The sequence below is a fragment of the Actibacterium sp. D185-2 genome, from assembly GCF_054954595.1.
The window spans coordinates 219,046-259,748 of record NZ_JBPWNX010000005.1 but is presented as its reverse complement, the minus strand read 5'-3'; the positions used below and the strand labels follow the sequence as shown (position 1 = coordinate 259,748).

Below are 40,703 nucleotides of genomic sequence, written 5' to 3'. Positions count from 1 at the left end.
GACGCTTGAGCAATTTGAGGGCTCCGCGCCCGACGCGCTTGCCCAAACCGAAACCGAGGAATATGAAAACCAGACCCGCAGACTCTCGTTATGAATGAGGGACCATCGGGGGGCAGGTCAGACGGTATCGTCGGCCGGGCTCACAAGCCGATCTGCGGCCGCTTCTCCCAGATCGGTGGGGGCAACCATGGGCAGTGCCAGATCGGCCGGAAAGAAGCTCGGCAGCTTTCCGCTTTCCAGTGCCGGACCCAGCATCCCCGCCCAGTTACTCATGTAATAAGCGCCACGATTGATTGCGGCCGGGATCGGCTGTGCGCGTAGCTTCTCTTCTAACTCGTGCAAAACCGTCAGGTCGCCGCAGCGTTCGCCGGCGCGCGCACCATAGGTCGAAGCGGCAACGACCTTCTCAAGGTCAGAACCGTCCAATGCCGTGATGATCGCCGCAACATTCGCGCGTTCTTCGACATCGGTGTCGCCGGACGGATCCGCCGGTGGATTGAGGAGGAAAGCGCGTGTGCCGGTGCGAAACGTAGCGCGCAGAGCGGCCACATCGCGGATATTCACGACCGCGACCTTGGCACCGGCCGCAGCCAGATCAGCAGCGTGTTCCGCATCACGCGTGACGACCGTAACCGGTTCGCCGCGTTTGAGCAGCGCGCGCGCCACGGCTGAACCGACTTGACCTGTTCCTCCGACAATGATGTGCATCCGAGCCTTCCTTCCATCTTGTTCGCTCGTGTCTGGTTAGCAGACAGGATCGACAGATGATGTCAGGAACAGATCAGATGTCAGCTTCTGGCTCTGCAGCGTGATACTCTGCGAGCAGGACACGGCGCGGCCTCGGCAACCTGTCTTCCAGAGCGTGAAACGAGGTGATCCGATCCAGACGGAAGTGCCTAAAAGCCTCCCGGCACTCACACCAGGCGACCATGATCTCTGTTTCAGCAAAAAAACCCAGCGCCGTCGGCCATACGATCCGCTCAGTCACCTGTTCTGATGTGTCGCGGTAGGTGATCCGGACTTTTCGCTCGCAAACTATCGCTTTTCGGACACGGCCGATCAGCTCCGCTTCATCACGGCCAGTTGGTCCGACCGCAAGTCCGTTGGTCCGCATCACGCGCTCGGTTTCGGGGTCGAGTATCGCAGCTATTTTTCCAAGCGTCGTCCCGGCTGCATCAGCAAGCTCCTGATCGGCGCGCTTGGCAACGAAACGCAACCCAAGGAGCAGGGCATCGGCTTCCAGATCCGTCAAGGCAAGCGGCGGTAGAAAGAACCCGGGCTTCAGGATGAAGCCGACACCCGCCTCGCCCTCAATGGGGGCGCCAAGTTCCCTTAACGTGCCAATATCGCGATAGATTGTGCGATCCGAGAGATCGAATTGGCGCGCCAATTCGATAGCCGTCACGGGTCGCTTTCGTACCCGAAGGGTTTGCAGAATGGCGAGAAGGCGACCCGTTCTTTTTGGCATTTTTGTTGTTTCAAGAACTTCCATTGCATTGAAATATTGGACCTAGGGTGTAGGCGCATTCGAGAAAGCTGTCCGGTCGCATTGACAGGTGAGCATAGTGAGGAGACTGGCAAGCGCGTCCTCATAGGCTCTTGCATCCGCCCCGGCATTGCAGGCGAGCACGGCCCTGTCGAACATCGCTGAGACAAGATCGGCGATCGTATCGACCTGTGCCGGCGGTGTGTCGGGTTGCAATGCGTCCTCGATGCCTTGGCGCAATTCTCGTCCCCCCGTTTCCAGATCAATCCGCCGCATTACCTCCGCTCCCAGAATGGCCGGACCATCGAGAAGCATCAAACGCACCCGATGGGGGTCCTGCATCGCGACAAAGTAGGATCTCGCACCCAGAAGCAGGGCGGCGTGCGGCGTTTCGGCACCGGATGAACCTTGCTCAATTTCCGCAGCTATCTGCGTGGCCTCCAGTTCCACGATCGCCTGGAACAAGGCCTTTTTGTCCTTGAAATGGTGGTAGAGTGCGCCGCGTGTCACACCTGCCCTTTCGACGACCTCGGGCGTGCCGGTCGCCGCGTAACCCTTCTCGAGAAACAGTTCACGCGCGGCCGCAAGCAGTACGCCTCGCGTCTCTTGGCTCCGGTCGGCGTTGGAACGTCGCTCTTGCATACATGCAGCCTGTATGTTATCTCACAAATACATACAGACAGTATGTTTATTTCAGTGGGAGCGCAAGCGATGAAAACGACGCAGTACTATCCGGTCCTTATGGTGGCGAATGTTGCCGAGGTCAGCGCCTTCTATCAGGTGCATTTTGGCTTCATCCCGCAGTTCAAGAGCGATTGGTATGTGCATCTCCAATCCAGCGCCGACGAAAAGGTCAACCTGGCCATCCTGGACGCCAATCACGAAACCATACCGAAAGACGCTCGGGGCAGCCTTGCTTCAGGATTGCTTCTGAACTTCGAGGTTCCTGATGTTGATGCGGTTTACGCGGAACTGACAACGAAGGACTTGCCAATCCTCCTAGCCTTGCGCGACGAGCCATTCGGCCAGCGGCACTTCATCACGCGCGACCCGGCTGGTGTGCTGCTTGACGTAATCACACCAATCCCACCAAGCGAGGAATTTCTGGCCCAATACCAGACCGACGCAGTGCCTAGCTAAGTCGAGCTTGTGTTTTGCGGTCGCTGCCAATGCGACGTTCAGTGGTTGGAGGCAAGAATAGTTGATCGGTTGGGTTCGGCAAGCCGACGAACTTCGAGCTTTGGCGAAGCGCATCGCCCCGACAAATGCGAAGACCTAGGAATTCGAGAAAAGCCTGCAATCAGAAGAAGTGCCGCGATTCCCAAGGCACCGAAGTGCGAACGTATGCACGAAGCGGAAGCGCCGCATCAGCGCGACCGCAGGCCATTCCTATGGCGTCACAATGGGTGGGAGGCCCAGCTTTTGGTTGGAAGTTGGTGCACCCGACAGGATTCGAACCTGTGGCCTTCGCCTTCGGAGGGCGACGCTCTATCCAGCTGAGCTACGGGTGCCTACCATGTCGCAACTGCTTACGCAGTGCTTACGTGAACTTTTCGCGAGTCAAAAGATCAGAACGAGGGCCTCGCAAATCCTTGTTCCTGTAGTCCTTTTTCGTCTCCTCTTTTTCGCGCGCCCTGTTGACATCTGCCTTCGGAGGGCAGCGCTCTATCCAGCTGAGCTACGGGTGCGTGCGGGCACGGATATAGGGCAATCGCCCGCCCCCCGCAATCGCTAATTCAGGCGAAAAGATCGTGGCACAACTCCAGCGCCTCGATCAGTTTGTCGACCTCTTCGATGGTGTTATACAGGCCAAAGGACGCGCGGCAGGTGGCCGAAACCCCCAGATGATCCATCAGCGGTCCCGCACAGTGATGGCCCGCGCGCACCGCGATACCCTTCTTGTCCAACACGGTGGAAATGTCGTGGGCATGGGCCGGGCCCTGCAGCGTGAACGAAAAGATCGCGCCCTTGGCCGCTGAATTCCCCTGCACATTCAGCCAGTTCAGCCCGTCCAGCCGTTGGCGCGCATAAGCGGTGATCGCGCGTTCATGGGCGGCGATGTTCGCCATCCCCAGCCCGGTCATGTAGTCCAGCGCCACGCCCATGCCGATCTGCTGCACGATGCCCGGCGTTCCGGCCTCGAACCGCATCGGCGGGGCGGCATAGCTTACGCTGTCCTTGTGGACCTCGCGGATCATATCGCCGCCGCCCAGAAAGGGGCGCATCTCGTTCATGCGGTCGCGGCGGATATGGATCGCGCCCGAACCCGAGGGACCGTAAAGCTTGTGCCCGGTGATCGCATAGAAATCGGCACCGATGTCATCGACATCGACCGGCAGATGCACCGCCGCCTGACTGCCGTCCAACAACACCGCCACACCGCTGGCACGCGCCGCCGCGACGATCGGTTTCACATCCACCACCGTGCCCAGAACGTTGGACATGTGGGTCAGTGCCAGCAGTTTGGTTTTCGGCCCGATCGCGTCGATCACCGCCTGCGGATCGAGATCGCCATTGGCATCCACATCCACCCATTTCAGCACAACGCCCTGACGTTCACGCAGGAAATGCCAGGGCACGATATTGGCGTGATGCTCCATCACGCTCAGCACGATCTCGTCGCCGGCCTGCAGCCGCGGCATCGCCCAGCCGTAAGCCACAAGGTTGATTCCCTCGGTCGTGCCCGAGGTAAAGACGATCTCGTCCTCGTCCTTTGCGCCCAGAAATCCCGCCACCTTGCCGCGCACGGCCTCGTATTTCTCGGTCGCGAGATTGCTCAGGTAATGCAGGCCGCGATGTACATTGGCGTATTCCATCGAATAGGCCGTCGTGATCGCATCGATCACCACCTGCGGCTTTTGCGCCGAGGCACCATTGTCCAGATAGACCAGCGGCTTGCCATTGACCTCGCGCGCGAGGATCGGAAAGTCGCGGCGGATCGCGGATACATCATACATCGGTCATCTCCGTCGGCAGGCCGATGCCCGCTAGGCTCAGAACAAAGACAAGGGCGAAGCCCAGCACCATCGCGGTGACCAGGATCATCAGGAACACCGGAAACAGCGCCCGGAACCCGTGCAGCACCGCCACGAAATTGGTCAAGAGCCACAGCGACAGCACCAGCGAAATCGGCCCCAGCAGCACCGCAAACAGCGGAAACACCACCATGAACAGAAGCTGCGCAGCCTGCAGGCACAGCATGATCATCTGCAGCCACAGGATCAGCCGCAGCGCACCCTCGAACGTGCCGTTACCGCCCATCAGCCGGCCCACGCGATAGGTGGCCTGAACCGTCAGCAGTGTCAGCGCGCCCAGAATGATCACCGTCAGGAACGGCGCGTCGCGGAACATCGGCAGCAACGGATCGGTCGGCGCAGGCATCAGCCGGTCGCCCAGATGCGTCATCAGCAGGCTGACAATCACCACCAGCGCCAGCGCCTGCCACAGTGCCTCGCGCGGCAGCGGCAGGGACAACACCCGGCGCGCGCCCTCTTTGGGGTCCCTCAGCGTGTCGCGCATCAGCACGAACAGGGATTTCAGGCTGTCATTCATCGCGCCTCTCTCAGCCCTCGGGGGCGGTTTCCGCCTCACGCAGCGTCGCCGCCCAGATATAGAGGAAGCATCCCGCCAGCAGAAGGGCCACGGCGCTGTGCGCCGGCCCCTTTCCGATGAACCCGGCCACCAGCCCATAGAACAGCCACAGCGGCGCCACCGACAGCAGGGTCCAGAACAGCGCCATCCGCACCGAAAACCAACTGCCCGCCCCGCCCAGCAGCCGCGCCGCAAGATGCGTGAGCGCCGCGATGGCGTAAAACAGCAGCGGCGCGATGAACAGCCAGCCCAGCAAGGCCCCGCCGATCCGCGCGTCCAGCGGCACCGACGGGTCCAGATGGGCCTGCCGGGCCAGGTGCGGCAGGGCCGAAACGAAGATCAACAGACAGGCGACGAACAGATAGATCAGCGCCCGATCCTCGCGCGTACCGGCATCGAGCTGGCGGCGCAGCACGGCACGCGGCGCACGATAGGTGCGCAGGATTTCCTGTGTGACCGCCATTCAGCCGCGACGCCGCGCAAGCCAGGATTCCAGCCGGCGCAGAATCTCTGCCGCGATCTGCGCATCGCTGATTTCGTCGATCGCCTCGGCCAGAAAGGACAGCGTCAGAAGATCGGTCGCCTCGCCCGCGGGCACCCCGCGCGAGCGCAGATAGAACAGCGCCTCTTCATCGATCGCGCCGGTGGTCGAGCCATGCGAACAGGCCACGTCATCGGCATAAATCTCCAGCTCGGGCTTGGCCAGGAACTGCGCGTCCTCATCCAGCAGCAGCGCCTGACTGATCTGATAGCCGTCGGTCTTCTGCGCCCCCGCCTTGACCAGGATCTTGCCCTGAAACACGCCGGTCGCACCGTTGCGCAACACCTTCTTGAACACCTGGCGGCTTTCGCAATTCACCGCGTCATGGGTGATGAACACCGTGTCGTCATGGTGGAAATCGCCGTCCCCCATCGCCACGCCCGCCACATGGGCGCTGGCATTGTCGCCAGTCAGCTCGATCACCGCCTCGTTGCGGGTCAGAACGCCATTGGCGGTCATGGTGAAGGTTTTCAGCAGGCTTTCGGCACCCAGCCGGGCAAAAAGATGCGTCACCGCGCGGCGTTCGTGATCGCGGCCCTGGGCGCGGATATGGTGAAAGCGCGCGCCATCGGCCACGTCCACCTCCATCACCTTGTTGAACCGCGCAGCCGCCGGGCCGTTTTCCAGCAGCGTCAGTTCGGCACCCTCTTCCAGCTTGATGACATGATGCAGGATCGCGTCGGATACATCTGATTTATGAAGATAAATCAGCCTAATCGGCTGGGTGACCCGGCCGGTGACACGGATCATGACCCCATCGGTGGCGCAGGCGGTGTTGAGCGTGGCAAGCGGGCGCTGCACCGGCGACTGACCGCGCGCCTCAAGCACACCGTAGACGTCCCGCGCCCAGTGGATATCGGCCTGCGCGGCGGTGCGCAGGCGGTCGATCTCAACCCCGTCCAGACCGGTCGTATCGTCCGAGGCATCGGCGTCGAACACACCGTCCACGAAGACCAGCTTCAGCGCGTCCATCCCGTCATAGATCGGCGTGTCATCCGTGGCATGGAACACCGCCGCCGGGGCGGCCTGCAGCGCGTTCAAACTGTCGGGGGCGGTATATTTCCAGTACTCGTCGCGTCGCCCCGGCAGACCCATCGCCCGCAGCCGCGCCAGCGCGTCCTGCTGCGCCGCGCCCAGCCAAGCCGCGCCCGGCAGCAGCGTCAGCGCCGCCAGCCGCGCCTCGGCGGCGTCCAGTTTCGCCTGCGGCAAGGCCATTACGCCACCTCCGCCAGAATATCGGCATAGCCGTTATGCTCGACCTCCAGCGCCAGTTCGGGGCCGCCGGTCTTCACGATGCGGCCCGCCGCCATGATATGCACTACGTCGGGGCGGATATGATCAAGAAGCCGTTGATAATGCGTGATAACCAGGAAAGACCGGTTTGCGTCGCGCAGCGCGTTCACACCTTCGGCGACCAGTTTCATCGCGTCCACGTCCAGACCGCTGTCGGCCTCGTCCAGGATGCACATCCTGGGCTGCAGCATCGCCATCTGAAGAATCTCGTTGCGCTTCTTTTCGCCGCCGGAAAAGCCGGTATTGACGGCGCGTTTCAGCATCTCGGGGTCGATCTTCAGCGCCTTGGCCCGGGCCCGGAATTCACGCAGAAAATCGGTCGCGCTCATTTCCTCTTCGCCGCGGGCCTTGCGCTGCGCGTTCACGGCGGTGCGCAGGAAGGTCATGTTGCCCACGCCGGGGATTTCGACCGGATACTGGAACGCCAGGAACAGCCCGGCCGCGGCGCGCTCTTCGGGTTCCAGCGCCAGCAGATCCTGCCCCAGCAGCGTGGCCGACCCTTCGGTCACCTGATAGCCATCCTTGCCCGACAGCACATAGCTGAGCGTGGATTTGCCAGAGCCGTTCGGCCCCATGATCGCATGCACTTTGCCCGCCTCGACCGTCAGATCGACACCCTTGAGGATGACCTTGTCCTCATCCTTAAGCTTGACGTGCAGGTTTTTGATTTCCAACATTTTCTTTTCCTTGAACTCTCAGCGCCCATCGGCGGTGGCGGCACGCAGCCGGCCAGCCCGCCGGGCGTTTACATATGGGTCGGGACCTTCACAGGGCCCCGCTCAGGCGCAGCACGACCGAAAGCGCCAGCGCCAGCAGACCCGCCGCAAGCGCGGTCAGCGCGACATTGCCGCCGATCAGCCCCTCGGTCTTGCCAGCCCTCTTGCGCAGGGTCAGCCCGAAGGCGGTGCCAAGCGCCGTGCCGATCCCGATTCCGGCCGATTGGGTCACCGCCGCCATGATCACCGCGCCGGTCATCCGACCGACCCTTCCAGGCTGATCGCCACCAGCTGCTGCGCCTCCATGGCAAACTCCATCGGCAGCGCCTGCAACACCTCCTTGCAGAAACCGTTGACCACCAGCGCCACCGCCGCTTCCTCGTCCATCCCGCGCGAGCGGCAATAGAACAGCTGATCGTCGTCCACCTTGCTGGTGGTCGCCTCATGCTCGACCCGGCTGCTGTTGTTGCGCACCTCGATATAGGGCACCGTATGCGCGCCGCAGTCGTTGCCGATCAGCAGGCTGTCGCACTGGGTATAATTGCGGCTGTTCTTGGCCTTGGGGTGCATCGACACCAGCCCACGATAGGTATTCTGCGCGCGGCCCGCGCTGATCCCCTTGGACACGATGCGCGAGCGGGTGTTCCGACCCAGGTGAATCATCTTGGTGCCGGTATCGGCCTGCTGCATGTTGTTGGTAATGGCGATGGAATAGAACTCGCCCTGGCTCTCATTGCCGCGCAGGATGCAGGACGGGTATTTCCAGGTCACGGCGCTGCCGGTTTCCACCTGGGTCCACATCACCTTGGCCCGGTCACCCCGGCAATCGGCGCGCTTGGTGACGAAGTTATAGATGCCACCCTTGCCGTTCTCGTCGCCCGGATACCAGTTCTGCACCGTGGAATATTTCACCTCGGCGTCTTCCTCGATCACGATCTCGACCACAGCGGCATGAAGCTGCGCGATGTCGCGCTGGGGCGCGGTGCACCCTTCCAGATAGGACACATAGCTGCCCTTGTCGGCGATGATCAGCGTGCGCTCGAACTGACCGGTGTTTTCAGCGTTGATGCGGAAATAGGTGGACAGCTCCATCGGGCAGCGCACGCCGGGCGGCACATAGACGAACGAGCCGTCCGAGAATACGGCCGAGTTCAGCGTGGCATAGAAATTGTCCGATTGCGGCACGACCGAACCCAGATATTTCCTCACCAGCTCGGGATGCTCGCGGATCGCCTCGGAGATCGAGCAGAAGATTACCCCGGCCTTCTTCAGCTCGGCCTGAAACGTGGTGCCCACCGAAACGCTGTCGAACACCGCATCCACCGCGACCTTGCGACCCTCGGCGGGGGCATCCTCGGCCCCGTCGACACCGGCCAGGATCATCTGTTCCTTCAGCGGAATCCCCAGCTTTTCATAGGTCGCCAGCAGTGCCGGATCGACCTCGTCCAGCGACTTGGGCTTCACGTCCATGCTTTTCGGGCGGGCATAGTAATACTGATCCTGAAAGTCGATCTCGGGATAGTTCACCATCGCCCAGCTCGGCTCTTCCATCTGCTGCCAGCGGCGGAACGCCGCCAGGCGCCAGTCGGTCATCCATTCGGGCTCTTCGTTCTTGGCCGAGATCAGGCGCACGATGTCCTCGTTCAACCCCTTGGGGGCATAGTCCATCTCGATCTCGGTTTCCCAGCCGTATTTATACTTGCCGGCCATCGACCGGACGGCCTCGACGGTTTCCCGGTCGACACCTTCCTTGACCTGCGTTTCCTCGACATGCGTCATGTCTGTTCCTTTCCTCGCGCCATCGGCGCGGCGTCCTGTTCGCGTCTTGATCACGCCGCGCGGGCGCAGAATTTCCTGTGTTTCGCCAGCCAGGTATCGGCAAAGCGAAGGATGTCATCCTCACTCGTGTCGGGGCCAAGCGAGACCCGGATCGCGGCCCCCGCCACATCGTCGCCAAAGCCCATCGCCCGCAACACGCGGCTGGCCCGGACCTTGCCGCTGGAACAGGCCGACCCGGCCGAAATGGCAAAGCCCGCCAGATCCATCTGCATCACCTGGGTCTCGCCTTTCCAGCCCGGCGCAGCAAAGCAGGCGGTGTTGGGCAGGCGCGGTGCGCCTTTTCCGACTGAAATAGTCTTATTTGCGCCGGCCGCAATGGCCTCTTCCAGCATATCGCGGCGTTCCGCAACGTTATCCCAGACGCCATCGGCCAGATCGCGCGCCGCCGCCTCCGCCGCGGCCCCGAACCCGGCAATGCCGATCACATTCTCGGTGCCCGCACGGCGGCCCATCTCCTGCCCGCCGCCCCGGATCTGCGCCGGCAGATCGATACCGCGCTTCAACACCAGCGCACCGACGCCCTTGGGCCCGCCCAGCTTGTGCGCAGAAATCAGCGCCATGTCCGCCCCCAGCCAGTTGAAGGCCAGCGGCAGCTTGCCGAACGCCTGCGTCATGTCCGACACCGCCAGCCCCGCGGGCAAATCCTGAACGATCCCGGTCTCGGAATTCGCCAGTTGCACACAGCTTTGCGCCGGATCCGCCACCTCGACCCGCCCGGCCGCGTCCACCGGCAGATCGCCCTGCACCCAGGCCGCCACCGCGTCATGCTCGATCCCGCCGGCACGAAGACCGCGCCCGGCCAGCGCCAGTGCCGCGGCCTCGCTGGCCGACGCGGTGAATACCACCTCCGCCCCCTCGGCGCCAAAGGCCGCCGCAACCTGCGCGCGGGCCCGTTCGACCAACGCCTTGGCCACGCGGCCCTCGGCATGAACCGACGACGGGTTGCCCACCACATCCATCGCCGCGATCATCGCCGCGCGCGCCTCGGGCCGCAAAGGCGTCGTGGCGTTATGGTCCAGATAGACCCGGCCGCTCATCCCTGCCCCCTGGCTTCTTCTCGGCGCCAATACTCCCGCCGGAGGCACCGCGCGCCGTCAGGCGCGCCAACCACAAGACGTGCCGCGGCACGCGGCGCCGTTCGGACAGACCCACTCATGCCTCGTCCACCACGGTAAACAGCGTCGGCACCGCGGGGCACGGCGTCAAATCGTTGCGGATCACATCCGACAGCCTGGTCTGATGCAGGAACACATAGACATGCGCGCTCAGCCCTTCCCACAGCCGGTTGGTCAGCGATTGCGCGCGGCTGCCCGACACCCCGCCCGACGCCCCCGCGCCGGTATGCATCGCGCTGACGGTCTCATCCACGGCGCACAGGACATCAGCGACCCGGATCTCCGCCGGCGGCTTGGCCAGACGATACCCGCCACCCGGCCCGCGCACCGATTCCACCAGCCCGGCCCGGCGCAGCTTGACGAAAAGCTGCTCCAGATAGGGCAGGGAAATGTCCTGCCGCTTCGAAATCTCGGCCAGAGAGGTCAGCGCGCCCCCGGGCTGCAGCGCCAGATCGGCCAGCGCAACCATGGCATAGCGTCCTTTGGTGCTGAGTTTCATAGGCTAAGCCTTTGCAAATGGTTGACGAGGGGCAGAAGGGTCATTACCTCCCTTATCCACCCGAAACCGACCGTCAAGGCCGGATTTAGAATTGTTCTAGGTTGTCCGAGCGAATTCGTCAAGAATTCCATTCCGGGCCCCCGCAGTCAAAGAGACATATATGCCCGAGGTCATCTTTCCCGGCCCCGAAGGACGGCTTGAAGGCCGCTATCATCCGCAAAAGGAAAAAGACGCGCCGATCGCGATCATCCTGCACCCGCATCCGCAATTCGGGGGCACGATGAACAACAAGGTGGTCTACAACCTGCATTACGCCTTCTACAACATGGGCTTCACCGTGTTGCGGTTCAACTTCCGCGGCGTTGGCCGCAGCCAGGGCGAATACGATCAGGGCATCGGCGAACTGTCCGATGCGGCCTCGGCGCTGGATTACCTGCAATCGATGAACCAGAACGCCAAGCATTGCTGGGTCGCGGGCTTCAGCTTCGGTGCGTGGATCGGCATGCAGCTTCTGATGCGCCGGCCGGAAATCACCGGATTCGTCTCGGTCTCGCCGCCGGCCAACATGTATGATTTCTCGTTCCTGGCGCCCTGCCCCAGCTCGGGTCTGATCATCAACGGCACGGCCGACCGCGTGGCGCCACCCGCCGACACCCATGCGCTGGTCGGCAAGCTGCACGAGCAAAAGGGCATCACCATCACCCATGAAGAGGTCGAAGGCGCCGGGCATTTCTTCGAAGAGCCGCATATGGACACGATGATTTCCACCGTGGATCAATATGTGCGGCGTCGCCTGACCGAAACGACGCGCTGAGCGGGGGCGATATGGGCGTTGTCGAAGATCTGGCCGATGCACTGGCGAAGGACGCAATCGAGGCGGCTGAAAAGCTGGGCGACGACAACCTGATCCGCGACTTGTCGGATGTGCTCGAGGCCGCCTCGACCACCACGCAAGAGGCATTCATGACCGCGATTCGCGTCCGTCTGGCCGCGGCGCGCGGACGCAAATTCCTCGATGACCGGATCCGCGCCGCCCAGGCAGCCCAGACCACCAAACCGGGCACGCCCGGATGAGCGAACGGCTGTCGCAGCAGATGGCCTTTCTGGCCGAGGCCGACAAGCTGAAATCGGTGCTGCGCGCCTCGTCCCTGACCGACAATTCGCGGCGCGAAAACTCGGGCGAGCACAGCTGGCATGTGGCGCTGTTCGCGCTGACGCTGGCCGACCATGCCGCGCCCGAAGTGCGGATCGACCGGGTGATCCGGATGCTGTTGATCCACGATCTGGTCGAGATCGACGCCGGCGACGCGCCGATCCACGGCAGCCATGACACAGCCGCGCTGGAACAGGCCGAGCGGGACGCCGCCCGCCGCCTGTTCGGGCTGCTGCCCGATGACATCGCGGCCGAGTTTCACACCCTGTGGGAAGAATTCGAAGCCGCCGAAACCCCCGACGCCGTGTTCGCCAAGACCGTCGACCGCACCCAGCCGGTAATTCAGAACCTGGCCAATGGCGGCGGCAGCTGGCTGGACTATGATGTGACCGAACAGCAGATCGCGGATCGTGTGGGCCATAAGGTCGCCCGCGGATCGCCCCCGATTTGGGCGCATCTGCGCCAGCGTGTGGCGGAACATTTCGCGAATCGCGGCAAGGGATAGGCGTCGGTCGCGCCGCGCTCAGTATACCTTTGCATACCACCTTCCCCACATGCCCGGTTTGCGCTATGACGCCTGCAAGCGATTCACTCAACTCAAGAGGGCCAGCGCATGACCAAGATCAAAGTCGAAAACCCCGTCGTCGAACTTGACGGCGACGAGATGACCCGGATCATCTGGGACTTCATCAAGAAGAAACTGATCCTGCCCTATCTCGACATCGACCTGCTGTATTACGATCTGGGCATCGAGGAGCGCGACCGCACCGACGACCAGATCACCGTGGACGCCGCCGAGAAGATCAAGGAAATCGGCGTCGGCGTGAAATGCGCCACCATCACCCCCGATGAGGCACGGGTGGAGGAATTCGGGCTCAAGCGCATGTACCGCTCGCCCAACGGCACGATCCGCAACATCCTGGGCGGCGTCATCTTCCGCCAGCCGATCATCTGCAACAACGTGCCGCGCCTTGTTCCGGGCTGGACCAAGCCGATCGTCGTCGGCCGCCATGCCTTCGGCGATCAGTACCGCGCCACCGATTTCCTGTTCCCCGGCGCGGGCAAGCTGACGATCAAATTCGTCGGCGAGGACGGCACCGAGATCGAGAAAGAGGTGTTCGACGCGCCCTCCTCCGGTGTCACCATGGCGATGTACAACCTCGACAGCTCGATCATCGACTTCGCCCGCGCCTCGATGAACTATGGTCTCAGCCTCGGCTGGCCGGTGTACCTGTCGACCAAGAACACCATCCTCAAGGCCTATGACGGCCGCTTCAAGGATCTGTTCCAGAAGGTCTATGAGGAAGAGTTCGAAGAGAAGTTCAAGGCCGCCGGCATCACCTATGAGCACCGCCTGATCGACGACATGGTCGCCTGCGCCATGAAGTGGAACGGCGGCTATGTCTGGGCCTGCAAGAACTACGATGGCGACGTGCAGTCGGATACCGTGGCGCAGGGCTTCGGCTCGCTCGGCCTGATGACCTCGGTCCTGATGACGCCCGACGGCAAAACGGTCGAGGCAGAGGCCGCCCACGGCACCGTCACCCGCCACTATCGCCAGCACCAGAAGGGCGAGGAAACCTCGACCAACTCGATCGCGTCGATCTACGCCTGGACCGGTGGCCTGAAGCACCGCGCCAAGCTGGACGGCAACGACGCGCTGATGAACTTTGCCGAGACGCTGGAAAAGGTCGTGGTGGACACGGTCGAAAGCGGCTTCATGACCAAGGATCTGGCGCTGCTGGTCGGCCCCGATCAGAAATGGCTGACCACGATGGGCTTCCTGGAAAAGGTCGACGCCAACCTGAACAAGGCGCTGGCCGGCTAAGCCACCAGCCCAATACGCAAAACACGGAAAAGCCGGGGCATTCCCCGGCTTTTTTCGTCGCAGGTCGAGCCGGGGCAAGGCCTGCGCGGCCCACAGGGGTGACTGTGGCAAAGCCCTATATAATTTGCGCAAGATCAAAGCAGCGTATTTTCAAGCTGCTAGCGTACACATACAGGGAGCATATTGGATAAAGTTGGACATCGTAAATATATCCACATAGCATCCCCGGAACGCACTTTTTAAAGGAGACCCAAAGAATGAATACTCGTATTGCTTTCGTGGCGATTGCCCTGACGTTCATGGTGGCTGGCTGCGCGACGGATCGCTATCCGATCTCTGACGAAATTTGCAGCCCGACCGACCCGGTGCAGTCGGTGCCGGCCGACTGCTCGCTGCCCGGCTAAGGGCGGCGTCTGATCCGACGCGACTGCCGGGCTTCGGCACCAATCGGGGCGGGACAGCATTCCCGCCCCGTCAGTGGTTGATCCGTCAGCCCGGCCCTTGCCGCCGCGGCACTTTCTTTTTACCCTCTGGACAATTTCGCCGTCCTGCCCGAAACCTTGCCCATGCTGCTTGGATCGCCCCCCGCCGACCGCCACACCCCGCTGGAAGACGCCCAGAGCCTGCTGGTGGGGACCCTGCTGGTGGCGCTGTCGGTGCATCTGCTGCACAGTTCGGGCTTCATCACCGGTCAGATCGCCGGGCTGTCGTTGTTGCTGTCCTATGTCACCGGCTGGAACTTCGGCGCCTTCTTCTTTGTGCTCAACCTGCCGTTCTACTGGCTGGCGCTGCGCCGCATGGGCTGGGCCTTCACGCTCAAGACCTTCTGTGCGGTGGGGCTGATGTCGCTGTTCACAGAACTGCTGCCCCGCCTGATCAGCTTCGAGCGGCTTGATCCCGCCGCCGCCGCCATTCTGGCCGGGATCACGGCGGGGGCCGGCCTGCTGGCGCTGTTCCGGCATGGCGCCAGCCTGGGCGGGGTCGGCATCGTGGGGCTGTATCTGCAGGACAAGACCGGGTTCAAGGCAGGCTGGACGCAGTTGATCTTCGACGCCTGCGTGTTCATCCTGGCGCTGTTCCTGTTCCCGATCGCGACGGTGCTCTATTCGCTGCTTGGCGCGGTGGTGCTGAACATCATCATCGCCACCAATCACCGCCGCGACCGCTATATCGCCCGCTAAGGCCCCGCCCCATGCCCTCACATTACGTCTTTCTGCTGATTGCCGTCGTGACTGAAACCATCGGCACCACCGCCCTTCAGGCCAGCCACCAGCTGACCCGACTGGTGCCCACGGCCATCATGCTGAGCGGTTATACCCTGTCCTTCTATTTCATGTCGCTGGCGCTGAAGACCCTGCCGCTGGGCGTGGTTTATGCCACCTGGTCGGGCCTTGGCATCGTGCTGATCGCCGGGATGGGCTGGCTGCTGTTCGGACAGCGCATCGACCTTCCCGCTGCACTTGGCATGGCATTGATCATCGGCGGGATCGTCATCATCCACCTCTTCTCGACGGCCACACCGCACTAACCGGCGTTTCACTCTGGCCTTTTGCTGGCGCAGCATGTATCGCGGCGCCAACTTCTTCTTTCTTTACGCAGGCAGGCCCCAATGGACCTTCGCAATATTGCGATCATCGCGCACGTTGACCACGGCAAGACCACACTGGTGGACGAACTTCTGAAGCAATCCGGAACCTACCGGGAAAACCAGGCCACGACCGAACGGGCCATGGACAGCAACGACCTGGAGCGCGAGCGCGGGATCACCATCCTGGCCAAGGCCACCTCTGTCGAATGGGATGGCCACCGCATCAATATCGTCGACACCCCCGGCCACGCCGATTTCGGCGGCGAGGTCGAGCGTATCCTGTCGATGGTCGATGGTGTGGTCCTGCTGGTCGATGCCGCCGAAGGCCCGATGCCGCAGACCAAATTCGTGACCTCCAAGGCGCTGGCCCTGGGGCTGCGCCCGATCGTGGTGCTCAACAAGGTCGATAAGCCCGACGCCGAACCCGAGCGCGCGCTGGACGAGGTGTTCGACCTCTTCGCCAACCTCGGCGCCACCGACGAGCAGCTGGATTTCCCGCACATGTATGCCTCGGGCCGCAACGGCTGGGCCGATATGGAACTGGACGGCCCGCGCAAGGATCTGCACGCGCTGTTCGACCTGATCCTGAAACACGTCCCCGCCCCGGCGCAGCAGCAGCACCGCGACGAACCGTTCCGCATGCTGGCCACCACGCTGGGCTCGGACCCGTTCATCGGCCGCATCCTGACCGGCCGTGTTGAAAGCGGCACCCTGAAACCGGGCGAAAGCGTGAAGGCGCTGGCCCGCGACGGCAAGCTTGTGGAAAACTTCCGCGTCACCAAGATTCTGGCCTTCCGGGGCCTGGGCCAACAGCCCATCGACGTGGCCGAGGCCGGCGATATCGTCAGCCTGGCCGGGATGACCAAGGCGACCGTGGCCGACACGATCTGCGCCCCGTCGGTGACCGAGGCGATCCCGGCCCAGCCGATCGACCCGCCCACCATCACCGTGACCTTCGGCATCAACGACAGCCCGCTGGCCGGCAAGGACGGCAAGAAGGTACAAAGCCGCGTGATCCGCGAGCGGCTGATGAAAGAGGCGGAATCGAACGTCGCCATCAAGGTGACCGACACCCCCGGCGGCGAAGCGTTCGAGGTGGCCGGGCGCGGCGAATTGCAGATGGGCGTTCTGATCGAAAACATGCGCCGCGAAGGGTTCGAACTGTCGATTTCCCGCCCGCAGGTGCTGTTCCGCGAAGAGGACGGCGTCAAGCTGGAGCCGGTCGAAGAGGTCACCATCGACGTGGATGACGAATATTCCGGCGTCGTGATCGAAAAGCTGACCGGCACGCGCAAGGGCGAACTGGTCGAAATGAAACCCGCCGGTGCGGGCAAGACCCGGATCATCGCCTATGTGCCGTCGCGCGGGCTGATCGGCTATCACGGCGAGTTTTTGACCGACACCCGCGGCACCGGGGTTCTGAACCGTGTGTTCCACGAATGGGCACCGCACAAGGGCGCGATTCCGGGCCGCCGCGCCGGGGTTCTGATCTCGATGGAATCGGGCATTTCGGTGGGCTATGCGATCTGGAAGCTGGAAGATCGCGGCAAGTTCTTCATCGGTGTGCAGGAACCCGTCTATCAGGGCATGATCATCGGCGAACATAACCGCGAGAACGATCTTGAGGTAAACCCGCTGAAGGGCAAGCAGCTGACCAACGTCCGCGCCAGCGGCACCGACGAAGCGGTGCGCCTGACCACACCGGTCAAGATGACCCTGGAAGCCGCCATCGCCTATATCGACGATGACGAACTGGTAGAGGTCACGCCGAACGCGATCCGGCTGCGCAAGCGCTATCTTGACCCGCACGAGCGCAAGCGCCACGCGCGGTCGGCAGGATAACAAACAAAAAGCCCCGGTTCAAAACCGGGGCTTTTTTCTTTGAACAAACGGATGCGGCGTTTAATCACTGGTCTCGACGATCAGCAACTCACGCTCGGACGCGCCGCGCGCGTGGCTCAGGGCCTGCTGATATTCGGGGCTGTGGTAACAGGCCTCGGCCGCCTCGACCGACGCGAACCGCGCCACCACGTTGCGCGGCCGGTCAGTGCCCTCAAGCTGAACATAGCGCCCGCCACGGGCGATGAAGCTGCCACCGTGCTTTGCGATCGCGGGACCCGCCAGCGCCGCATAGCGGCCATAGGCCTCTTCGTCGGTCACGGTCACATGTGCAATCCAGAGCGCGCCCATCCTATCCCCCGATCGCCGCTTCGGCGGCCTTGATTGCGGCCTCGGCATTGGCGGCATCCTTGCCGCCGCCCTGTGCCATGTCGGGCCGCCCGCCACCGCCCTTGCCCCCCAGTTCCGCCACTGCGGCCTTGACCAGATCGACCGCCGACACCCGGCCGGTCAGATCGTCGGTCACGCCTGCGGCGACCGCCGCCTTGCCGCCCGCATCCGCAATCAGCAGCACCGCGCCCGACCCGATCCGCGCCTTGTGCGCGTCGATCAGCGCCGGCAGATCCTTGCCCGACACCCCCGACAGCACCTGCGCCAGGAACGCCACGCCGTTCACGTCCTTCGTTTCGGGTACGGCCGTGCCCGCGCCGCCCGACATCGCCAGATCGCGCCGCAACTGCGCCACCTCGGCCGTCAGCGCCTTGCGCTCGTCCAGCAGGGCCTTGACCCGCTCGACGATCTCGCCCGGCTGCGTCTTCAGGGTGTCGGCCACCTCGGCCACGCGTTGCTGCTGACCGATCAGATGTTCCAGCGCCGCCGCGCCGGTCAGCGCTTCGATCCGGCGCACCCCCGCGCTGGAGGCACTGTCGCCCAGCACCACGCACAAACCGATATCGCCGGTCTGTTTTACATGGGTGCCGCCGCACAGCTCGATCGACCAGGTCTGGCCGTCCGTCCCCTTGCCGGTCGCGGCGCGGCCCATCGACACCACACGCACCTCGTCGCCGTATTTCTCGCCGAACAGCGCCTGCGCGCCGATGGCGCGGGCATCATCGGGCGTCATGATCCGGGTCTCGACCGGGGTGTTCTGGCGGATGAAGGCGTTGACCTCGGCCTCGACCTTCGCCAGTTCCGCAGCGCTCAGCCCCTTGCCGTGGCTGAAATCGAACCGCAACCGGTCCGCGGCATTGAGCGAGCCGCGCTGCGCCACATGGTCGCCCAGCGTTTCGCGCAGCGCCTCGTGCAGCAGATGGGTGGCCGAATGACTGGCCCGGATCGCGCCGCGCCGGCCGTGATCGACCCGCAGCTCCAGCGCATCGCCCGATTTCAGCGGGCCGGTTTCCGGCGTCACGCGATGGGCGAAAACGCCGCCCGGCATCTTTTGCGTGTCCGAAATCGCCCCCGCGCCGCCCGGTTTCAGATAGGTGCCGCTGTCACCGACCTGACCGCCGGATTCGGCATAAAACGGGGTCTGGTTGACGACCATCCAGCCGGTGTGGCCCGGTGCCAGCTCGCCGACCGCCTTGCCGTCCACCACCAGCGCGATCACCTGACCTTCGGCGATTTCGGTCTCGTAGCCCAGGAAATCGGTCGCGCCATGCGCTTCGGCCAGATCGAACCAGATCGCGGCATCCTTGGTTTCGCCCGAACCGGCCCAGCTGGCGCGCGCCTTCGCCTTCTGCTCGGCCATGGCCGCGTCGAACCCGGCGGTGTCCACCGCGCGGCCTTTTTCACGCAGCGCATCCTGGGTCAGATCCAGCGGAAAGCCGAAGGTGTCATACAGCTTGAATGCCGCCGCGCCGGGCAGCGCCGCGCCCTCGGGCAGCTTGGCCAGCTCGTCATCCAGCAGGTGCAGGCCGCGGTCCAGCGTCTGGATGAACCGGGTTTCCTCCAGCTTCAGTGTCTCTTCGATCAGTGCCTGTGCGCGGCCGAGTTCGGGGTAAGCGGCCCCCATCTGCGTCACCAGCGCCGGCACCAGCCGGTGCATCACCGGATCCTGCGCGCCCAGCAGATGCGCATGTCGCATCGCCCGGCGCATGATCCGGCGCAGCACATAGCCGCGACCTTCATTCGACGGCATCACCCCGTCGGCAATCAGGAACGAGGTCGAGCGCAGATGATCCGCGATCACCCGGTGATGCACATTGCCCGGCCCGTCGGGTTCGGACGAGGTGACATGCGCCGACGCCTCGATCAGCGCGCGCATCAGATCGGTGTCGTAATTGTCATGCTTGCCCTGCAGCAGCGCGCCGATCCGTTCCAGCCCCATGCCGGTATCGATCGACTGGTTCGGCAGATCGGCGCGGGTGCCGTCCTCGAACTGTTCGAATTGCATGAAGACCAGGTTCCAGATCTCGATGAACCGGTCGCCGTCTTCCTCGGGGCTGCCCGGCGGGCCGCCCCAGATGTGATCGCCGTGATCGTAAAAAATCTCGGAACACGGGCCACAGGGGCCGGTGGGGCCCATCATCCAGAAATTGTCATTGGTCGGGATGCGGATGATCCGGTCGTCGCCCAGCCCGGCCACTTTTTTCCAGATATCCGCGGCCTCGTCATCGGTGTGATAAACCGTGACCAGCAGCTTGTTCTTGTCGATCCCGAAATCCTTGGTCAGCAGCTCCCACGCGAAGGGGATTGCCTCTTCCTTGAAGTAATCGCCGAAGCTGAAATTGCCCAGCATCTCGAAGAAGGTGTGGTGGCGCGCGGTATAGCCCACATTGTCCAGATCATTGTGCTTTCCGCCCGCACGCACGCATTTCTGCGCCGTGGTCGCCCTTTGATAATCGCGCGTCTCGACCCCGGTGAACAGGTTCTTGAACTGAACCATGCCCGAATTCGCGAACATCAGCGTCGGGTCGTTGCGCGGTACAAGGGGGGAGCTGTCCACCACCTCGTGCCCGTTCTTGGCGAAGAAGTTGAGGAAGGTCGAACGGATTTCGTTCAGGCTCGGCATCGTCTGTGGCCTTTCCGGGGCTTGGCAATTCGCATCAGCCTCGTTTAGCCCTGCGCGCCGGGCCTGTCCACAGCAGACAGGCCGGGGATGTTTCCCCCCGGCCTGTCAGTCGTGCTGTCGCAGCGGGTCAGGCTTCCAGGATATCCGCGTCGCCGGCGGCGCTCATATCGAAATCGAGCCCATGCGCCGCGCGGATCTTGTCCTCGATCTCCAGCGCGGTTTGCTTGTGTTCCTTCAGGAAGGTCTTGGCATTTTCGCGGCCCTGGCCGATCCGCTCGTCGCCATAGGAAAACCACGAGCCCGATTTGTCGACCACACCGGCCTTCACCCCCAGATCCAGCAACTCGCCGGTCTTGGAAATGCCCTCGCCATACATGATGTCGAACTCCACCTGCTTGAACGGCGGCGCCACCTTGTTCTTGACGACCTTCACGCGGGTGGCATTGCCCACCACCTCGTCGCGGTCCTTGATCGCGCCGATGCGGCGGATATCGAGCCGGACGGAGGAATAGAATTTCAGCGCATTGCCGCCAGTCGTGGTTTCGGGCGAGCCGAACATCACGCCGATCTTCATGCGGATCTGGTTGATGAAGATCACCATGCAATTGGAGCGCGAGATCGAGCCGGTCAGCTTGCGCATCGCCTGGCTCATCAGCCGGGCATGGACGCCCACGCTGCTGTCACCCATTTCGCCTTCAAGCTCCGATTTCGGGGTCAGCGCGGCGACCGAGTCGATCACCACCATGCTAACTGCGCCCGAGCGCACCAGCGTATCGACAATCTCCAGCGCCTGCTCGCCGGTATCGGGCTGCGAAATCAGCAACTCGTCCAGATTGACGCCCAGCTTTTTGGCATATTGCGGGTCCAGCGCGTGTTCGGCGTCGACAAAGGCGCAGACGCCGCCCTTTTTCTGCTCTTCGGCGACGCAATGCAGTGTCAGCGTCGTCTTGCCCGAACTTTCGGGGCCGTAAATCTCGATGATCCGGCCCTTGGGCAGCCCGCCGATGCCAAGCGCGATGTCCAGTCCCAGCGATCCGGTCGAGGTCGACTCGATCTCGGTCACCGGATTGTCGGCGCCCAGTTTCATGATCGAGCCCTTGCCGAACTGCCGCTCGATCTGTGCCAGCGCGCTGTCGAGCGCCTTTTGCTTGTCGGAATTTCGCTTGTCGCTCATGTCCAGAAGATCCGCAGTGGCCATTGCATTGTCATCCTTATTTCACACCCTGCACGGGGCGGCAATGAGTGCTCTTGTTCTCATCTTTATGAGATCAAAGGGAGAACATTTCAAGTGAATTCTTCGAAACCATGTTCAATCACGACAGGTTAAGGAGTAGTTTACGCCAAAGAACGAATTAGAAGAAAATCGGGGCGAACGGGCGATGATGGTGTTCTGGAAGGCTGGGCTGGTGTTTCTTGCGGTGCCGAAGACCGGCACGCAGGCCTATACGGCGGCGCTTGGCGACATGGCGGATATGGTGGTCCGCCACCCGCCCGGGCTGAAACACATGGCGGCACAGCGGTTTCGGCGCAAGCTGCTGCCGGTACTGGACCCAAGCGGCACGGCCGATCTTCGAACCATGGCCGTGATTCGCGACCCGCTGGACTGGCTGGGCAGTTGGTACCGCTATCGTGGCCGCCCGGCGCTGAACGGGCAGCCGAATTCCACCGCCGGCTTGTCCTTCGATCAATTCGTCGCGGGCTATCTGGCCGCAGAGCAACCGGCCTGGGCCGGGGTCGGATCGCAGTTCCGCTTCGTATCGAACGGCCAGGGCAAGGTAATCACCGACTTTCTGTTCCCTTACGAGGATCAGGACGGGCTGCGCCACTTTCTGGCGGCACGGCTGGGCCGCGATCTTGCGCCACCCGCCGAAATGAACCGCTCGCCGGACGGTATCACGGTGCTTTCGCCGGAATTGGAGACGCGGCTGCGCAGCGAACGTGCCGAGGATTTCGCCCTGCACGCGGCAGTGGCGCGCGGCGATCACCGGCCGGCCTGAACCATCTCAGTGCATCTGATCGCGCACCGTCGTGGTCAGTTCGGTCAATGAGAAGGGCTTGGGCAGGAACACCGAATTCGGAATGCGGGCCTGGACCTCGGAAAAGGCGTTCTCGGCATAGCCCGAAACGAACACCACCCGCGTCTCCGGCCGGGCCTCCAGCGCCCGGCGCACCCAGCTGGGCCCATCCATGCCCGGCATCACCACATCGGTCACGAACACATCGACATTGATCTTGTCGTCCTTCAACGTCTCCAGCGCCTCTTCGGCATTCCCCGCCTCGAGCACCGTATAACCGCGCATCCGCAGCGCGCGAGAGGCAAAGGCGCGCACCGGGGCTTCGTCCTCGACCAGCAGAACCACGCCCTCGCCCTGCCCCGGCGCGGCGCGGGCCCGGTCCAGCGCCGCCGGCGGGCCTGCCGCCGATCCGGCGGCCTGCACATGTGCCGACCCGCCGACCGCCGCCAGCGACATCTCGGGCAGATCCGGCAATATGTCCCGTTCCTGAACCGCATCCGCCGCCCCCCCGGCGCGGGCCGGGAAATACAGGGTGAAACAGGTGCCCGATCCCGGCGCGCTGTCGACGAAAATGAAGCCGCCCGATTGCTTGATGATGCCATAGGCGGTGGACAGGCCCAGCCCGGTGCCCTCGCCCACTCGCTTGGTGGTATAGAACGGCTCGAACACCTTGGTCAGCTTATCTGCGGGGATGCCTTGCCCCTCGTCGATCACGCGCACCAGAACGTAATCGCCCGGTGCCACCAACGCCCGGTCGCGGTGCAGCTCTTCGCTCAGGTGGTGCATGGTCGTTTCGATCCGGATTTCGCCGCCTTCGGGCATCGCGTCGCGCGCATTGACCACCAGATTCATGATCACCTGCTCCAACTGGCGCTTGTCGGCCCGGATCCGGGTCAGGTTGGGGTCATGCGACACGGTGAGCCACACGCGCTCGCCCACCAGCCGGTTCAGAAGATGGGTCAGATCGGTCAGCGTTTCATGCAGATCGACCATTTCCGGGCGCAGCGTCTGCTTGCGCGAAAAGGCCAGAAGCTGCCGCACAAGGCTGGCCGCGCGATTGGCGTTCTGGTTGATCTGCATGAGATCGGCAAAATCCGGGTCGCCCTCGTCATGGCGCAGCAGCAGCAGGTCGCAATGGCCCGAGATCGCCGTCAGCAGGTTGTTGAAATCATGGGCGACGCCCCCCGCCAGCTGACCGATCGCCTGCATCTTCTGGCTTTGCACGAATTGCGCCTCGAGCGTTTTCAGCTCGGTCGCATCATGCAAGACCGCCACCAGCCCGGTTTCACCTTCGTCGTCGATACGCTCCAGCGTGACCTGAAGGAATACCTCCTTGTCGTCGCGGCGTACGCGCAGCACCTCGGCCCGATTGACGATCCGGTCCTCGGCCACTTCGGTCAGCCAGTCCAGTACCGGGCGCCCCAGCCCCTCGACCAGATCGGTCAGGTTCATCGCGCCTGCGGGTTGGCCCAGAAGGTCGCGCGCCAGCCGGTTGGCCATCGTCACCTCGCCGGTCAGGTTGAGCTTGAGCAGCGCCACCGGCAACGCATCGAAAAACGGCCCCGCATTGTCCGATGCCACACCGTGATCCAGCGGCAGAAAGTAGATCTCGCGCCGCCCGGTCCGGGTCTCGAACTCGACGATCCGGGCGGGCAGCGGGCCGTCGGCACCGCGCAGTTCGGCCACCGCGCCGGAGCGGATCGGCAACACCGGAAAGATCGTGTCGAGCGATTTGGCCCGTCCGCCCAACACCCGGCGCGCGGCCTCGTTCATGAACAGGATCGTATCGTTGCGCCCCACGGTCATGAACGGCAGGCTGAGCGCCTCGGCGCCGCGACCGCCGCCGCGCTCTTCCATTTCGTCGAACCGCCAGAAATAGGTCTGTGGCGCGATCCGGTGCACCGCGATGCGCACATGACCCCGCCGGGTGACCACATCCTCTTGTGCCGCGCCCTGCGCCTCGACCCGCGCCTGCAACCGATAGATCACCGCCGCAGGGTTGGCGAACAGTTCGCCCAATGCGCGGATCAGCGTTTCCTGCCGGGCCGTGCCGAACCGCGCCGCCGAGGCCGGGTTGCGCCAGATCACCTGACCGTCGACATCGGTGACGAAGCCCGGCGCGGTGTCCTGCGCGGCGAAGGCGTCGGCCAGCGCCAGCGGTCCCTTCCGCGCCCGTCCCCCGATCAACCGCACCAGCAACACCAGCGCCGCCAGCGTGCCCGCCGCCGCCGCCAGCAACGCGCCCGCCACCGGACCGGGCACATAAAGTGCGGCGACCATCAGCGCCAGCGCAAATCCAAGCACCTGTCGGCCGTGCGCCGCGAAAGCCGCGGAACGTTTCAGCAATGGGCTGGAACCGGGGTCCGTGACCGCCACCTGTGGCCTCCAATACGATTCGTGCTTCCCGCATTTCGACGCGATTTGGTTAAGCACCTCTTAAGAAGTTCGTATTGGCCGCAAATCGGTGCAATTTCCGCTAGATGGCGCGGTGCAAAAGCGAGAGGTGAAAACCGTCGCCGCCTTGCAGCAGGGTCAGGCTGCGCACCGCCTGCCGCGTCCAGCCGGGGCTGTGTGCCAGAAAGGCGTCGATCTGGGCACCGTTTTCGGCCGCCAGCAGGGAACAGGTGGCATAGGCCAGATGCCCGCCCGGCGCGACCAGCAGCGCCGCACGGTCCAGGATCGCCGCCTGGGTGGCCAGCAGCGCCTTGAGCGACGGTTCGGTCAGCCGCCACTTGGCCTCGGGGCTGCGTCGCCAGGCCCCGCTACCCGAACACGGCACATCGCACAGCACCAGATCGAACGGCGCCTCGGCCTCGGGCGCGTCGCCTTGCAGCAGCGTGACCTCGACCCCCGCCCGACCCGCCCGCGCGGGCAGATCGCGCAGCCGTTGCGGCGCGACGTCATGGGCAAAGAACCGCGCCCGCACCCGGCCTGCCATGGCCAGGACCTTGCCGCCGCCACCTGCACACAGATCCAGTACCCGCGCGTCCGCCGCAAGCGGCAGCATGTCGGTGATCGCCTGCGAGGCTGCGTCCTGCAACTCGACCAGCCCGGCGCTATAGGCCGCGCTGTTTTGCACCTGGCGCGGGTTGGTCAGCACCTCCAGCGCGGTGGGCGACAGCGGATGCGGCGCGGTATCGATGCCCTCGTCGGCCAAGGCCGCCTGGGCCGCATCGCGATCGCCCTTGCGCAGATTGACCCGCAGGAAGACCGGCGCGCGGTGGCGCAGCGCTTCCATCACCGGGGCGAAATCCGCGCCCAGACTGTCGCGCAGCGGCACCACCAGCCAGTCGGGACAATCGAGCGCCACCGCCTGCGCCAGATCGGCGCGGGTCACGGTCAGGGCGCGCTCGGCCTCGTTCAGCGGTGCGGGCGCGTGACCCTCGCCGGTAAAGACCTCGGCCGGGTCGGTGCCCGCGTCGCGCAGCGCGCCCAGCATCAGTCCGCGCCCGGTCCGCCCCCCGCCCAACGCCGCGTAAGAACGCAGACAGCGCAGCGCGTCGAACACATGATCGCGGATCGCGGCGCGGTCCTTCGAGCCCGCGAACCGGTTCTGCCGCCCCCATGTGGTCAGCAGCTTTTCGGCCGGCGCTCCGGCCAGAATTCCGTCCAGAAGGTCGATCGCTGCGGCGATCCGGGCGGCGGGTGTCATTGCGCCCCCCCCATGATGCGTTGAATCATTATCGTCCCGTACTTCATTGTTAACACGAACATTACTCCGGGTTTCACCTTTGGGAACATCCACAGATCATGGCCCTGCGCGATCTTTTGACCCGCCTGCAGCAAAAAGGACAGCCCTATCCATTCATACGCACTGACGAAAGGCCGGACCGGAGGTCAGGCCGGGACCAGCCGATGATACAAGTCGTGCCCGAACTGAACCGCGCCGCTTATTTTCAGAAGGCCGGTCGCTTCATTTTGCGCAAGCCTATCGAACTCGGCCTGCGGTTCATAGTACTTCTCCCCGGTCGGGCTAGCGGGAAATTTGCGATGGGTTCGGACGGGCCGCGTACCCGCCCGAACCCCGGCTGTCCTGAATGGGCACTACATTTTCAACGGAGAGTGTTCATTTTAGGAAATAAGTTGGTGGAACCGCCGGGAAAAACCCACGCGCCACCATCCTACGATCAGCCCGCAACCTGTCGTTTTTCGGCCCAGTCGGCAAATCTTGCACCGCTTGCGGCAAGCTCTTCCAGCAAGGGCGCGGGTTCCCACCCGGGACCGAAGCGGTCGTGCATCCCGCGCACCTCGTCCAGAATGCCCGCCAGGCCAAGGCGGTCGGCCTCATACATCGGGCCGCCACGCCAGGCGGGGTATCCGTAGCCATGGACCAGGATCATGTCGATGCTGGCGGGGTGGCTGACGATGCCTTCGCCCAGAATGCGCGCGCCCTCGTTCACCATCGCCGCATGAACGCGGCGCTGAAGGGCGGCCGCGTCAAAGGGCTGAAGCCGCGCCGGGGCGTTCCCGCCGGCCATGGATTTGATCAGCGCGGTCACCGCTGGGTCGACCAGCCGCGTGCCGTCGACATAGCGGTAATAGCCAGCCCCGGTCTTTTGCCCGAACCGGCCCATGTCGCACAGCCGATCGGCGATGGCACCGCTGTAACGAACCTTGGGATCCCAGGTTTCATACAGCCGCCTGCGCCGCGCGGCGGCGACATCCAGCCCGGCCAGATCCAGAACCGTGAACGGCCCCATCGCGAAACCGAAGGCTTCCAGCGCGGCGTCGACCTCTTCGGGCATGACGCCGTCCTCCAGCGCGAAATCGGCCTGCTGGCGCCATGTCGACAGAATCCGGTTGCCGACGAACCCGTCACAGACGCCGCAGGTGACCGGCAATTTGCCGATGCGCCGGGCCAGCGCGATTCCGGTGGCCAGCGCGGATTTGGCGCTGGCCGCGCCGCGCACCACCTCGACCAGACGCATCACATTGGCCGGCGAAAAGAAATGCATCCCGATCACGTCTTCGGGCCGGCCACTGGCCGCCGCGATGGCGTTGACATCCAGGTACGAGGTGTTGGTGGCCAACACCGTTCCGGGGCGTGTGACCTGCCCCAGCCGCGCAAATATCTGGGTCTTGATGTCCATGTTTTCGGGGGCGGCTTCGATCACGAAATCAGTGTCGGCAAGGTCATCGAACCGGGTGCTAAGCCGAAGCTGCGCCAGTTGCCCGGCGCGCCCTTCGGCGTCGATCCGCCCCGAGCGCGCCAGCCGGTCATACAGGCCGTCGATACGGGCGCGGCCCTTGTCCGCCGCCGCCGCGTCGGTCTCGACAAGCGTGACCCGAATCCCGTGGCTCAGCAGCGCCACCGCGATCCCCGCCCCCATGGTGCCCGCGCCGATCACCCCGACCGCGCGCAGCGGCCGCGCCGCAACCCCGTGCAGATCGGGCTCGCGCTGAACCTGACGTTCGGAAAAGAAGGCATAGCGCAACGCCCGCGCCTGATCCGTTCCGACAAGCGCTTGAAACAGTGCACGTTCGGCCACCAGCCCGCCCCGAAAGGGCCGAAGGGTGGATTGCCGGACCGCCTCGATCACACTCAGGGGCGACAATTGCCCGCGCGCGCGGCTGAACACCTGCATCGCGGCCTTTTCGAACTCGGCCGGGGTGAAATCCGGCACCGGCAGATCTGACGCCCGGCGCGGCGCCTGCCCGACCAGCGAAAGGGCAAGGGCGGTGGCCTCTGCGCGCAGGTCCCCTTCGGCCACCGCATCGATCAGCCCCAGCGCCAAAGCCTCGGTCGCGGGGATGTAGCGGCCGCTGCCGATAAGATCGAGCGCGGCGGCCACGCCCGCCAGCCGCGGCACCCGCTGGGTGCCGCCCGCGCCGGGCAGGATGCCCAGTTTCACCTCGGGCAGACCGACCTTGGCGGAACGGTCGGCGATGCGCGCATGACAGCCAAGCGCCAGTTCGAACCCGCCGCCCAGGGCGGTGCCGTGGATCGCGGCGACCACCGGTTTTTCGCACTGCTCGATCCGGTCGACGATGACGGACAGATGCGGATCGACCGGGGGCAGGCCGAATTCCCGGATCTCGGCCCCGGCGACAAAGGTCCGGCCTTCGCAGGCAATCACCATCGCCGCGACCGCGGGATCGGCAATCGCCGCCTCGACCGCAGCCAGCAGCCCGCCGCGCACATATTGCGATGTCGCGTTCACCGGCGGATTGTCGATCAGGATCAGCGCACAGGCGCCGTCCCTCCGGGGGTGCACGACAGAGGCATTCATGGATGTCTATTCCTTGTTCTGGGGGCGTCCGCGCGCCTGACGCTTCAGGATCCGGTGAAATGCGGCGGGCGCTTTTCGATCAGCGCGGCCACGGCCTCGCCCTGATCGTGGGTGTGCTGAATGATCGACTGATAGGCCGCCGCCAGTTCCAGACTGTCGGCCAGGCTCAGCTCTGCCGACTGCCGGATCAGCCGCTTGTTCAGCCGCGAGCCAAGCCGCGAGAACGACGCCACCCGCCCGGCCACGGCCAGCGCCTCGGCCAGCAGCGCCTCGGGCGCCACGACGCGCGACACAAGCCCCCACTGAACCGCGCGCTCGGGATCGACCACATCGCAGGTCAGCGCCATTTCCATCGCCCGCGACACGCCGACGACGCGCGGCAGATACCACGCCCCCCCATCGCCCGAGATCAGCCCGACCCGCGAAAATCCTTCGGAAAACCGGGTGCCGGTGGTCGAAATCCGGATGTCGCACATGCAGGCCAGATCGCAGCCCGCGCCGATGGCGTTGCCGTTCACCGCCGCGACGATGGGCATATCGACCGCATGGAACGCCTTGGGCAGGCGCTGAATATTACGGCGATAGGAGGCCTGCATTTCCGCAGGCGTGCCGGTGAACATCGGGTTGGTGCCGTTCAGCATGTCCTTGATGTTGCCGCCCGAACAGAAATCCGGCCCCGCGCCGGTCAGCACGGCGCAATAGACCTGCGGATCATTGTCCGCCTGCTGCAGCGCCGCAACCACCCCATCCACCATTTCATCGGACAGCACATTGCGCCGTGCCGGATCGTTCAGGGTCAGGATCGCGACGTTTCCGTCGCGCTCGGTCTTTACGATTTGATCGGTCATGTCTCGCTTTCCATTCGGGTCTGTGTCAGCGCGGCCCACATCTGCGCCCCGCCGCCCGTACAGGCCATCCGGCCCAGTTCTGCCTCGAAATCCGCCTGGCGCCCCCAGCGATCGCGCCAGGCCCACAGCCGCGTGGTAAAGCGGTGCAGATCGTGTTCGGCGGTGAACCCGATCGCCCCCATGACCTGATGCGCGGTCGCGGCCACGATCCCGGCCGCACGCGCCGCCTGCGCCTTTGCGATTTTCCAGTCGAGCGTGTCGGCCCTCTCGCCCGCGACCGCGCTCAACGCCCGCTCGAACGCAGCGCGGGTCAGCACGGTTTCGGAATAGCTGTCGGCAATCATGTGCTGGATGGCCTGAAATTTTGTCAGCGGGCGGCCGAACTGCTTGCGCGTCTGGACATAGTCCACCACGATTTCGGTCACCCGTTCCATCGCGCCCAGCATGGCCGCGGTGGTCAGCAGGGCGCCGCTGCGGTCGAGGTTGGCGGCGCCCGGCGGCAGATCGATGCGGGGCGCGGTGCCGTCCGACAGACCGGCGGCGGGCAGTTCCAGAACCGCCAGACCGGCCAGATCGTCAAGCGGCGACACGTCAGAACCAACCGGCAGGAGTGCCAGTTGCGGCTTGCCCGAGGTCGAAACCGGAACGCCAACCCATTCGGCCCCCGCAAACCAAGCTGCCCTGACCGGCGCACCGGGCCCCGGCGTCGGGGCCAGCGTCATCCGGCCGATCAGATCGGGCCGGTCGCACAGGGCAGCCATCTGGTTGCCCAGCATGATCTCGCCCACGGCAAGCGGCCCGGCATGATAGCCCCACAGGAACGACACGGTCGCCGCCACCTCGAAGTCGAACCCGACGCCGCCCTGCTCTTCTGGCACCAGCGTCAGCGCCAGGCCGGTTTCCTCGAATTCGGCCATGAACCCATCGGGGAGGCCCCGGGATGTGTCATGCCCCTGTGCGGCATGGCGCGACAGGAATTCACCCACCGTGCCGGCGACCATTTGTGAAATCTCGCTCATCGCAGCCCGATTTCCTTTGCAATAATACCTTTGAGGATTTCCCGTGTGCCGCCGCGCAGGGAAAACGACGGCGCGTTCAGAATGGCCAGGGCCAGGGCCACCGGAAGATCGTCGCCGGACTGCACCGGCATGACATCGACAAGGCCACGGGCGACGTCGGGGATTTCCTGCTCCAACGTGGTGCCCAACTCTTTCATCACGGTGGCCAGCCCCGACACCGGCTCTTTGCGTCCCAGCATCGCGGCGATGGAAAACGACAGGTTGCGGATCGCGCCCAGCCGGGCAAAAAGCCGCCCGACCTCGACCGCCGCGTGGCGGTCCGGGTCGGGGCCCAGGGCGTCGGTCAGCAGCCGCAGCACGGCGAAGGTCGAAAGATAGCGGTCCGGGCCGCTGCGCTCGAACGCCAGTTCCTCGGTCACCAGGCGCCAGCCGCTGCCCGCCTCGCCCAGCAGGTGGTCGTCATCCACGAACACATCATCGAACACGACCTCGTTCAGCTCATGCTCGCCCGCCAGATTGGCGATCGGAAACACCGAAACCCCCGGCGTGGTCATCGGCACCGCAAGTTGCGACAGGCCGGCATGGCGGTTGTCCGAGCGCGGCGCCGTGCGGCATAACACGATCATGTAATTGGCCACATGGGCGTTGGTCGTCCAGATCTTGCGGCCATTGATCACCCAGCCGCCATCCACCCGGTCTGCCTGCGTGCGGATCGAAGACAGATCAGAGCCCGAATCCGGCTCGCTCATGCCGATGCTGAAGGCGCAGCGCCCGGCGGCGATTTCGGGCAGCACCCGGCGCTTGAGCGTCTCGGTGCCGTTGCGCAGGAGCTGCGGGCCGCTTTGCCGGTCGGCGATCCAGTGAAAGCCAAGCGGCGCCGAGGCCGCCAGCAATTCCTCGCAGACGATGGTGCGCTCCAGCGGACTGCGTTCATGACCGCCGTATTCCTTTGGCCAGGTCATCGCGATATAGCCGCGCGCGGCGCATTTTTCGGAGAATTCCGCCCGCGCGGTGGTCCAGCTTTGCCGACCCGGACGCAGCGCGCCCGTCTCGGCCTCGGCCTGAACGAAGGCGCGAACCTCTGCCCGCAAATCGGGCATTTCATCGTGTTGTGCGGTGCTCAGCTCGCCGCGGCTTTGATATGTCATGAGAATTGGCCGGGCCTTGCACCGATCACGGCAAGCGCCCCTTTTCTATGTCCGACTGCCACTGTGGCCTACTCCCTTCGCGCCTGGGCGCCATCCTGTCGCACGGCCGATCCGATGTCGGTATCGAGGTTTGCGGACAGCACCAGTATTGGTATTTTTTAAGTCGTTATAAAAATACAGTTAGATGCGTCCCGGGATTCTGTCAACCTGTCGCTTGGGTCGAACGACCCCAATCCGATGGCATTTCGACACCGGCCGAACGGTGCCCCACTGCCCGCAAATGCGACTGACTGCTTGTATCCAGTATGAATCATATATTATCGTCGCGCCATGTCCAAACGGTATGACGGACCCCGCCGGCCCAGCCGATAACGGGCATTGGTTCGTCTAAATCCGGGTGGGCGCCATAATCGACGGGGATCGAGATGACCGAAGAACGCGCTGTAAAGAATGCAAATTTTGTATTTTTTGGTGGCTCAACCGGGATCGGCAGGGCGACGGCGCAGAACCTTGCCCGCCGCGGCGCCAATATTCTGATCGTGGGGCGCGGGCGTGACGCCGGCGAAGCCGCCGCCGCCGCGATGCGGCAGGCCGGTGCCACATCGGCCGAATTCCTGGCCGGCGATCTGTCCACGGTTGCCGGTGTCGGCGCGGTGGCGGACGGGGTACGCGCCTGGAAACCTGAACTGCACGGCATCATGCACACCGCGATGACCGCGTTCAACGGCAAACAGATGACGCCGGACGGGCTCGAATTCGCCTTCGCGCTTCAGTATTTCGCGCGGGCGGCGCTGAACCGGCTGCTGGCCGATCAGCTTGCTGCCTCGGGCGACGGACGCATTGTGCATATCGCGGGCAATGTCGGGGATTTCATCAAGGTCGATCTGGATGACCTTCAGTTCGAACATCGCAAATGGTCGTTCTTCAAGTCGGTTCTGGGCACCCATGTCCTGGGCTTTCTGCATATCCAGGAAGCCGCGAAACTGTGGCAGGACCGGCCCCTGACCATCGCCGCGGCCTGCGTGGGCGCGACCAAGACCAAAAGCATGTCAGACCCGGCGATGCCCTTCATCATGAAGGCCATGGGCTGGTTCGGCACCCGCCCCGAGGTTTCGGCGGTCAATGCGATCCGGCTTCTGACCGATGCGGATGTGCGCCACGCCAACGGCGCGGCCCTGCGCAGCCCGAAGAAATACAAACCCGAACCGCTGGCGATGGACCCGGCCAAGGCCGCCAGGCTCTGGTCCATCACAACCACAATCGCCCAGGATCATGGCCTGTCCCTGCCCTGAGCGCAGGCATGGATCGACCCGTGGGGGACAGTCCCCCACGGGTTCGGCTTTCAGAACTTGTAGGCGACCTTGACACCGGCCCCCAGAACCGAATTCCCGGTCCAGTTGCCAGTTTCCGGGTTCTTGGCGTCACCGACATCCACATAGTTCACCCCAACGGTGTATTGCGTCTTACCGGCGCTATAGACCGCGCCAAGGGCGATGCTTTTGAACCCGTTGACAGGATTCAGCACGTCGAAACGCGACTTGGTGGTCGGCTCATAGCCCAGTTCCACAACCCCGATCCATTTGTCAGAGAAGATGCGCCCGGCGCCCAAGCGGTAGGTCGTCATGTTCTCCAGATCGGACAAAAGCAGCCCCGAGATCGGAAAGCGGGGTTCCGTTTCTTCCCAGTGCACCCAGCGCGCGCCGCCAAAGACGAATGTCTTGGGGTTGATGCCGGTCAGGAATTCGAAGTTGACCGATTCCGGGAATTCGGGCTGCCAGGTGTTCGGAACGCCCAGTTCGACCGACTTGTTGTGGAACTTGATCTTGGAGTTATAGGTCAGCGACGCCCGGCCATGGATCATCGGAATTTCGAACGCACCGCCGATGACATATCCCAACGCGTAATCCGTATCGGTCGTGAAGCTGTAGTTGAAATAGGTGGTGCCGGTTTCCGGGATGAACAGCACCGGCAGCGAGAAGAGCGTCTTGTGCGACTGCGCGCGCACACCGCCGTGGACGCTCCAGTTGTCATTGAACTTGTAGCGCAGCAGGCCGGTGACGGCTTTGGTGTCGATCTTGGCGACCAGCCCCTGATAGATGCTGGGGCCGCGATATTCGGCCTCGGCGTAAAAAGGCGTGTCCATGATCAGCGCATAGGACAGCCGGTCGTTGATATCGCCCTTCAGGGCCCCGCTGAAAAAAACCGGATTGGCGGCGAATTCGCCCATGTCGCCCCCGAACGGATCGGTGCCCGACACCTTCACATTGGCCGCGCTGAAGCCCAGTTCGACATGGGTTCCCTGCTCGAAAAGCGGCGTGATGCTTTGCCCTGACAAATCGGTATTTCCGGCCTGTGCTGCCGTAGCCCCGAGCATCAGCATGATGCTCTGGATATAAGTGGCGACTTTCATTTCTTTCTCTCTCCCTTTTGGTACGTCTTCTACGAAGTTTTCGCCGCTCGACGCCGACACCAGACGATCTGGCAAAGATTATCCATTCGGATCAGGGGATTATCCCTCTCCGTTCGAAAATCCGACGCCTTCGGAAAATACGCTTCCGCTTTCGGTCCGGCCGGGCCAAAGCCTGTGTCGATCGGGCGGCAGGGCTGTGAATGATCCCCCACCGGCCTGTCGGCAGCGGTGCTTGGCAGGCTTTCGAGAAAGCTCAGATGTGACGGGCGGAACCTTGCGGGCCCTTCAGCACGAAGGGGCGGATGCCCCTGCCGGATGCCCGGCGCGCGTGGCGCCTGCCATTCCCGGCGTGTCCGGTTGTCACCAGTGTCTCCTCCCAATATGGGCAGGGTCTTGCGTCGCGCGATGCACCCTCCCTCCTTGCGGATGCATCGGCCGGATCGACCACCGCCCCCTCCATGTCACGCAGTTTGATGCCGCAATCGTGCAACATATATTTTTTATTCTTATAAAAATACGAGTAAGCTAAGCCTCCTATCCTGTCAACATGGCGGCACGCTGCCTAAACCCGTTCAACGGCGCAGTTTTCCCGCCTTTCCCCCGCCTTTTTGGCCGAACTCTGAATGCCACCGGATATTTAAGGTGGAATAATATACATTATTTTCTGCCACTTACCGCAAATCAACGCCCAATCAGAAACGACGATGGTGCCGCTGGCTGCGAAATGCGGAACGAGCGTATGAAATTGCGCAATTAACGATTTTTCTGGGAATTCCTGCAAAAAACGATATTCTGGACGCACCTTATGTCTTAGGGGATCGCCAACTGACCCCATCTGAAATATGCAGGAGTCCCATGAACGAAAGCCACCCTGTACCTGGCGCCTCTTCGGAAACAATGTCGACGCTTGTCTATCGAAGGCTGCGGAGCGACATTCTAACCTGTAACTTCCCGCCTGGCAGCAAATTGAAGATAGAGCGGCTGACCGATCTTTACGGCGTCGGCGCCAGCCCCACCCGCGAGGCGCTGAGCCGGCTCTCTACCGAGAATTTCGTCAAGCGACATGAACAGAAAGGCTTTCAGGTCGCCCCTGTCAGCATGGAAGAGTTTCAGGAACTGTCCAGGACCCGTTCGCTGCTTGGCAAGATCATCCTGGCCGAATCCATCGAGCGCGGCGATGTCGCCTGGGAAGAACAGATCATCCTGGCCGAAAGCCGGCTCCGGCGGACGCCTCAGTTCACCGAAACCGGCGAAATGCACCCTGACTGGGCCCGGAACCATAAATCGTATCACATGGCCATGGTCGCGTCCTGCGGGTCGCGCTGGCTTCTCGATTTTTCGGAAAACCTGTTCGACTGTATGGACCGCTACCGCGTTCTGGCGCTGAAGGCCGGCGCCGAAAACCGGGACGCGCAGAAAGAGCACAGGGATCTGATGGAAGCGGTGCTTGATCGCGACGTGGACACCGCCGTCCGGCTCCAGCAAGAGCATATGTCGGCGACGGCAAGGGCCATTACCGGCTCTCAGTTCAACAAGATCGACTTTAGCAAAGAGAATGCACTATTTGCCCGCCCCCGCTAGCCGCCGCATCGGTCATTGCGGCGGCGGTACAGGCAACCGGAAACGACCAGCGAGTTGATGCGCATCTGCTGGTCGGTCGGGATGAAACCGCGGCGCAGCCAGACAACCGTTGCCGATCCGTCAGACCGCATTAGAAGGGGAACAGCCGTTTTCCCGGACTGCGGGATGCACAAAAGGAGATCGACACCGCCATGACCACCCTGCCCGGCCTGCACCTGCCCCCTGTCCCCGACGCCGCCTGGCCCGAGGAAATCGCCGAGATGCGGCACGGCTTCGCCGGTGCTCTCAACGTCTATCGCGTCATGGCGCACCACCCGGCGTTGCTGCGCGCCTGGGCCGCGCTGCGCGATCATGTGGTCGTCACCAACGTGCTGGGTCCACAGCGTAGCGAGGTTGTCATCCTGCGCACCGGGGTGCGCCTGGGATCGGCGTATGAGTGGGGGCATCATGTTTCGCGCGGACGCGCATGTGGCATGGACGACGCGCGCATCGCCGCGCTGCGTGGGCCGGTGGCCGGCATGGCGCCCGAGGATGCGCTGATCGCCGGCGCGGTGGACGAGCTGTTCGATCACAAGCAACTGACGCCCGCCACCGCCGCCACCCTGGCTGACCTGGTCGGGTCGGAGGGCGTTTTGGACGTGATCGCGACGGTGGGGTTCTATTCCACCCTTGGTTATATCCTCAATTCGTTCGACACGCCGCTGGACGACCGGATCGCGCAAGATCTGTCCGAACACCCGCTGAACGGCTGACTGCGGCCGGGCCGCGCAACCGTGCACATCCCTTGCGTCACTTTTATCCTTCGGCTGGCGGGATGTCTGGGGTAGTGTTCCCGCGAAGGCCGAGTCCCACACAGCGGCGCCTCGAGTATCGCAAGTGTCCAGCACGAATAACAGGTTAGAAGAAAACAAGCCGGGCGGCCCAGACCGCGCCGCCGGCTATGTGCCGCACGGGCTGCCGTTTCTGTGGCCGCTGGTCTGGGCGCTGGAACTGGGCGCCGCCGAGGCCGAAGCCGCGCGCAAGGGGTTCGAGCGTCTGGCCGAGGCAGAGCGCGTCAACGCCCCGCCCCCGTCCAGCTTTGCCACCGAAAACCGCGTTCTGCTTGACCTGACCACGCTGCGGCTGCGCGACTATGCGAAAGGGGCCCAGGGGCCCGCCGTCCTTGTGGTGGCGCCCTATGCCGGCCACACCGCCGCCATCGCCGACCTGCATCCCGGCCAAAGCCTGATCGCGACCCTGATCGCCAACGGCCTGCCCCGCATCGCGCTGACCGACTGGAAAAGCGCCACCCCCGAGATGAAGAACCTGACAATCGACACCCATCTGGCCGAGCTGAACGTCTGTGTGGACGAGTTGGGCGGGCGCGTCGATCTGGTCGGGCTGTGTCAGGGCGGCTGGCTCGCGGCGGCCTATGCCGCGCGGTTTCCCGACAAAGTGCGCAGCCTGGTCGCGGCGGGCGCGCCGCTTGACACCCAGGCCGGAAACGGGGTGCTGAAACATCTGGTCGCGACGATTCCGCGCTCTGCCTACACCAAGCTTGTCGCGGCAGGCGACGGATTGATGCGCGGCACCACGATGCTGTCGGGCTGGAAGAACGTCCTGCCCGCGCAGAACTGTCTGAACGAATATGTCGATCTCTATGATCGTGCCGACGAGTCCTGCTATCAGGCGCGCACCGCCGCGTTCGAGGAGTGGTACGATATCCTGAACGACCTGCCCGGCCGGTGGTATCTGCAGACGATCGAGTGGATCTTCCGGGGCAATCTGCTGGCCGAGGGTGGGTTTCCCGCGCTCGGGCACAAGGTGGCGCTGAAGGATATAACCTGTCCCTGCTACTTGCTGGCCGGCGCCGATGACGACGTGACACCCCCCGAACAGGTCTTTGCCGCGGCTGCACATCTGGGCACCCCTGGCGACCAGATCGAACAATCGCTGGCGCCCGGCGGGCATGTCGGCCTGTTCATGGGTCACCGGCCGCTGGCCGAACAGTGGCCGGCCATCGCACAGTGGATCGCCGCGAGGCAGGCAGAATGAGCGCCGCCGCCACCCCCGAGGCCCCCAAGGCCACCGTGACCGCAGTGCGCGGTCCCGTTCTGGACATTCGCGTGACCGGCGCGTTGCCGGCAATCCACGACGCGGTCGAAATCGGCACCGGCGACGCGCGGATCATGGCCGAGGTGCAGGCCCATCTGGACGATCACCATGTCCGCGCCATCGCGCTTCAGTCGACGCAGGGCATCGCGCGCGGCACCCCGGCCCGGCCCACCGGGGCATCGCTGACCGTGCCGGTCGGCAAAGCCGTCCTTGGCCGGCTGCTCAATGTCATGGGCCACACCGGCGACAACGGCCCGGCGCTGCCCGCCGACGTGCCGCGGCGCCCGATCCACCAGACCGCGCCCTCGCTTTCCTCGCAGCGGGGGCAGACGCAGGTGTTTTCGACCGGGGTCAAGGTGCTCGACCTGCTCGCGCCGCTGGCCCAGGGCGGCAAATCGGCGATGTTCGGCGGCGCCGGGGTCGGCAAGACCGTGCTGGTGATGGAACTGATCCGCGCCATGGTCGCCGGCTATGACGGCATTTCGGTCTTCGCGGGCGTCGGCGAACGGTCGCGCGAAGGCCACGAGATGCTGAACGAGATGCGCGACAGCGGTGTCCTTGATCAGACCGTGCTGGTCTATGGTCAGATGAACGAACCGCCCGGCGCGCGCTGGCGCGCCCCGCTGACCGCGCTCAGCATCGCCGAGCATTTCCGCGACGACGAAGGCCGCAACGTGCTGTTGCTGATGGATAACGTCTTCCGCTTCGTTCAGGCCGGGTCCGAGGTGTCGGGGCTGCTGGGCCGGATGCCGTCGCGCGTGGGCTATCAGCCGACGCTTGAAACCGAGGTGGCCGAGTTGCAGGAGCGCATCGCCTCGGTCGGGCGGGCGTCGGTAACGGCGATCGAGGCGGTCTATGTCCCCGCCGACGATTTCACCGATCCCGCAGTTTCCGCCATCAGCGCGCATGTGGACAGTACCGTGGTGCTGTCGCGCCAGTTGGCCGCCGAAGGGATCTATCCCGCCATCGACCCGATCGCGACCTCGTCGGTCCTGCTCGATCCGCTGGTGGTGGGCGCCGAACATGCGCGCGTCGCGGGCCGGATCCGCGAGCTGATCGAGCATTACCAGGAATTGCGCGATGTGATCGCCCTGCTGGGGGTCGAGGAACTGGGCCGCGAAGAACGGCTTCTGGTCGGGCGCGCCCGCCGGCTTCAGCGGTTCCTGACGCAGCCCTTCTTCGTCGCCGCCGCCTATACCGGGATGGAGGGACGGTCGGTGCCGGTGGCGGACACCGTCGCCGGATGCAGCGCGATCCTGGACGGCGCCTGCGACGACTGGGACGAATCCTCGCTCTACATGATCGGCACTCTGGACGAGGCCCGCGCGAAAGAGGCCGCCCGCACGGGCGCGGCGGCGGCATGAGCGGGCCCCTGACACTGACGGTGACGACGCCGCTGACCGTGCCGGTGCGGGCAATCGAGGTGACCTCGGTCCGGGCCGAGGACGGCAGCGGCGGCTTCGGCATCCAGCCCGGCCATGCCGATTTCCTGACCGTTCTGGGGGCCTCGGTGCTGCGCTGGCGCGACGCGGATGGCCCCTGGCGCTTTTGCGCGCTGCGCGGCGGGGTCTTGCGGGTGTCGGGCGGCACCCGCGTGGACGTAGCCTGCCGCGAGGCGGTGGCGGGCGACGATCTGGCCCGGCTCGAAACCCTGATCCGCGCGCAGGCCGAAGACGAAGGCGATGCCGCACGCCGCGCGCGGGGCGAGCAGACCCGCCTGCATGCCAGCGCCATCCGGCGACTTATGCTGCGGCTTGGCCCGCAACAGCCCGGCGTTCAGGACCTGGCGGAGGATTTCCAATGACCGAAGACGCCGAAGATGACGGCCATCTGGAAAAGGCCGCCCGGCGCAGCCACGAACGCGCCGAGGCCGCACAACACGATCCAGAACCCTCGCTCGCGCGTCGGTTCGGGCAGATCGGGGTGCTGGGATGGGTGATCGTCGGCCCGACGATCCTGGGCGTGGTCGTGGGCCGGTGGCTTGATAGCCAGCTTGGCACCGGCATCACCCTGTCGGCCGCGCTGACCATGCTCGGCGCGGCGCTGGGTCTTTGGCTGGCGCTGCGCTGGATGCACGAGCAATGAGCCTGGACGCGCATATCCTGGCCCTTGCGGGCCTTGCCGCGCTGGCCGGCTGCGCTGTTGGCTGGCTGCATTTCCGCAGCCTGCGGGGGCTGGCCCACCGGATGCTGGCGGGGCAACCAAGCGCCGTGGCGCTGCAACTGGCGCGGATGGCCGGTCTGGGCCTTTTCCTTTACCTGTGCGCGTGGGGCGGCGGCGCGGCGGTGCTGCTGGCCGGAGCGTGCGGCGTACTGGTGGGCCGGGCGCTGGTACTGCGGGCGGCCGGGAAGGAAGCGCCATGACCGAGTCGCCGCTGTCCGTCACCTCCGCCTTCAGCCTTGGCCCGGTTGCGATCAGCCAGACGGTGGTGACGACCTGGATCATCCTTGCGGGGATGGCGCTGTTGTCCTTTCTGCTGACCCGGCGGCTGGCCCTGAAACCGGCGCGCGCGCAGGTCGCGCTTGAACTGATCGTCACCACGGTCGACGATCAGATCCGCGCCACCATCCCCGGCGATCCCACGCGCTATCGCGCGCTGATCGGCACGCTGTTCCTGTTCATCCTGACCGCCAACTGGTCATCGCTGATCCCCGGCGTCGAGCCGCCCACCGCGCATCTGGAAACCGACGCCGCACTTGCGCTGATCGTGTTCGGCGCGACGATCCTGTTCGGCGTGCGGGCGCAGGGCAGCTGGGGCTATCTGAAAAGCTTTGCCCGGCCCAGCTGGGTGATGATCCCGCTGAACCTGATCGAACAGGTTACCCGCGCCTTCTCGCTCATGGTGCGCCTTTTCGGC

The 40,703-nt window shown here is 64.2% G+C and carries 41 protein-coding genes and 1 tRNA gene (1 of these 42 running past the window's edge); 19 read left to right on the top strand and 23 right to left on the bottom strand.

All coding sequences use genetic code 11. The annotated features are described in order from the left end of the window. Positions 1-117: 117 nt before the first annotated feature. The 3 genes from ACSR1C_RS11695 to ACSR1C_RS11685 form a co-directional block, all read right to left on the bottom strand. Positions 118-708, bottom strand: a complete 591-nt coding sequence (locus ACSR1C_RS11695; protein WP_460259297.1) for an NmrA family NAD(P)-binding protein — start codon at positions 706-708, stop codon at positions 118-120. A 73-nt stretch (positions 709-781) separates the two neighbouring features. Further along, a complete protein-coding gene (locus ACSR1C_RS11690; RefSeq protein ID WP_462596925.1) occupies positions 782-1,468 on the bottom strand; it encodes a helix-turn-helix transcriptional regulator in 687 nt (228 codons plus the stop codon). A gap of 42 nt (positions 1,469-1,510) precedes the next feature. Beyond that, positions 1,511-2,128, bottom strand: coding sequence for a TetR/AcrR family transcriptional regulator (locus ACSR1C_RS11685; RefSeq protein WP_460259299.1), 618 nt, complete (start codon positions 2,126-2,128; stop codon positions 1,511-1,513). A gap of 69 nt (positions 2,129-2,197) precedes the next feature. Here ACSR1C_RS11685 and ACSR1C_RS11680 point away from each other — a divergent pair, with 69 nt between their 5' ends. Continuing rightward, positions 2,198-2,626 carry a VOC family protein gene (locus ACSR1C_RS11680; RefSeq protein ID WP_460259300.1) on the top strand — a complete coding sequence of 143 codons (429 nt, stop codon included), beginning with the start codon at positions 2,198-2,200 and terminating at the stop codon, positions 2,624-2,626. 294 nt (positions 2,627-2,920) lie between these two features. Here the strand turns inward: ACSR1C_RS11680 and ACSR1C_RS11675 are convergent. The 10 genes from ACSR1C_RS11675 to iscR all read right to left on the bottom strand — a co-directional run bounded on the left by ACSR1C_RS11675 (position 2,921) and on the right by iscR (position 11,080). Beyond that, a tRNA-Arg gene (locus ACSR1C_RS11675) sits at positions 2,921-2,997 on the bottom strand. A 225-nt stretch (positions 2,998-3,222) separates the two neighbouring features. Next, a complete protein-coding gene (locus ACSR1C_RS11670; protein ID WP_460259301.1) occupies positions 3,223-4,443 on the bottom strand; it encodes a cysteine desulfurase in 1,221 nt (406 codons plus the stop codon). After that, the gene (locus tag ACSR1C_RS11665) at positions 4,436-5,038 is read right to left on the bottom strand and encodes a Yip1 family protein (RefSeq protein WP_460259302.1); all 603 of its coding nucleotides are present in this window, start codon (positions 5,036-5,038) and stop codon (positions 4,436-4,438) included. The genes ACSR1C_RS11670 and ACSR1C_RS11665 overlap by 8 nt, the downstream gene beginning before the upstream one ends. 10 nt (positions 5,039-5,048) lie before the next feature. Then, on the bottom strand, positions 5,049-5,540 hold the full coding sequence (locus ACSR1C_RS11660; RefSeq protein WP_460259303.1) for a YIP1 family protein: 492 nt from the start codon (positions 5,538-5,540) through the stop codon (positions 5,049-5,051). Further along, positions 5,541-6,833 carry a Fe-S cluster assembly protein SufD gene (gene sufD, locus ACSR1C_RS11655; RefSeq protein ID WP_460259304.1) on the bottom strand — a complete coding sequence of 431 codons (1,293 nt, stop codon included), beginning with the start codon at positions 6,831-6,833 and terminating at the stop codon, positions 5,541-5,543. Beyond that, positions 6,833-7,588 (bottom strand): Fe-S cluster assembly ATPase SufC, encoded by a 756-nt coding sequence (gene sufC, locus ACSR1C_RS11650; protein ID WP_460259305.1) that lies wholly within the window; start codon positions 7,586-7,588, stop codon positions 6,833-6,835. The genes sufD and sufC overlap by 1 nt, the downstream gene beginning before the upstream one ends. An 88-nt stretch (positions 7,589-7,676) precedes the next feature. After that, on the bottom strand, positions 7,677-7,886 hold the full coding sequence (locus ACSR1C_RS11645) for a hypothetical protein (protein WP_460259306.1): 210 nt from the start codon (positions 7,884-7,886) through the stop codon (positions 7,677-7,679). After that, the gene (sufB, locus tag ACSR1C_RS11640) at positions 7,883-9,406 is read right to left on the bottom strand and encodes a Fe-S cluster assembly protein SufB (protein ID WP_460259307.1); all 1,524 of its coding nucleotides are present in this window, start codon (positions 9,404-9,406) and stop codon (positions 7,883-7,885) included. The genes ACSR1C_RS11645 and sufB overlap by 4 nt, the downstream gene beginning before the upstream one ends. 50 nt (positions 9,407-9,456) lie before the next feature. Continuing rightward, on the bottom strand, positions 9,457-10,503 hold the full coding sequence (locus tag ACSR1C_RS11635) for a cysteine desulfurase family protein (protein ID WP_460259308.1): 1,047 nt from the start codon (positions 10,501-10,503) through the stop codon (positions 9,457-9,459). Positions 10,504-10,618: 115 nt separating this feature from the next. After that, positions 10,619-11,080: a Fe-S cluster assembly transcriptional regulator IscR gene (iscR, locus tag ACSR1C_RS11630; protein WP_460259309.1), complete on the bottom strand. Its 462-nt coding sequence runs from the start codon at positions 11,078-11,080 to the stop codon at positions 10,619-10,621. Between the two features lie 160 nt (positions 11,081-11,240). On the opposite strand from iscR, the gene ACSR1C_RS11625 reads away from it, so the two are divergent. The 8 genes from ACSR1C_RS11625 (at position 11,241) to typA (ending at position 17,491) form a co-directional block, all read left to right on the top strand. Continuing rightward, complete coding sequence (locus ACSR1C_RS11625) at positions 11,241-11,894, top strand: alpha/beta hydrolase (RefSeq protein WP_460259310.1); 654 nt, start codon at positions 11,241-11,243, stop codon at positions 11,892-11,894. Positions 11,895-11,905: 11 nt separating this feature from the next. Further along, positions 11,906-12,154 carry a hypothetical protein gene (locus ACSR1C_RS11620; protein WP_460259311.1) on the top strand — a complete coding sequence of 83 codons (249 nt, stop codon included), beginning with the start codon at positions 11,906-11,908 and terminating at the stop codon, positions 12,152-12,154. After that, on the top strand, positions 12,151-12,738 hold the full coding sequence (locus ACSR1C_RS11615) for an HD domain-containing protein (protein ID WP_460259312.1): 588 nt from the start codon (positions 12,151-12,153) through the stop codon (positions 12,736-12,738). The genes ACSR1C_RS11620 and ACSR1C_RS11615 overlap by 4 nt, the downstream gene beginning before the upstream one ends. Before the next feature lie 108 nt (positions 12,739-12,846). Beyond that, the gene (locus ACSR1C_RS11610; protein ID WP_460259313.1) at positions 12,847-14,061 is read left to right on the top strand and encodes an NADP-dependent isocitrate dehydrogenase; all 1,215 of its coding nucleotides are present in this window, start codon (positions 12,847-12,849) and stop codon (positions 14,059-14,061) included. 257 nt (positions 14,062-14,318) lie between these two features. Then, complete coding sequence (locus ACSR1C_RS11605) at positions 14,319-14,465, top strand: hypothetical protein (protein WP_460259314.1); 147 nt, start codon at positions 14,319-14,321, stop codon at positions 14,463-14,465. Between the two features lie 162 nt (positions 14,466-14,627). Then, positions 14,628-15,242, top strand: coding sequence for a YitT family protein (locus tag ACSR1C_RS11600; RefSeq protein WP_460259315.1), 615 nt, complete (start codon positions 14,628-14,630; stop codon positions 15,240-15,242). Between the two features lie 11 nt (positions 15,243-15,253). Then, complete coding sequence (locus tag ACSR1C_RS11595) at positions 15,254-15,589, top strand: DMT family transporter (protein WP_460259316.1); 336 nt, start codon at positions 15,254-15,256, stop codon at positions 15,587-15,589. A gap of 81 nt (positions 15,590-15,670) precedes the next feature. Next, a complete protein-coding gene (gene typA / locus ACSR1C_RS11590) occupies positions 15,671-17,491 on the top strand; it encodes a translational GTPase TypA (RefSeq protein WP_460259317.1) in 1,821 nt (606 codons plus the stop codon). 60 nt (positions 17,492-17,551) lie between these two features. Here typA and ACSR1C_RS11585 read toward each other — a convergent pair whose 3' ends face one another. The 3 genes from ACSR1C_RS11585 to recA form a co-directional block, all read right to left on the bottom strand. Next, on the bottom strand, positions 17,552-17,839 hold the full coding sequence (locus ACSR1C_RS11585) for a DUF1330 domain-containing protein (protein WP_460259318.1): 288 nt from the start codon (positions 17,837-17,839) through the stop codon (positions 17,552-17,554). A 1-nt stretch (position 17,840) separates the two neighbouring features. Next, positions 17,841-20,501, bottom strand: a complete 2,661-nt coding sequence (gene alaS / locus ACSR1C_RS11580) for an alanine--tRNA ligase (protein WP_460259319.1) — start codon at positions 20,499-20,501, stop codon at positions 17,841-17,843. A 127-nt stretch (positions 20,502-20,628) separates the two neighbouring features. After that, on the bottom strand, positions 20,629-21,699 hold the full coding sequence (recA, locus tag ACSR1C_RS11575; protein WP_460259320.1) for a recombinase RecA: 1,071 nt from the start codon (positions 21,697-21,699) through the stop codon (positions 20,629-20,631). Positions 21,700-21,880: 181 nt separating this feature from the next. Between recA and ACSR1C_RS11570 the strand changes: the two genes are divergently transcribed. Further along, entirely contained in the window at positions 21,881-22,498 is a 618-nt protein-coding gene (locus ACSR1C_RS11570; protein WP_460259321.1) for a gamma-glutamyl kinase, read from the top strand. 6 nt (positions 22,499-22,504) lie between these two features. On the opposite strand, the gene ACSR1C_RS11565 is transcribed toward ACSR1C_RS11570, so the two are convergent. From ACSR1C_RS11565 to ACSR1C_RS11540, 6 genes are all read right to left on the bottom strand, one after another. After that, the gene (locus ACSR1C_RS11565) at positions 22,505-24,796 is read right to left on the bottom strand and encodes an ATP-binding response regulator (protein WP_460259546.1); all 2,292 of its coding nucleotides are present in this window, start codon (positions 24,794-24,796) and stop codon (positions 22,505-22,507) included. A gap of 196 nt (positions 24,797-24,992) precedes the next feature. Further along, positions 24,993-26,168 carry an RsmB/NOP family class I SAM-dependent RNA methyltransferase gene (locus ACSR1C_RS11560; RefSeq protein ID WP_460259322.1) on the bottom strand — a complete coding sequence of 392 codons (1,176 nt, stop codon included), beginning with the start codon at positions 26,166-26,168 and terminating at the stop codon, positions 24,993-24,995. Positions 26,169-26,643: 475 nt separating this feature from the next. Next, positions 26,644-28,746 (bottom strand): 3-hydroxyacyl-CoA dehydrogenase NAD-binding domain-containing protein, encoded by a 2,103-nt coding sequence (locus ACSR1C_RS11555; RefSeq protein WP_460259323.1) that lies wholly within the window; start codon positions 28,744-28,746, stop codon positions 26,644-26,646. 44 nt (positions 28,747-28,790) lie between these two features. Beyond that, positions 28,791-29,594, bottom strand: coding sequence for an enoyl-CoA hydratase-related protein (locus ACSR1C_RS11550; protein WP_460259324.1), 804 nt, complete (start codon positions 29,592-29,594; stop codon positions 28,791-28,793). Then, a complete protein-coding gene (locus ACSR1C_RS11545) occupies positions 29,591-30,613 on the bottom strand; it encodes an acyl-CoA dehydrogenase family protein (protein WP_460259325.1) in 1,023 nt (340 codons plus the stop codon). The genes ACSR1C_RS11550 and ACSR1C_RS11545 overlap by 4 nt, the downstream gene beginning before the upstream one ends. Further along, complete coding sequence (locus ACSR1C_RS11540) at positions 30,610-31,761, bottom strand: acyl-CoA dehydrogenase family protein (RefSeq protein ID WP_460259326.1); 1,152 nt, start codon at positions 31,759-31,761, stop codon at positions 30,610-30,612. Before ACSR1C_RS11540 ends, ACSR1C_RS11545 begins: the two co-directional genes overlap by 4 nt. Positions 31,762-32,186: 425 nt before the next feature. Between ACSR1C_RS11540 and ACSR1C_RS11535 the strand changes: the two genes are divergently transcribed. Beyond that, positions 32,187-33,053: an SDR family NAD(P)-dependent oxidoreductase gene (locus ACSR1C_RS11535; RefSeq protein WP_460259327.1), complete on the top strand. Its 867-nt coding sequence runs from the start codon at positions 32,187-32,189 to the stop codon at positions 33,051-33,053. A gap of 50 nt (positions 33,054-33,103) precedes the next feature. On the opposite strand, the gene ACSR1C_RS11530 is transcribed toward ACSR1C_RS11535, so the two are convergent. Next, on the bottom strand, positions 33,104-34,171 hold the full coding sequence (locus tag ACSR1C_RS11530; RefSeq protein WP_460259328.1) for an outer membrane protein transport protein: 1,068 nt from the start codon (positions 34,169-34,171) through the stop codon (positions 33,104-33,106). A gap of 855 nt (positions 34,172-35,026) precedes the next feature. Between ACSR1C_RS11530 and ACSR1C_RS11525 the strand changes: the two genes are divergently transcribed. From ACSR1C_RS11525 to ACSR1C_RS11490, 8 genes are all read left to right on the top strand, one after another. After that, on the top strand, positions 35,027-35,752 hold the full coding sequence (locus ACSR1C_RS11525) for a GntR family transcriptional regulator (RefSeq protein WP_460259329.1): 726 nt from the start codon (positions 35,027-35,029) through the stop codon (positions 35,750-35,752). Between the two features lie 191 nt (positions 35,753-35,943). Beyond that, positions 35,944-36,504 (top strand): carboxymuconolactone decarboxylase family protein, encoded by a 561-nt coding sequence (locus ACSR1C_RS11520; RefSeq protein WP_460259330.1) that lies wholly within the window; start codon positions 35,944-35,946, stop codon positions 36,502-36,504. 124 nt (positions 36,505-36,628) lie between these two features. Continuing rightward, positions 36,629-37,786: an alpha/beta fold hydrolase gene (locus tag ACSR1C_RS11515; protein ID WP_460259331.1), complete on the top strand. Its 1,158-nt coding sequence runs from the start codon at positions 36,629-36,631 to the stop codon at positions 37,784-37,786. Further along, the gene (atpD, locus tag ACSR1C_RS11510; RefSeq protein WP_460259332.1) at positions 37,783-39,210 is read left to right on the top strand and encodes a F0F1 ATP synthase subunit beta; all 1,428 of its coding nucleotides are present in this window, start codon (positions 37,783-37,785) and stop codon (positions 39,208-39,210) included. Before ACSR1C_RS11515 ends, atpD begins: the two co-directional genes overlap by 4 nt. Further along, positions 39,207-39,650 (top strand): F0F1 ATP synthase subunit epsilon, encoded by a 444-nt coding sequence (locus ACSR1C_RS11505; protein ID WP_460259333.1) that lies wholly within the window; start codon positions 39,207-39,209, stop codon positions 39,648-39,650. The genes atpD and ACSR1C_RS11505 overlap by 4 nt, the downstream gene beginning before the upstream one ends. Further along, positions 39,647-39,931: an AtpZ/AtpI family protein gene (locus ACSR1C_RS11500; protein ID WP_460259334.1), complete on the top strand. Its 285-nt coding sequence runs from the start codon at positions 39,647-39,649 to the stop codon at positions 39,929-39,931. The genes ACSR1C_RS11505 and ACSR1C_RS11500 overlap by 4 nt, the downstream gene beginning before the upstream one ends. Further along, the gene (locus ACSR1C_RS11495; protein WP_460259335.1) at positions 39,928-40,209 is read left to right on the top strand and encodes an N-ATPase subunit AtpR; all 282 of its coding nucleotides are present in this window, start codon (positions 39,928-39,930) and stop codon (positions 40,207-40,209) included. The genes ACSR1C_RS11500 and ACSR1C_RS11495 overlap by 4 nt, the downstream gene beginning before the upstream one ends. Beyond that, positions 40,206-40,703: the 5' portion of a F0F1 ATP synthase subunit A gene (locus ACSR1C_RS11490; RefSeq protein WP_460259336.1), read on the top strand. Its footprint extends 195 nt past the window's final position; only the first 498 of its 693 coding nucleotides appear in the window; its start codon is at positions 40,206-40,208; its stop codon lies off the right edge, out of view. The genes ACSR1C_RS11495 and ACSR1C_RS11490 overlap by 4 nt, the downstream gene beginning before the upstream one ends.

Bases quoted from the DNA above. Each gene is read 5' to 3' on its own strand.
- ACSR1C_RS11645 (WP_460259306.1), bottom strand. From the start codon at position 7,886: ATGACCGGCGCGGTGATCATGGCGGCGGTGACCCAATCGGCCGGAATC.
- ACSR1C_RS11695 (WP_460259297.1), bottom strand. From the start codon at position 708: ATGCACATCATTGTCGGAGGAACAGGTCAAGTCGGTTCAGCCGTGGCG.
- ACSR1C_RS11670 (WP_460259301.1), bottom strand. From the start codon at position 4,443: ATGTATGATGTATCCGCGATCCGCCGCGACTTTCCGATCCTCGCGCGC.
- ACSR1C_RS11690 (WP_462596925.1), bottom strand. From the start codon at position 1,468: ATGCCAAAAAGAACGGGTCGCCTTCTCGCCATTCTGCAAACCCTTCGG.
- ACSR1C_RS11685 (WP_460259299.1), bottom strand. From the start codon at position 2,128: ATGCAAGAGCGACGTTCCAACGCCGACCGGAGCCAAGAGACGCGAGGC.
- ACSR1C_RS11495 (WP_460259335.1), top strand. From the start codon at position 39,928: ATGAGCCTGGACGCGCATATCCTGGCCCTTGCGGGCCTTGCCGCGCTG.
- ACSR1C_RS11615 (WP_460259312.1), top strand. From the start codon at position 12,151: ATGAGCGAACGGCTGTCGCAGCAGATGGCCTTTCTGGCCGAGGCCGAC.
- ACSR1C_RS11600 (WP_460259315.1), top strand. From the start codon at position 14,628: ATGCTGCTTGGATCGCCCCCCGCCGACCGCCACACCCCGCTGGAAGAC.
- ACSR1C_RS11565 (WP_460259546.1), bottom strand. From the start codon at position 24,796: ATGGTCGCCGCACTTTATGTGCCCGGTCCGGTGGCGGGCGCGTTGCTG.
- iscR (WP_460259309.1), bottom strand. From the start codon at position 11,080: ATGAAACTCAGCACCAAAGGACGCTATGCCATGGTTGCGCTGGCCGAT.
- ACSR1C_RS11560 (WP_460259322.1), bottom strand. From the start codon at position 26,168: ATGACACCCGCCGCCCGGATCGCCGCAGCGATCGACCTTCTGGACGGA.
- ACSR1C_RS11545 (WP_460259325.1), bottom strand. From the start codon at position 30,613: ATGAGCGAGATTTCACAAATGGTCGCCGGCACGGTGGGTGAATTCCTG.
- ACSR1C_RS11585 (WP_460259318.1), bottom strand. From the start codon at position 17,839: ATGGGCGCGCTCTGGATTGCACATGTGACCGTGACCGACGAAGAGGCC.
- sufD (WP_460259304.1), bottom strand. From the start codon at position 6,833: ATGGCCTTGCCGCAGGCGAAACTGGACGCCGCCGAGGCGCGGCTGGCG.
- ACSR1C_RS11525 (WP_460259329.1), top strand. From the start codon at position 35,027: ATGAACGAAAGCCACCCTGTACCTGGCGCCTCTTCGGAAACAATGTCG.
- ACSR1C_RS11570 (WP_460259321.1), top strand. From the start codon at position 21,881: ATGATGGTGTTCTGGAAGGCTGGGCTGGTGTTTCTTGCGGTGCCGAAG.
- atpD (WP_460259332.1), top strand. From the start codon at position 37,783: ATGAGCGCCGCCGCCACCCCCGAGGCCCCCAAGGCCACCGTGACCGCA.
- ACSR1C_RS11620 (WP_460259311.1), top strand. From the start codon at position 11,906: ATGGGCGTTGTCGAAGATCTGGCCGATGCACTGGCGAAGGACGCAATC.
- ACSR1C_RS11660 (WP_460259303.1), bottom strand. From the start codon at position 5,540: ATGGCGGTCACACAGGAAATCCTGCGCACCTATCGTGCGCCGCGTGCC.
- typA (WP_460259317.1), top strand. From the start codon at position 15,671: ATGGACCTTCGCAATATTGCGATCATCGCGCACGTTGACCACGGCAAG.
- ACSR1C_RS11550 (WP_460259324.1), bottom strand. From the start codon at position 29,594: ATGACCGATCAAATCGTAAAGACCGAGCGCGACGGAAACGTCGCGATC.
- alaS (WP_460259319.1), bottom strand. From the start codon at position 20,501: ATGCCGAGCCTGAACGAAATCCGTTCGACCTTCCTCAACTTCTTCGCC.
- ACSR1C_RS11665 (WP_460259302.1), bottom strand. From the start codon at position 5,038: ATGAATGACAGCCTGAAATCCCTGTTCGTGCTGATGCGCGACACGCTG.
- ACSR1C_RS11610 (WP_460259313.1), top strand. From the start codon at position 12,847: ATGACCAAGATCAAAGTCGAAAACCCCGTCGTCGAACTTGACGGCGAC.
- ACSR1C_RS11625 (WP_460259310.1), top strand. From the start codon at position 11,241: ATGCCCGAGGTCATCTTTCCCGGCCCCGAAGGACGGCTTGAAGGCCGC.
- sufB (WP_460259307.1), bottom strand. From the start codon at position 9,406: ATGACGCATGTCGAGGAAACGCAGGTCAAGGAAGGTGTCGACCGGGAA.
- sufC (WP_460259305.1), bottom strand. From the start codon at position 7,588: ATGTTGGAAATCAAAAACCTGCACGTCAAGCTTAAGGATGAGGACAAG.
- ACSR1C_RS11530 (WP_460259328.1), bottom strand. From the start codon at position 34,171: ATGAAAGTCGCCACTTATATCCAGAGCATCATGCTGATGCTCGGGGCT.
- ACSR1C_RS11680 (WP_460259300.1), top strand. From the start codon at position 2,198: ATGAAAACGACGCAGTACTATCCGGTCCTTATGGTGGCGAATGTTGCC.
- ACSR1C_RS11595 (WP_460259316.1), top strand. From the start codon at position 15,254: ATGCCCTCACATTACGTCTTTCTGCTGATTGCCGTCGTGACTGAAACC.
- ACSR1C_RS11540 (WP_460259326.1), bottom strand. From the start codon at position 31,761: ATGACATATCAAAGCCGCGGCGAGCTGAGCACCGCACAACACGATGAA.
- ACSR1C_RS11605 (WP_460259314.1), top strand. From the start codon at position 14,319: ATGAATACTCGTATTGCTTTCGTGGCGATTGCCCTGACGTTCATGGTG.
- ACSR1C_RS11555 (WP_460259323.1), bottom strand. From the start codon at position 28,746: ATGAATGCCTCTGTCGTGCACCCCCGGAGGGACGGCGCCTGTGCGCTG.
- ACSR1C_RS11520 (WP_460259330.1), top strand. From the start codon at position 35,944: ATGACCACCCTGCCCGGCCTGCACCTGCCCCCTGTCCCCGACGCCGCC.
- recA (WP_460259320.1), bottom strand. From the start codon at position 21,699: ATGGCCACTGCGGATCTTCTGGACATGAGCGACAAGCGAAATTCCGAC.
- ACSR1C_RS11635 (WP_460259308.1), bottom strand. From the start codon at position 10,503: ATGAGCGGCCGGGTCTATCTGGACCATAACGCCACGACGCCTTTGCGG.
- ACSR1C_RS11500 (WP_460259334.1), top strand. From the start codon at position 39,647: ATGACCGAAGACGCCGAAGATGACGGCCATCTGGAAAAGGCCGCCCGG.
- ACSR1C_RS11505 (WP_460259333.1), top strand. From the start codon at position 39,207: ATGAGCGGGCCCCTGACACTGACGGTGACGACGCCGCTGACCGTGCCG.
- ACSR1C_RS11535 (WP_460259327.1), top strand. From the start codon at position 32,187: ATGACCGAAGAACGCGCTGTAAAGAATGCAAATTTTGTATTTTTTGGT.